Genomic DNA, 51562 nt, shown 5'->3' on the forward strand with positions numbered 1-51562 from the left:
TCGTTGCCTGAACCAGCTCCAACGACTCCAACGATGCAATTCGAACTATCGAGAACTCCTTCTATTACCTCATGCGCAGTACCGTCTCCTCCAAAAGCAATAATTAACTGGGACTCTCCTGTTTCAGCACATTTTCTAGCTAAAGCAGTCGCGTGTTTTGGACTGGTTGTCATGTGTAAATCGTATGTGAAATTTAATTTATGTTTGAATTGTTCCCAGCGTTTCAACGACTTTCCGTTTCCTGCTGTGGGATTTACAATGATTGTTGTTTTCATCCGTTTAGTCCTTTAAGGTAATGGTATGGATTGCTTGATAAGACGGGGTGACTCCGGGATTGATTGAGTATAAGGAAAACTCTTTTATACTGAATTTGTCTGATGCTATATGCATGTCTTTTGAAAAATGTTCTTGTTGACCTCTCCACTTTTTGGCTAAAGTGATATGTGGTATAAACTTCTTGCTATCCACAGGTAATGAAAGATCCAGGCATTTTTCTAGGACTGCACTTTGCAATTCGATCAATTTCGGTTGTTCCTCGATCGCTGCATAGATGACACGTGGCGTAGTGGGATTTCCAAATGTTGAAACTCCATCTAGTGTAACAATCATAGTTTTCAAATAGTCAATGTCTTCCAACGCTAGCATCAATGAATTAAGCTTTCCGCTTTCCACAGCTCCTAAATAAACTAACGTGATATGCAGATCCTCTGCAGCTGGCAACCTTTTGTGTGTTTGTTCCAATTGCCAACCATCTCGTGAAGGAACGAGTTGACGAGACAGCTCAATTGGTAGTTTTACCCCGATGAAATAATGTTGCATCCCCTATACACCACCCTTTTTATACAATTTAGTTTACAGGATTAAGGATAAAAAAAATACCCCTCCACCGTAGTGAAGAGGGGTTGAACTAAGCATGCACCGCTTGCTCAATTTTCGCTTCAAATGCAGTCTGTAATTTTTTTGTCCACTCGCCAGGTAAGCCTGTTCCAATTGGCACGCCATCGATAACGACAATCGGCATGATTTCGGAAGTTGTCGAAGACATAAAGAATTCATCATTCGCATAAACAGTTGATAGAGACATCGGCTGTTCCACTACCGGTAAACCGATTTCTTCGCAGCATGCCAGAATGACGCGACGCGTGATGCCATTTAGGATTAAGTTTGTTGCAGGATGTGTGTAAAGAACGCCGTCTTTAATGCCGTACATATTTGAAGAAGAACCTTCAGTAATCGTATCTCCTCTATGTAAAATCGCCTCAAAACATCCACTTTCATGAGCTTCTTGTTTCGCCATGATATTACCAAGTAAGTTCAGACTCTTAATATCACAACGCAACCAGCGGACATCTTCAATCGTTTTGGCAGCAACGCCATTTGCCATTTGGGAAACAGGACGGTCAACTTCCTTCGTGTAAGCCGTTAATACTGGTTCAACCGATTCGATTGGAAATTGGTGTTGCCTTGGACTTGAGCCACGTGTAATTTGCACATACACCTGGCCTGTCGTCACTTCGTTTGCTTCAATTAAATCGTACATCATTTTATGAAATACATCTTTTGTATATGGAATGACTAATTTAATTTTTTCGGCACTTTCGTATAAGCGATCAATGTGTTCCTTCGCTGTAAACATACTGCCTTTGTATACTCGGATGACTTCGTAAATGCCGTCACCAAATTGGTAGCCTCGGTCTTCTTTTGATAAACAAATTTCCTCGTCTTTAACTAATCGATCATTCCACAGTACCCAATTCATATAAATCCTTCTTTCTAAGATTGATTTGAAGCAAGTTCACAAATTGCATCTGCATAGATTGCGACCGCTTTTATTAAATTTGGTATATCTACAAATTCATCCACTTGATGAGCAACATCTTTCTCACCTGGGAAGAGCATTCCGAAAGCGACGCCTTTTTTAAGTACACGGGCGTACGTACCTCCACCAATAGACAGCAATGTTGCCTTTTCACCGGTTTGACGCTCATATACACGTGACAAACTTTGAATAAGTTCATCCGATTCTTCAATATAATGAGGTTCTGAGTTAGATGTGACATCTACTGCTATCGCTTTTTCACTTATCATCGCCTGGCAATGAGTCAATTGTTTCTCAAAATCATAAGTCACAGAATACCTTAAGCTAACGTCCACACTTCCACCTGTTGCAGGATTAAAAGAGAGAATTCCTGCATTTAATGTTGTATCACCTGACATCTCATCTTTGTAGTTCAAACCAAATGCGTGCCCTCTTGAATCATTCATGAATGAAGTTGCAACGAATTCAACAAAAGTCTTCGAACCCGTAGTTTTCACAATATCCTTCAGGAATTCTGCCAAATACACACCGGCATTAATGCCATCATTCGGTTCCATGGCATGCGCTGATTTTCCTTCAAGAGTAAGGTGAATGGCTTGGTCTTTTAATTGCACAAAACCTTGTAGCTGATGTTGCTGTGCGAACTGCTGAAATTCATGTTCAATTGTATCTCGATCACCCATTAAAACAGCTGTTGCTAAATCAGGGACCATGTTGGTACGTGTGCCTGCTTGGAAAGATTGCAACTGTTCATCCTGTTCCAAATTGTCTGTAGTGAATCGTAAAGTTGAAATCCCTTTTTCAGCATTGATAATCGGGAAATCAGCATCCGGTGCAAAACCAATATGCGGCATTTCTTCTTTTTCAAAATAGCGCTCTACACAACGGAAACCACTTTCTTCATCTGTGCCAATAATTAATCGCACACGTTTATTCAGTGGAACTCCAGCCTCTTTTACCATTTTCATGGCCATCCAGGCTGCCATCGTAGGGCCTTTATCGTCAATAGCACCTCTTCCATACAAACGGTCGTTTTCGATATGACCTTCAAACGGTGGATAAGTCCAGCCTTTGCCTGCTGGGACAACATCGACATGACCCAATATACCAAGAAGTTCTTCCCCTTCACCCATTTCAATGTGACCAGCCATTTGGTCGACGTTTTTTACTTGCATACCCGCTTCTTTCCCTTTTTGAAGCATCCACTCCAAAGCTTTTAGTGGCTCTGGACCAAATGGATGTTCAGTTGACGATTGCGTTTCATCCAGCACACTCGGAATTTGTATAAGTTGTTGTAATTCTGTTAAAAGTTCATCCTGTTTTTTCTTTGCTTCTTCGATCCAGTTGATCACGTTTAAATTCCTCCTGCCACTTTCTTAAAGCTATTCTACACCTTTCATCAGAAAATCATAGGGGTCATTTTCATTTTCTTGTTTAACGAACAATAACCGACTTTATTTTAAATTTGTTCGTGTTTCATTCAAACTCTATGTAAAGTCTATGTAAATTTAAGTGAATATGCTAGATTTCAAATTGATTTTCATTTATAATTGAATTGTCAGACAACAGTAGTTTGACGAACTAATAGAAAAGGGGCTGTCTACGGCACTCTATTCAATTTTAAGAGTCCTTTGAGGCTCATCATATCGTCCGCTAGTCTTTGCCAAGAGAACATAAGATGAAGGAGTGGTTCAACATTGAAACCAACTACTGATCGGATGCTCAATCGTATTAAAGATGTGTACATGTTTATCCGAGATCACGGGATTGTAACGACACAAGATTTAGTCGATGAATTCGGCATCACTCCTCGCACCGTTCAAAGAGATTTGAATGTGTTAGCCTTTAATGACTTGGTCAGCAGTCCGAGTCGAGGCAGTTGGACAACGACGAACAAACGCGTAAAAATGACATCTTAGAAAACTTAATCATGGTAAAAAAAGAATGACCGAGAAATTCTCGGTCATTCTTTCTGTTGTAATGCCTCTAGTTCAGCTTCTGTTAATGGTCGATAATCTCCAAGCTCGAGTGTTTCATCCAATTGAAGAGAACCCATACGCATCCGTTTTAAATACGTCACTTTCTTCCCTACAGATTCAAACATTCGTTTCACTTGATGAAACTTGCCCTCCATAATTGTCAACTCGATTTCAGAAACTTCACCACTTGATAAAATAGTCAGATCGCCAGGTTTTGTGAAATACCCATCATCCAGCGTGACACCTTCTTTAAATTTCTTCACATCGTCTTCCGTTACTCGACCATCAATAATGGCGAAATATAATTTCGGCACATGTTTTTTGGGGGATAATAACTGATGAGAAAGATGGCCGTCATTCGTAAGAATCAACAGACCTTCTGTGTCTTTATCCAGACGTCCAACCGGAAATGGTTTGAAATGTTGCACCACTGGATCAAGTAAATCAATGACGGTTTCATCTTTCTTATCTTCCGTTGCAGAAATGACACCAGGTGGTTTGTTCATCATCAAATAGATAAACTCCGTATAAATAACTTCTTCTCCATAAACAACAATCGCATCTTTTTCCGTATCCACATGCATGGAAACATCTTTCGCAACAGTACCGTTTACCTCAACTGCTTTTGATTTAAGCAAGAGCTTAACTTCTTTTCTGGAACCATAGCCCATATTTGAAAGCAATTTATCCAATCTCATAAATGAACCACCTTAAAAACCAAATTTCTTCGTATATTTCGTTAATCGTTCGCCCAATAGTTTTTGAGCTATTCCCAGACGAAGAGCTAATGCGCCGTATACCAAACCGCCGATTGCACCGACAATTAAAATAATTAGCATTGCACCAAACTTCGATTCTGCTGGCATTACTTGTATTAATAACAGTCGGGCAATTACTGCTGCAATCAGCATCGCCACATTCAAACCAGTAATAAGCGCAATTCTTCTTATTAATAGAATGGAGCGGTAGTTTTGCGTGACCACCAGTACGGCAAAGTTCATGAATATAGCCACGCTATATCCAATTATCGTCGCTGCTATGGCACCATTCGTTTCCCACAGTCCGATTAACGGAATGTTTAATGCTAATTTTATTAACAAACCCACGAGCAAGTTAAGAATAATCCACTTTTGCTGATTTATCCCTTGCAAGATAGCAGCTGTTACAGGAAACAGACTAAATAAAATGGCAACCGGCAAGTAATGAGCCAGAATATCTGAACCTACTGCACTTTGTTTATAGAATAAATGATAGAGTTCAGTAGCTAGAACCGTCATTCCTACTACTGCAGGTAGTGTAAGGAAATATAGGATTTGGAATGTCTGATCAAGCGTTCGTGACAATTGCTTATGCTCATTCGTCGTAAAGTATTTAGTTACCAAAGGGATCAGCGCCATGGAGAATCCAGTCGCAAGCATGACCGGAATCATAACTAATTTATGTGCGGTGAGATTCAGAATCCCTAAATAATCGGTTTTCAATGAATGTCCTGCGTCACTCATTGCACGATTGAATGTTAATAAATCCACAAATTGGAACAGTGGATTTGCAATCCCTAAAAATACTACTGGAATTGCATAAACTAAAATTTCTTTATACATATCTTTTAAGTTCACATCGTAAGATTCAGTCGAACTTGCTAGTAAAAGATCATATTCTGGTTTCTTTTTCCGCCAATAGTAATAAAGCACAACGATGCCACCAAGTGCACCGACAAATGCTGATAACACGGCCACTTGAATGGCTACTTTCGGTGTCCCACCAAAGACGTTCAAGACTAGGAATGCGCCACCGAGTAAAAAGATAATCCGAACAATTTGTTCAATTAACTGTGAAGATGCGGTTGGCATCATGAAACTGTACCCTTGGAAGAATCCTCGAAGTAAGCTCATAAATGGCACAACAATCAACGCGAAACTTACCCATTGAATGGCTTCCGTAACGTCTTTAACTGAATAGATTTTTTCATCTTCAGCAATGGTTACTTTTGCCAGAGGCTCTGCAAAGAAATACAAGAATAGGAATGATAGAACTCCTGTCACCAACATCGCCATCAATCCTGATTTCAGTAACCGTCTTCCCGTTTCATAATCTCCTAACGAATTGTATTTCGAGACAAACTTTGAGAAAGCTAATGGAGCCCCTGAAATTGCAACTGCTAACATCAAGTTATATGGAATATAAGCATATTGGTACAGACCAATATTATCTTCTCCAACCATTGAGTAAAATGGGATGATATAAATAACCCCTAGTATTTTCGAAAGGAATAGACCAATTGTCAGAATGGCCGTACCTTTATATAAGTTATTTGACATGTTTAACTTCCTGACCTCTAAATTTTTAACCTACAGGATATTTTACCCCTCGAACATGAAAACCACAAATGGTTTATAATAAAGAAAAAAGAAGAAAGTGTGTTTATCCATGTATGATGTAATTATTGTCGGAGGCGGTCCCTCTGGATTAATGGCAGCTATTGCTGCTGGAGAAATTGGAAAAAAAGTATTGCTTCTTGAAAAAGGAACAAAACTCGGAAAAAAATTGGCGATATCGGGTGGCGGACGTTGTAACGTTACGAACCGGTTATCTCAGGAAGAAATTGTGAAACACATTCCAGGCAATGGCCGGTTCTTGTATAGTCCTTTCTCGGTTTTCAATAATGAAGACATCATTACGTTCTTTGAAGGTCTTGGTGTTGAGCTGAAAGAAGAAGATCACGGGCGTATGTTCCCTGTTTCCAATCGCGCTCAGGATGTGGTGGATACGTTGGTACGTCAGCTTGAAAAGTTACGTGTTGAAGTGCTTTTCGAAAGACCGGTCGCGAAACTTCTGATGAACGAAGATAAAGTTCTTGGCGTCCGTCTGAAAAGTGGACAAGAAATCTTAAGTAAATCTGTTGTACTTGCTGTTGGCGGGAAAGCTGTGCCACAAACAGGTTCAACTGGTGACGGTTATCCATGGGCACAACGCGCTGGACATACAGTAACGACGTTGTATCCGACTGAAGTGCCGTTGTTGTCGGATGAAAAATTTATTCGCTCAAAAGAACTTCAAGGACTTGCTCTTCGAGATGTCGCTGTCTCTGTTTTGAATAAAAAAGGAAAAGTTTTAATTACTCATCAAATGGACATGTTATTTACCCATTTCGGTTTAAGCGGTCCAGCCATTTTACGCTGCAGTCAATTTGTTGTAAAAGAACGTATGAAAAATGGTGAATCTCCGGTTGATATGGTTATCGATTCCTTGCCTCAGGAAAATGCTGAGTCGACTTTCCAGATGCTCGTCAAGTTGATGAAGGAAGACGCGAAAAAATCCGTGAAGAATGTGTGGAAAGGCGTCGCGCCTGAGCGCTGGTTGCTCTTTTTATTAAATCGTGCAGGTATCGAGCCGAATGAAATTGGTGCCAACCTGTCCAATGAAAAAGTTCGGATATTAGCCGGGCTATTGAAATCATTTACGATGAAAGTTAATGGTACGCAACCAATCGAAAAAGCATTCGTAACAGGCGGTGGCGTTTCGGTGAAAGAAATTGAACCGAAAACAATGGCTTCCAAGAAAAAACCAGGTTTGTACTTCTGCGGTGAGATTTTGGATATCCACGGCTATACTGGCGGGTATAACATTACCTCTGCTCTCGTTACTGGGAAAATCGCCGGCATGAGTGCTGCACAATATGCTAAAACGATTCCATATGTACCCGTAGAATATAAATAATTTTTTGTGACAAATGGTCACTTAAATCAAAAATGGAGCAGCGTGATTAAATCACACAGCTCCATTTTTTTAGTATCCCCTCTGTGTCGGAAACATTCACGTTAGCTAGAATTTTCATGATTGTTGAAAATTTCACGGTTGTTTCTGACACAGGGGTGTGTTTGAAAAAAGAAGCATGGAATTAACCACACTTCTTTTTCTTATTTTCCTATAAACTGTTGAGTCCAATAGTTTCCACTTGCTACATGGCCAACTCCGATATGAGTAAAGTTTTTACTCAAGATGTTAGCTTTATGACCTGGAGAATTCATCCAAGCTTTCATGACTGCTGCAGGGGTTGTTTGACCTTGAGCAATATTTTCACCAGCTGATTTATATGTAACTCCAAAATGTTTCATCATATCGAAAGGTGATCCATAAGTTCCGTCATGGGACATTCTATTAAGATTTTTCATATCTTGTGATTTGATGCCTGCTACTTCAGATAATTTCTCATCAACTTTCAAAGCAGGAAGAGATACTTTTGCACGTTCTTGATTTACCAGTGTAACCACTTGTTGTTCGTATGCTGAAAGAACGGTTGAAGCTGGGGTTGATGGGACTGGAGTTGATTGTGAAGCTGGTTTTAGTTGAATCACTGATCCCACTTTCATTTGCATAGGGTCAACTGTTGGGTTTAGCTCCATTAATTTTTTGTAATCTAATCCGTATCGATTAGCAATAAACCAAAATGAATCCCCTTGGGTTACTTTATACGCTTGGAAAGGTGGTTCCTTAAACGTTGACATTGCACTAACTGATGATACCCCACTGAATAAAGACATCAGCAGAACTAATGATATAAGTTTCTTCAAGTATGTATTCCTCCTAGGCTTCCTATCAGTATTTTAATATCTTAAAATTTGAAAATGTAAAGCTCCTAACGAATCATAACATGGATTAAACAATGAAAAAGAAGGTAATTTATACCTTCTGAATTCATTCTGATATATAAAGGAACATGGATTTTTCAGGACGGAGTGCTTTAACATAATAGGTACCCGATTAATTTTTTGGTTGATACTATGCCTCCGATTTAATCTCGCCCCTTTTAATTTCGCCCTCAATTTCGTCGGACATTAATCGATAATTATTAGGTTTCTAAATACTAGCAAGAAGTATGTACAAATAAAGGAAAGGGAAAAGTGATTTTGTCACTTCTCCCTTCCATAGCATTAACTCTTAATCTCTTTCATCTTCTGATCAAGCAATATAAATGTTTTCTCTAACTCACTTTTTGGTACACTCTCATACAAGTCTCCTAAGGTCATTTCAAAGAAACAACTCTCATCAGATGTTGCCCTTAAATAACTAGATAGACCAATCCCCGTCTCTTTATAGATTCCCGCTAAAATCGTTTCCATTTGTTCTTTGACCATTTGGAAATGAACGTGGAACATATTTGAGACAGGTTCTTGAGGCAATGTCGTAACTCCATAGCAAGAGTTAAAAAGTGTGGCAAGCTCTTTTGCATGCTCAAAATATTGACTCATTTTTTCTGATCTTTGATCAAAATAATAATCGGCACTGATTATATATGGGTAAAGGCTAATCAGATCTCCCCCATGACGTCGCTTCCAAATCTTTGATTCTTGCGTAAAGTCTCGATCACCTGCCAGAATTGCCCCAGCAATTCCACCTATCCCTTTGTAGACCGACACATACACGCTATCAAACAAACTGCAGATTTCACTAGCAGTCTTTTGATAATAAGGAAGTATTTCAAGAAGTCTGGCACCATCCAAATGCAACATAATTCCTTTTTCTCGGCAATGAATCGAGATTTTTTCAACAGTTTCATAAGACGGTAATTGACCGCCTATTTCACGCTGAGGTAACTCTAGCAATAAACAAGCAATCTCTTCTTTCATAGTTAGCACATCATCCAGCTCAATTACCCTGTGTTTGTCAGCCAACAATACCGTTTCGATGTGATGCAATTCCTTCAAGCCGTCTTCCTCATGTATTTCTAAATGGCTCAATGGATGATAAGCCACTTTTCTCACATCTTTTTTATCACACCAGATACGTAAGGCGATTTGCTGTGCCATCGTGCCACTCGGGAAAAATACGACTGATTCTTTCCCTAAATACGCAGCCATCTTTGCTTGAAAGGCTTCAATAACTTCCCCTTTCCCATACAGATCGCTCACTGACTGACCTTCAACAAAGTCGAAGGCATCTTTCAATATCTGAACGTTTCTTGTTCCATGTCCACCAACTTGGAATTTCGTTTGTTTAAAAGAATCCAGTAAAAAACTTGTATTATCCATTGAAAGGGTTCCCACCTTTTTTTCGAATACTTGCAATATATGTATTAGTATAGCACTGCTTAATTTACTTTCTGAAATGATTGTGATTTTTTCAGACCTGAATGCTGAAAAATAAGACTGAGATGAAAATGACCATAGAAAAACCCCAGCCACTTTTAAGAGTGACTGAGGTTGCCTTTTAACCTGCAAAATATAATGCAATGGCGAATGAGATCAGTGAAATGACAAATACACTGAGCGCCATCCGTTTGTTCGATTTAGAAATTTCCGGGTGACGCATAATCGAGAAAATCTTCCAAGAAAATGCGATGACGACAAGTATTAATACAACATGTATCGGTTCCATTAGCCAACCACAATATTCACAAGCTTACCAGGAATGGCAATGACTTTTTTGATTTCTTTTCCGTCAAGAATTTCAATCACTTTTTCGTCTTGTAAAACAGCTTTCTCCAACTCATCTTTCGAGAAGTCTTTGCTGACAACTATTTTCGTACGAACCTTGCCATTGAATTGAATAGCCATTTCAATTTCGTTTTCAACTAATTTGGACTCGTCGAATGTCGGCCAAGCAACATAGGATATCGTTTCGCTGCCTCCAAGTTTTTCCCAAAGCTCTTCTGCCACATGTGGTGCAACAGGAGCAAGAAGCTGAACAAAACCTTTTACATATTCAACCGGAATTTGTGGCGCTTTATAAGCGTCATTGATAAAGACCATCATTTGTGAAATTGCCGTATTGAAACGAATTCCTTCGTAGTCTTCCGTCACTTTCTTCACTGTTTGATGATATACTTTTTCGAGAGTTCCATCGTTTGTATCCACAATTTTATTGCTGATTGAACCGTCTTCGTTTACGAACAAGCGCCAAATCCGGTCCAGGAATCGACGGGCACCGTCAAGTCCATTTTCCGACCAAGCGATTGATGCGTCCAAAGGTCCCATAAACATTTCATATAAACGAAGAGTGTCTGCACCGTGGCTTTCCACGATATCGTCAGGATTCACGACATTCCCTTTTGATTTAGACATTTTTTCGTTATTTTCGCCCAAGATCATTCCTTGGTTGAATAGTTTTTGGAATGGTTCTTTCGTTGGCACAACACCAATATCGTACAACACTTTGTGCCAGAAACGAGCGTACAGTAAATGAAGTACTGCGTGTTCCGCTCCACCGATATAAATATCGACAGGCAACCATTGTTTGATTAATTCCGGGTCTGCAATGGCTTGATCGTTCGTTGGATCAATATATCGCAAGTAATACCAGCAACTACCTGCCCAGTTTGGCATTGTATTCGTCTCACGACGTCCTTTCATGCCCGTTTTCGGGTCAATAACGTTTACCCATTCATCAATTTTAGCAAGTGGTGATTCACCCGTTCCACTTGGTTTAATGTCATTAGATTTCGGTAAAATCAGTGGAAGTTCTGATTCATCGATCGCTGTAATCGATCCATCTTCCCAGTGAATTACAGGAATCGGCTCTCCCCAGTAACGTTGACGGCTGAATAACCAATCACGAAGACGATACGTTACTTTCTTTTCGCCTGTTCCTTTTTCTTCAAACCAAGTAATTGCTTTTTCAATTGCTTCCGTTTTGTCTAGACCATTCAAGAAATCAGAGTTTACATGCTCACCTTCACCTGCATACGCTTCTTTAGAAATGTCTCCACCTGCAACAACTTCAACAATAGGAAGTTCAAATTGCTTAGCAAATTCATAATCACGTTCGTCATGAGCAGGTACGGCCATAATTGCCCCTGTACCATATGAAGCCAATACATAGTCAGCAATCCAAATCGGCATTTTCTCTCCATTTACAGGGTTAAGTGCATAAGCACCTGTAAATACACCGGTTTTTGATTTCGCCAAATCGGTACGTTCCAAGTCGCTTTTCAGTTTCACGGATTCAATATATTTTTCTACTGCTTCACGTTGTTCAGCAGTCGTAATATCTTTAACCAATGCATGCTCTGGTGCTAATACAGCGTATGTAGCGCCAAAGATCGTATCCGGACGTGTAGTAAATGCACGGAATGAATGTTCAGTTTCATCGACTTTGAATGTCAATTCTGCACCCTCTGAGCGTCCCACCCAGTTACGTTGCATATCTTTAATGCTTTCCGGCCAATCCAAATCATCCAAATCTTCAATCAAACGATCGGCATAAGCTGTAATTTTAAGCATCCATTGTTTCATCGGACGTCTTTCAACAGGGTGTCCGCCGCGTTCTGATTTTCCGTCAATCACTTCTTCGTTTGCAAGAACAGTTCCAAGTGCTGGGCACCAGTTTACTGCCACTTCATCTACGTAAGCCAATCCCTTTTTATGTAGTTGAAGGAAAATCCATTGCGTCCACTTGTAATAAGAAGGATCCGTAGTATTGATTTCACGTTCCCAATCATATGAGAAGCCAAGTTCCTGAATTTGGCGCTTGAATGTTGCAATGTTTTTTGCCGTAAATTCAGCTGGGTCATTCCCTGTATCAAGTGCATATTGTTCAGCAGGTAGACCAAATGCATCCCATCCCATTGGATGCAAAACATTGTATCCTTGCATACGCTTGAATCTGCTTAAGATATCAGTTGCCGTGTATCCTTCCGGGTGACCTACATGCAGTCCTGCACCAGAAGGGAAAGGAAACATATCCAAAGCATAAAACTTCGGTTTTGATGAATCGTTCCCTGTTTTAAATGTTTTATTTTGTTCCCAATACGATTGCCACTTCTTTTCAATCTGTTGATGTTTAAAATTCATATCTTTTCCTCCTTTAAATTATGGCCCTGTTAAACATTGCTATTGATATTTCGCTTGTTAGCTACGCATTTCTCGGGCGATTATCAAGCCAAATAAAAAAACTCTCGTCCATTAGTCAAAAAGACTAAGGGACGAGAGTTATACGCATACTCCCGCGGTACCACCCAAATTAGCAATAAAAATTGCTCAACTTGTTTCCTTAACGCGGAAAACGGCACCGGTTACTACTACTTCACCACTGCAGACTCCAAGGCGAGTTCAATAACTTGTGATACCGACTTGCACCAACCGTCGGCTCTCTACAAAACACAACATTATTTACTGATCCTTTTCACAGTCTTACACTATTGTTTTTTATTGTAATCGAAGTTTTCAAAAAGCACAAGATTTATTGAACAGTATATCCGCCGTCCAAAACCACTGCCTGTCCAGTCATCCCTTTTGCCGATTCGCTCGATAAGAACATAGCTAAGTCAGCGATTTCTTTTACGTCTAGTAAACGCTTTTGTGGAACCAATGGATAAATAACTTCTTCAAGCACTGATTCAAGTGGAACTTTTCGGGTTGTTGCCAAATCTTGCAATTGATTACGCACAAGTGGTGTGTCCACATAACCCGGACAAATTGCATTTACTGTAATGCCGTCAGCTGCTGTTTCAAGTGCAGCAACTTTAGTTAATCCGATCACGCCATGCTTAGCCGAGTTATATGCGGATTTACCAGCAAATCCTACTAATCCGTTAATTGAGGCCATATTGATAATACGGCCAAAGCCTTGTTTGCGCATATGTGGCAATACATTTTTCGTGGCGATAAATGGAGCAGTTAACATGATCTTTACTAACAATTCAAAGCGTGCAGTCGGAAAATCTTCCAGCATTGCAACATGCTGCATTCCTGCATTGTTGATCAGAATATCAAGTTTGCCAAAATGGGCAATTGTTTCTTCTATAGATTTGATGATTTCATCTTCTACAGTTACGTCACATTTTAAACCAATGGCATCTGAACCAAGTGAAGCAGCAGCTTCTTTTACTTTTTCTTCATTCAAATCTGTCAAAACCACTTTCGCACCAGCTTGTGCAAATTCTTTTGCAATTTGAAAACCAATTCCTTGTGCTGCACCTGTAATGAATAATACTTTATCTTTTACCATTTTGATTCCCTCCAAATAAAAATCACAGTTTGTACCGGAAATGGTGCAAACAGATGTCTTTTCTTATATTAATGTTTATAAATTTTAGTCAGTGAAAAAAATCAGCCGCACTAGGCGGCTGAATTAATTTATTCGATTCCAAAACCTAACGTGAATAGTATAATCGCAATTACTACACCGATTGCTGGTGTAATAACTGTAGTTGCTGCTACTGCCCAATAAGCTTGACTATATTTCTCACCGCAAATTGAAGTGATAGTTGTTACAACATAGCCATTGTGTGGTAGAGAATCAAGCGCTCCAGATGAAATGGCCACAACACGGTGTAACGCTTCAGGGTTAACACCGGCATCCAGGTAACCTGGTGCTAATAATGGTAGAGCGATAGCTTGCCCACCAGAAGCTGAACCAGTCATACCTGCGATTACTGATACCGCTACAGCAGCTCCGATTAAAGGAGAACCAGGAATGTTTGTCATTGCATCAACTGCTACCTGGAATGCAGGCACAGATTTTGCAACTCCACCGAATCCTACAACCGCAGCAGTGTTACCAATTGCGATAATAGCACCTACAGTACCCGCAGATACAGCTTCCCAAGGAGCTTTAAAGTATTTCCAACTAACGATAAATGTTGCGATAATACCGCCAAGCAAGGCAACAATTAATGCTGAAGTTTTTAATTCTTCATGGAAAATGAACGAAATAACCAAAACAACTAATAATGGAATCATTGCTAAAAATGGATTTGGTAATGGTCGGTTTACATCAAATGTTGGATCCGTTTCACGATTTTCAAAACGCTCACCTTTATTGACTGCCTTCGTAACAAGTTTTTTCAACCACCAATAACCAAAGACTGCCATGAAAGCAGCTACGATAAGACTGACTTCCCAACCAGCAAATTGATTTGTACCTAAAAATGGAATTGGAATCCAGTTTTGAATTTCTGGAGAACCTGCAGAAGTCATTGTAAATGTTACAGATCCTAAAGCTAATGTTGCTGGAATAAAACGACGTGGTAAATCTGCTTGTTTAAATAAAGAGATAGCCATTGGATAAACAGAGAATGCTACGACGAACAAACTCACACCGCCGTATGTAAGAACAGCACAAGCAAGTACAATTGCAAGCACGGCAAACTTCATGCCTAATTTAGAAACAAACCATTTGGCAACTGAATCAGCAGCGCCACTGTCTTCCATTACTTTTCCAAAAACAGCACCAAGTAAGAACATTAAGTACCAAGCTAAAATGAATGATGTAAAACCTGTCATATAACTGGTAACAAAGTTTGCTGCTCCTTCTTCAACCATTTGAGGAAATAATGGCAGACCACTCATAACGGCAACAAATAATGCAGAAATCGGGCCACCGATTAAAATATTAACACCCTTCAGTGTTAAGAAAATTAGTAAAGCTAGTCCCCCAATAAGACCAATCATACTTAATACAATACTTGTATCCACGAATAAATCTCCCCCGAAATTTTATTAAGACGTTTTAGAACTTCACGTTTTCTTTTACATTATCAACATTTAAAGAAGCTTCAGTAGAATCTATGACGTCTTGAACAGTGAATCCTTCAAAAACTTCTTTTAAAACTAAACCAGTTGGTGTTACTTCAATTAATGCTCGTTCAGTAATAATTTTGTTAACAACGCCTTTACCTGTTAATGGTAATTCACATTGCTTTTTGATTTTAGCTGAACCATCTTTTGCAACATGATCCATGATGACGATAATTTTCTTAGCACCATGAACTAAATCCATAGCACCGCCCATGCCCTTAATCATTTTGCCTGGAATCATCCAGTTTGCTAAATCACCAGTCTCTGAAACTTCCATCCCGCCAAGAATGGCTACGTCAACATGTCCACCGCGAATCATAGCAAAAGACTCAGCGCTTGTGAAAAAGGCAGAACCAGGAATTGTTGTAACCGTTTCCTTTCCTGCATTGATTAAGTCCGGATCCACTTCATCTTTTGTTGGGTAAGGTCCGATTCCAAGTAACCCGTTTTCGGATTGTAAAACTACTGTTTTATTAGGAGAAATATAGTTAGCCACCAAGGTTGGCATTCCAATTCCTAAGTTTACATAGTTTCCATCTTCAATTTCTTGTTCAGCTCGAATAGCAATACGTTCTCTGACATTAATTTTTTCCATGCTGTTTGTCTCCTCCTGTCTTATGAACGAGTCGTTAAACGTTCAATCCGTTTTTCTTGAGATGCTTGTAGTAGTCCTTGTACATAGATACTTGGTGTTTGAATCACGTTCGGATCCAAGTCTCCTGTTTCAACTATTTCTTCTACTTCTGCAATCGTGAATTTCCCTGCAGCCGCCATCATCGGATTAAAGTTTTGCGCTGTTTTGTTATAAACAAGATTCCCAAACTTATCAGCTTTTGCAGCACGAACAAGTGCAAAGTCAGCTTTCAATGCTTCCTCAAGCACATATTCCTTACCGTCAAACTCACGAATTTCTTTTCCTTCAGCAACGGTTGTACCAACACCTGCTGGAGTAAAGAATGCCGGAATTCCTGCGCCGCCCGCACGAATTTTTTCAGCTAAAGTCCCTTGAGGCGTCAACTCCACTTCGATTTCGCCAGATAGTACTTGGCGTTCAAATTCCTTGTTTTCACCAACATATGAACCAATCATCTTTTTTATTTGTTTATTTTTCAATAAAAGTCCAAGTCCCCAGTCATCAATTCCACAGTTATTCGAGATAACGGTTAAATCAGTTACTCCTTTATCAACAAGTGCAAGAATCAATTTTTCTGGTATACCAACTAATCCAAAACCACCGACCATTAATGTGGCTCCATTTTGAATTTGTTGTACAGCCTCTTCTGCAGAAGAATAAATAGGCTTCATTGGGTTTCCTCCTTAAAAGAAATCGTTTGAATTTTTAATAAAAGCGCTTTCACTAGCAATTAAAACAGAAGCGTGATTTTCACGCAATAGCAGATGTGACAAGTTTTTGTCGGAATTCATTCTGTTTTTTGTCCGAATTTCTGGACTTTCGTAATTTTTTTTCGAAATTATCAGTAATTTTGTCGGAAAATAGTGTCCAGAAAATCGGAATTAAGTCCGTTTTTTCGGAATTGGGTCATAAGTTGTATTTTTTTATTTTTTCATAAAGGGTAGAACGACTCAGTCCTAACTGTTTCGCTATTACTCTCTTATCCATTTCATCTACTAGTGCTTGTTGGATCATTGTGCGTTCTAGGTCTTCGATTGCATCTTGCAGATTAATTAATATCGGGAGTGGTTTTTTTCGAACCTGCTTTAATTGTTCTGGCAAAGCAGAAGGTTCAATTGTTTCATCCTCAGCTAAATAAACTGCTGCTTGAATAACATTTTGTAATTCACGGACATTACCCGGCCAATGATAGTTTTGTAAATACTCTCTCGTTCGGCTCGATAGCACAAGTCTACGCTTCCCTGCTTTTAATATGTATTGCTGTAAAAATGTATTAGCCAGTTCTGTAAAATCTTCCATACGCTCTCTTAACGGGGGAATGCGCAGCGTTATGGCTTGAATCCGGTAATACAAATCTTCACGGAATTTGCCTTGTTCAATTAAATGTTCAAGGGGGCGATTTGTCGCTGCAAGGATTCTCACGTTCACTTGCTTCGTGATATGGGAACCAATCGGTTCAACTTCACCTTCTTGAATAGCTCTTAGTAGCTTCGCTTGAATGGTCAATGGCATAGCACCAATTTCATCGATAAACAGGGTTCCTTTATCAGCAAGTTCAAAGCGCCCTTTTCGATGCTGATTATCGAGTTTATTATAAGAACCAAAAATTTCGGATTCTAATAATTCCGCAGGGATTGCAGCACAATTTATTTTTACAAATGGCAAATCCGCTCGTTCTGAACGTTCATGAATACTTTGTGCAAACAGTTCTTTTCCCGTACCACTTTCTCCTTCTATCAAGACGGATAAGTCGCTCGGGGCAATCATTTGAATCGTTTCCTTAATCGACCGAATCGCTTGTGAACTACCCTTAATGTCTTCAAGTCGGTACGATTTGTTAGGGGTATCATTAGAAGTCATGTTTATTTTATCCATAGTGGTCCTTACATGAGAGCTAAGCTTTTTCCAATCGTTCATATCCCGAAAGACAACACTCCCGAAGGCACCGACGATTTTCCCATCTACTATTAAAGGTACGCGATTGGCGAGCATATATGTCCCTTTTATGTAATGAGGAGATGCTTCGTCCGCGATTCCTGATTTAATAACTTCGTGCATTTTTGTGTTTTCGATGACTTCATCCACTGGTTTTCCAATAGCTTGATCTCGTTCAACTTCTAAAAAACGACAATAGTCTTCGTTGATATATAGAATTCTGGAATTTTTATCGACCACGACAAACCATTGAAAAGCGTTCTCCAGTATTTGCGATAGGACGGACTCTGGTAAATGTTGAACTATAGACTTCATTTTGCTCACCCTAACTTTACGATTCGTTCCATTCTATTTTCCCAAACTATACGCAATTATGCAAAAAAACGGAGAGCCTAAGTTGGCTCTCCGTTGTCATTGCAAGCTTTGCGGCAATGAGACTTATAGTTTTCAGACGTGACCCGTAATTTTTTAGACGTGAATGGCATTATTTCAGACGTCGCCCTTCATTTTTCAGACGTCATCGCCAAAAAGTCAGACTGAGCAACCGCTCAACCAACTTTATAAAAATAGCAACCATCGAGAGAGGTTTTCTAGAAAAATTTCTTTCGCTGAATTGAGCACTGTAGCGAAATGGCTCTCATTCAGGTTTTAAAGATTTAATGGTTTTTGTTTTCGCTGCGCTCCTGTTTGGGAGAACTCGTTGGTCTCATGCTTCACCATTTAGCGGGATACCGCTCCAATGTAAACTTATCATTCTGTTTCTGCAGTATTCTTTATCCCAGACTTTCTTAATGGAAGATCATAGTAAAGACTTGGAATGATCGCCAACGCCATGAACGAAGTCAAAATTAGGAACATGGCGGTCATGCCATATTGGTCCACCAGTACTCCTCCTACAAAAGGTCCCAGCATTCTACCGACAGTTGCAGTACTGTTTACGATTCCTTGATAGAACCCTTCCCTGCCTTTCGGTGCCAATTGACTAGCTAAGGTCGGCACTGCTGGCCATACAAACATTTCCCCAATTGTTAGGATTACCATCGCTGTTACAAACATCGAAAATACTTGTGCATAACCGACAACAATAAATGAAATCATCATAATAACAATTCCTAGTACTAGCTGAGCTTTCACGCGGTGTTCCAGTTTTTTGACAATCGGTTGGATAATGGGCTGGGCAGCAAGAATGAGCAATCCATTGATTGTCCATAAGAGACTATAATGTTTCAGTGTAAGTCCCAGTTCTTGCGTATAGGTCGCAATGGTCGACTGCCATTGTACATAAACAAGCCAACACATTAAATATCCGCTGGTAACGATTAGGAGTGCGTAGAATGGAGCTTTATTTCGGATCTTTTTCCCTTCATTAATGACCGAAGTATGCATATTTGGTGATATATCAAATCGACGGTAACCCAAAACTGCAATAAAGAAGAAAATGATATACATACTTAAATTTGCAATGAAAATATAATCAAAACTGGCATCTGCAATAATACCTGCTACCGCCGGGCCAATTGCTACACCTAAATTCTGCGCCAAGTAAATGGCATTGAACGCTTTTCGACCACCTTCCGGCCAAGCAGTTCCAACCATCGCATACATGCTTGGAAAAACAATCCCTCCACTGAACCCCATAATCGTCAGAAACCAAACGTAATGTGGCCAGCCGTGCCAAAGAGTTAATCCGACCAGACCAAATATTGTGATGACAATACCGAGCATGATCGATTTATAGCCACCGATGCGGTCAAATAAGTAACCACCAAGCAAATTGCCGATTATTCCCGCTCCTGCATTCGCCATTAAAACCAAGCCAGCCACCGATAAACTTTTTCCTAAATGATCGTGTAAATATATTGTATTTAAAGGCCATAAAAACGAACTACCCGTTACATTGACGAGCATGCCAATTATTAAAAGCCACACACTTCTAGGCATGACAATTCCTCCATTTATTTCGAAATCCCAAATAATTGTAGTCTTTTTTAGTCAATCCAACAAGATGTCTTTAAAAATTGAACTATTCAGCTTTTTGATAACGTGGGTTTTCTAAGAAAATCGTGATAAAATACCCTTTTAGAGGAGTGGATGCATAAATGGATTTCCCTTTTCCTTCTGACGGAAAGCGATATCATACTTGGAACCGTCATTTACGAAATGAATTTGGGTTCAAAGTATTTAAAGTAGCACTTGACGCTGGATTTGATTGTCCAAATCGGGACGGAACCGTTGCTTATGGCGGTTGCACTTTTTGCAGCGCAGCGGGTTCGGGAGACTTTGCAGGAGACCGCATTGATCCCATTGATGTGCAATTTGAAGAAATAAAAAATAAGATGCATAAGAAATGGAAAGACGGAAAATACATGGCTTACTTTCTGGCCTATACAAATACGCATGCCCCGCTTCCCCTAATAAAAGAGAAATTCGAAGCTGCCTTAGCCCAGGAAGGAGTCATCGGTTTATCAATCGCAACACGCCCTGACTGTCTTCCAGATGATGTCGTGGAATATCTGGCTGAATTGAACGAACGTACTTATCTATGGGTAGAACTGGGTCTTCAAACCGTTCACGAACGTACAGCAAAATTAATTAATCGTGCACATGACTATGACTGTTATGTTGAAGGAGTTCAGAAACTCCGCAAACATGGCATTCGAATATGTGCCCATATCATCAATGGTTTACCTTTGGAAGATAAAGAAATGATGATGGAAACTGCTCGTGAAGTGTCTAAACTCGATGTTCAAGGGATCAAAATCCATTTACTTCATTTATTAAAAGGTACACCCATGATAAAGCAATATGAAAAAGGGATGGTAGAGTTTATGGACCAGGAAGCATATGTTCAACTTGTTGTGGATCAGCTAGAACTTCTGCCACCTGAAATGGTCATCCATCGAATAACAGGAGACGGGCCGATTAACTTAATGATTGGGCCGATGTGGAGTGTCAATAAATGGTCCGTGTTAAACGCGATAGATGCTGAACTCGTTCGCAGGGACAGTTGGCAAGGTAGACTTTTCGCTGGAAGGGTGACTGTTTAATGAAACTCGAAAGGGTTCTTCCATACGTAAAGACTTTACTGAAAAGCACGGTATCCCCTGGCGATACCGTGGTGGATGCAACAGCTGGCAATGGGCACGATACCCTTTTTCTCGCTCAACTGGTAGGTCCGACTGGACATGTTTACGCTTTCGATGTTCAGGAAGCGGCAATTGAAGCAACACGCTTACGTTTAGGTGATTGCCAGGAACATGCTACTGTCATCCATGCTGGGCACGAAACCATTGCACAACATGTAAAAGAAGAAATATCAGCCGCTGTTTTCAATCTAGGCTATTTACCTGGGGCAGACCATTCCATCATAACGAAACCTCATTCAACCATCGAAGCATTGGATAGTTGTCTGGACCTGTTGAAAATTGAAGGAATGATTGTATTGGTCGTTTATCATGGACATGAAGGTGGAGATGTGGAGCGTGATGCTTTGCTCGAATATGTACGAACCCTTCCCCAATCATTCGTACATGTCCTGAAATATGAGTTTATCAACCAACAGAATCATCCCCCATTTGTGGTGGCAATTGAAAAAATGAAGCATCTTAAAAAACCTTAAGGTAAGCTATTTAGCTTCTCTTAAGGTTTTTTGCATATTTTTAAGAGAATTGGAAAAACTGGGGTTATCATTTTTTACATAAGGAGATCTTTATGCCGAAAATCCAATCCATCAGTTCTTTTCAGCCTCCCTACTCATATTCGCAGGATCAGGCCTCTACTTTATTGAAAAATTTGTTTACTGACCATTATGATGACTTGGAACGGATGCTCAAAGTATTTGAGAATGGCGAAATTGAATCCCGTCAATTTTGCGTGCCAATGGAGTGGTTTGAACATCCGCATGATTTGGAAGAACGGAATCGTCTGTACATTGAACTCGCAACTTCCTACGGAGCTTTAGCCATTAATGCCTGTCTTCAAAACCAGGAGTTTCTGAAAGAGTCTGTCCATCCTTCCGAAATCGATGGGATTTTATTTATTTCAAGTACCGGTTTTTCGACACCCAGTATTGAAGCCCGTATATTAAATCAGCTTCCATTTTCTGATTACGTCAAGCGAATTCCGATTTGGGGTCTTGGTTGTGCAGGTGGTGCTTCCGGTTTAAGTCGCGCATTTGACTATTGCCTAGCATACCCGAAAGCAAAAGTGCTCGTACTCTGTGTTGAATTATGCAGTTTGACATTTCAGCCAAATGACTATTCAAAAAGTAATCTAATTGGTGCTTCGTTGTTTGCGGATGGCGTAGCTTGTGCCTTAATTTGCGGAGACGAAGCAGAAGTTCAATCCAAGAAGCCAAGTCCTGCTTTTGTATCCACATCCTCAAAAACAATGGCCAATTCTGAAAATGTGATGGGATGGGATATGAAAAACGACGGGTTGCATGTCGTCTTTTCTAAAAGCATCCCTTCCATCATTGAAAAGTGGCTCGAGCCTTTTGTAACAGAATTTTTATCGGAGCATCACATGACTGCAAACAATCTCGATCATTTCATCGCCCATCCAGGAGGAAAGAAAGTACTGACTGCATATGAAAAATCACTAGGGTTTGATTCATCCAAAACTGAAATTTCAAGAGACATTTTACGAAAACATGGCAATATGTCTTCGCCAACTGTTTTATATGTATTAGAAGCTTTCATGAAAATGGACTGTTCACCTGGAGAAAAAGGGTTATTGACAGCACTCGGTCCTGGATTCAGTGGAGAACTGGTGTTGTTGGAATGGCAATAGAAACTATTGTTTTTTTCAGTGTAGTAGGATTCGTAATTGTCCAAAGAATTATCGAACTGTTTGTCGCACGCAATAATGAAAGATGGATTCGTGGACAGGGAGGCTATGAAGTTGGTGCGAAGCATTATCCATATATGGTCGGCATACACATTGGATTTTTCATCAGTCTAGTTTTGGAGTTTTTGGTTTTTGACAGAATGCCCCCTCCTATTTGGACTGTTCTGTTTATCATTTTTGTGGTGCTTCAGTTGATGCGTGTTTGGGTAATCACTTCACTGGGAAGGTTTTGGAATACAAAAATACTTGTATTACCTGGTGCCCATGTCGTAAAGAGAGGTCCATTTAGATTTTTGAGACATCCAAATTATGTCGTAGTTTCTCTGGAAATTTTAGTCATTCCATTAATGTTCGGAGCATATTTCACAGCTCTGTTGTTTACGATATTAAATCTATGTATTTTATCTGTACGCATTCCAATGGAAGAAGCCGCTTTACGAGAAGTTACAAACTATACGGAAGTTTTTTAATAGAACATGTAACAAGAAACAGGCTGACTCCATTGATGAGTGAGGCTTTCAGACTGATGAAAAAAAATATTAATTAACGTAACAGTATAAATATTCTCGTTCTTATTTTTGACACTCAATCAAAAAAGAAAGTGGTCGGCTATTCTTTCGCTTTCCGCGGACGAAACGCCAGCCTCCTCGGCTCTGCCTGTGGGGTCTAGCTTGTTCCGTTTTTCCGCAGGAGTCTTCAGAAATAGCCGACCACTTTCCTACTTAAATATATTGAAGAGAAACACTGACAGAAGCGCTTTCTGTTGATTGAATTGGAGGCGGCGACTTCAGCGGGAACAGCACGAGCTGAAGGCCCCGGAGTTACGTAGTGACGAGGAGACTGAAGCCGTGCCCGCGAAACGCGTCCGCCGCAAAGGAAATCAACATCTTCCTCTATGGGTACCTTTACAATGGTATGCAGGTATATTCAATCATTTTATTGTTTGTCTACAATCTGAAAGGCTGACTCCATTAATGAGTCAGCCTTTCAACGTCAAACCTTATTTCTCAAATACAATCTCACCAGCAATGATTGTTTTCACCACTTGTGCTTCAAGAACTTGTTCGTCTGGACCATCAAATAAATCTCGATCAAAGACGGTAAAATCAGCATCAAAGTTTTCTTGAATGTAACCCCGTTCCTTTTCCTTGCCAATCGCCCATGCACTGCCAATTGTATATAAAGCAACCGCATCATATCGACTCAGTTTTTCTTCTGGTTGATATCCCCCATGAATTTCGCCGGGTTTCTTCCTTGCTATTGCCGCATATAAACCAAGTCGTGGATCTACTTCTTCAATTGGAGAATCAGAGCCTCCGCTGCATTTAATTCCACGTTTTAGAAGCTTATTCCATGCGTACGCCCAGTCAAGCCGCTTTTCTCCCAATCTTTCTTGTACCCAAGGAAAATCGGAAGGGACGAAACTCGGTTGTATATCCAAGACGATATCCAGTTTTTCAATACGCTCAACTAAATCCTCTCGCAGTACATTAGCATGAATCAATCGGTCACGTTTCCCTTTTGGTGCAGGATGTTTTTCAATAGCGGACACAATCATATCCATCCCCATATCACCAATTGCATGTACAGCGACTGCTTCATCAAATGAACGTGCTTTTGAGACGAGTGCATCTAGTTCATCTTGAGAATGAATGGACACACCTGAAGTTGACGTGTCGTCAGCATATGGCTCACTAAGCAGAGCAGTCCGCCCCCCTAGCGCACCATCAATAAAGATTTTCATGGCACCTGGTTCAATCCAAGGTTCCTCGTAAGTTGCTTCATCCATCATTTTCTCAAATACTGTATGATGGCGCAGTAAATTCACACGGAATTTGCGGTCATTTCCGATGACTGTTTTAAATGCTTCCAACGGTCTGGTGTAATCTCCGTAATAACTCATATCCTCTGTATGAACGCCTGTAAAGCCTCTCGAAATCAAATCGGTCAAAGAAGTTTCCAATGAAGTAACTAATTGTGCGACAGAAACTTCAGGTATTTGCTTTTCAACAAAAGCCATTGCTCCATCCAACAAGTACCCTGTTGGCTCTCCATGCTCATCTCTGATAATAACGCCATCTTCCGGATCTGGAGTATCTTTTGTTATTCCCGCTTTCTCTAAAGCTGCAGAATTCACGATCATGGCATGTCTACATATGCGCTTCAATACAACTGGCGAAGTAGAAAGATCGTCCAATTCATATCGGGAAAGTATTTTTTTATTTTCAAAATTATTCTCGTTCCAACCTTCTGCAATAAACCATTCATCTTTAGGGTGATCACTCAAAAGATTTTTAAGGTCTGACACCATTTCACTCGGAGACATATATTTCGATAAATCAATATAACGCAATTTATCTCCGTGACCAATCATATGTATATGACTATCTACAAATCCCGGATAGACAAAAGCCCCTGCTAAATCAACACATGTATCGGCTCGCTTTTCCAACTCTTCAAAGTATCCAGTTTCGACGATTTTCCCGTTCTCTACTAAAACTGCCTCAACTGTATGATGTGAATCTTTCATTGTATAAAATGTTGCATGATGAAAACAAATCTTTGTCATGATGACACCTCCACTTTGTATAAGCATAAAACAAAAACCGTCTCATTCACAATGGAATGAAGACGGTTTTCAATTATTTTATTCTTGAGCTGCTTGTTCAACGGCTCTAGCAACTACTTGATGCACGGTCGGATCAAGTGGATTTGGAATTAAATCTCCTGGTTTTGTATGATTGGCAATCGCACGTGCAGCCGCCACTAGCATCGGGTAGCTAATATCACTCACACCCGCATTCAAGGCACCGCGGAAAATCCCTGGGAATCCTAATGCATTATTGACTGATCTTCCATCCGCTGCAAAAGCAGCACCTGCAGCCAACGCATCCTCAGGTGTTATTTCGGGATTTGGATTGGAAAGTGCCAAAATAATCTGTCCTGGACGAACCATTTCCGGCTTAATGAGACCGGCAACTCCCGTGGTCGCTACGACGATATCACATGTCGCCATAAGCTTTTCTAAAGAGTCGAGTGTTTGCCCACCATAGTTTTTGAGGCGATCCAACGCCTCCACTTGACGGTCAATTCCGTACACTTCTTCCACGCCATAAGCCATCAACATACGACAAATCGCAAGTCCGGCAGCACCTAATCCAATTTGGCCAATGACAGCTTTCTTCGGATCCACGCCTGTAGAACGACAAGCAGATAAAACAGATGCCAAAGTAACGACTGCCGTTCCGTGTTGATCGTCATGCATGACTGGTATGTTCAATTCTTTTTTCAGGCGTTCTTCAATTTCGAAACAATGTGGTGAACCGATATCTTCAAGCAATATCCCACCAAAGCCTTGGTGAATATGTTTAACCGTTTCTACCACAGCGTCTGGATCACTCGTATCCAGTAAAATAGGAACTCCACTTATGCCAGCGAACTGATCGAATAAAACGGATTTCCCTTCCATTACCGGCATTCCAGCTACAGGACCAATATTTCCAAGACCTAAAATGGCTGTTCCGTCTGTTACGATGGCCACTGTGTTGCCAATACTTGTGAAATAACGTGCTTTTTGAGGGTCTGCTTGAATATCTAGGCAAACGCTTGCAACACCTGGCGTATAAATACGTTGTAAATCGCCTAATGAACGAACATCAATCCGGCTCTTCATTTGGATTTTTCCGCCTTCATGCGCTTTTAGAACATCATCCGTAATGGCATGAATTTCCACATTTTCCAGCGCTCGTACATTTTCAATTACTTGCTCCAATTGTTCAAAGCTTTTACAATTCACGCTGATGTCACGAATCGTTGAAAGTGTACCGTTTTTGATTGTCGTGATGTCTCCAATACCTCCACCAGCCGCACCAATCGCCGTTGCCACTTTAGCAAAGTTCCCTGGTTTTGACGGTGTTTCTACAATTAACGTACGAATTATATCTTGAAGTGCCATAATTTCCTCCTATAATTTTCTTACTTACATAAGAAAAAGTCATTCGTCAATTATAGCAAATTAGACGGTCTATTATTAGTCCTATTTACATTCTTTTTTATGTAGTGTAATGCCACTAAAAATAAAAAAGGCCCTATAGAGAGCCCTAGAATTATATAACGTATGACTTTTTTATTAGTCTATTCTATTCCAGTGCTTTTTTCTTAATATCTGGACTGTGATTTACCTTTGGACTATTTATCTGTTGATTAGTTAATGTATTTGTTGTATTGGTTGGTTTGATCAGTATCTCTTTGTTTGTAGGTGAATCATTGTTTTGTTCAGTAACAAGAAATGGCGGTTCATCTAACAGGGCTGATTGGTTATTAGTTGTATAGACTTCAGATTGATTTCTATTGGTATTTTTATAATTCACCAGTCCAGCAACCATTATTTTTACTTGCTTATCACGAAATTGATGAACTGCCGCTTCAAGGTTATCCTCAGATGCCGCAATCAAAATTTCAATTTGGTTGAACACTGTTTGAAAATCAATAACTGATGTATATCCTAACTCAATAGTTTTCTTTTGAATTGAATCAATATTTTGTAGAGAGTACTTGGAGCCTAAACCACCCGTTCCAATAATAAATCCTGCACTAAACAATAAACTAGATAAAAAAATTATTAATAGTGTTTTTTTCATAAATACACACACCTTTCCAATAACTATTACTATTATTTCCAAATTCATATGGATTTATAACTGAACTAAATTGCACAAAAAAGAACCTTTTAGGTACCTGCCCACAGACAGGTCGACCCAAGAGGTTCTCGAGTAATTTGTTATGAATGAATCTTTATTAGAAAATAACCAAAATAAAAAAAGACTCTCACTCGAGAGCCTTTGGTGGGATTAGTTATTTTCTGAAGCTTCTTTAACCTCTTCTACAATAATCGTTTGGTCTGCCTGAACATTTTCAACAACTGTTGAAGCTGTTGCATCCGATTTCAGATTATCCACAGGCCCCGCAATAGGAGCAGGATTAGGTGTTGAAGTTGCAGGAACGTTTGCCGGTTCAGTTATCCCTGCTTCCCCCTGATTTTCTTTGTTTGCCGATGTATTTTCCTTTTCAGGGGCTACATTTACCGCTTTTTCCATTTGAGCAATTGCTTCGTTCATGATTGAATTAATTTCTGAAGTGATTTTACCTTTTTGCTCAGTATTGTCAATTTTTAAATTCACAATCAAATTATTTGCATACTTTCTAAGTGATGCTATACGATTAGACTTTTGTTGTTCCGTAAATTCATCCAGTTCGCTTTCAGCAGAAGCCATTTCGTTTTTCAATTCTGCTTTCAATTGAGTTAAAAGCATTGTTTTTTCATCCGTTATCGCTTTATCAATTTCCTTTATGGATTCTGATTCTTTATTTTTGAACCAATTAATCAAAAGCGTGCTTGCATCTGCATCGGCAAAGGAAGTTTTCACTCCACTGCCCACACCAAGACTTAGTACAACCGCTGCCACTAAAATAACTATCTTTTTTCTCGTTTGTATCTTTTTATATTTCTCAAGTCTGCTTAGCATGTCGTAGCCTCCAGTTACAACAATAAGGACCCCGAACTACGAGGTCCCTAATTATTATTTAAATTATTATCGGATACTGTTTACAATTGCATCCATTTCAGCTTTAGCTTTATTTTCTAATTCAAGTGCTTTATCCGCAATTAGTTTTTGATGATCTGCTACTAATTTTTGTTGCAATGCAGTAATGGTGGATAGAATTTCACTTACTTTAGTATCCATCATTAATTTGATTTCGGTAGCTGTCAAATCTTTTTCCGAATTCAATTTCGCTCTTAAGTCAGACTTTGCCCGGTCAATGGCTGCTTGTAACTCATTCTTAGCGTTAGTAGTAGCTAGTTCAAGATCTGTACTAACAGATGCTAATGCTTTACCACCAACATCACTTGTACGTTTATTCAAATCATCAGTAGCAAGTTTTAGCGCAGCCTTTGTTTTACCCTCAAAAATTGCATTAGCTCCTAAAGAGATTTCATCGAATTGAGCTTCCATGCCAGCTAATAATTCTGTATTTTTAGCGTTAATAGCAGTAATATGCTCGTCTTTTGCAGTTTTAATATTTGTTTGAGCTGATGTTTTAGATGAGTCTCTTGTATTATTTATGCTAGTAGTAGCACTACTTTGCAATTTAGAGTAATCAGTCGAAAATTGGAATAATTTACCTACACTGTAAACTCCTGTGTCAATTCCTAAAGACAAAGCTGTTTTGCCGAACTCCAGTGTGTACCATCTTCCTAATTGATCACCAGCGTTAGAATTAGCAAATGCCGTGCCTGCTCCTGCTACTAGTGCCAATGTTACTGTTCCTGCAATTACTTTACCTTTGAGTGTTTTTAACATTTGAATGTCCCCTTTGTGGTTGGTTTTTGAATGAATTTGCTAAATTCATTTGAATATTAGTCATTTAATACATCTGCCAAAACTTCTTCAATGCTTTGTTCAAGATCTTCTTCAATATCCTCATTCGTATTTGCTCTTTTTGAAGATACTTTGAGGTTTTCAGCTTTTAATTCTGAAACTGTTTGTTCCAAGCGATTTACTGAATCGATTTGGTATTGTTCAATCTCAGAGATTGCTTCACTAATACGTTTTTGTGTGAAGCTGGTAAGCGAGCTATCAAAAGATTGCTGGGCTTCGCTTGCAAAGATTTTAACGTTCGAAAGCGTTTCCCTGAGTCCAGCGCCTAACTCTACTCCAACCTGAGTACTTACACTTTGAAATGAATGTTCATACCAATTAGAGAGTTTGGTTGCCGAATCGGCTTTTGCATAGATTGTCCCTGCACCAATAAGTACAGAGGATGCCATTATAATTCCAAGTATCTTTTTCAATAATTCCTCTCCCTCCCAATTGTCTGTACAATTCTTTCAAAACTTGTAAGTTACAATTGGAGCTAATAGTTGATGCGATTTCTGTTACGAATAAGCTGTATTGAAAGATGGATTCATTCTACCTCTCCCTTCTGGCCTAAAGACCAGAATAAATTATAGTAAAAGTGAAATTTCACTTTATACCCGTTTAATAAATTACAATAATTACTAATTAATTAGTTAATATTATTCACCTTAAACACAATATTAATAACTATTCAGCTGTCTATTGAATCAATTTGCCTACTACATTAATTTAAATCATAAGAAATTATTAGTACATAAGAGGTTTTGTAAGCTTCTGTCGATTTCATCAGTTTGTTTGTTGCTAAAAGTCGAAACAATCAAAAAAATCAAATTCTCTTAGTTAAATGTATTTAGTCAATTTGTTTTTTCACTTTTCCAACGACTAAGAATCGGACTTTATTCCCACAAAAAATCACTAACATTGAGCATTATTACCAAAAATGAATGATTTTATTACTAATGTAAAAAACTTCTTTCACTAATTGTGAAAGAAGTATCTAGTTCTATTAACGGTGCAAAATTAAAAAAGATGGCTACGGAACATCCATAGCCATCTTTTGTATTTAACTTGAAGATTTTAAGTTTTTAAATCCAAGAACCATTTGTGCAATAAATGCCAATCCACAAAATACGATGGCCAAATAGCTAATCCAGTCCAGTGGATCCAGCATCAAAGTGCGAGTGAATAGTAAGCCCATAAGTAATGCGATAGCGAAATTCACCAGATATGTTTTGCTAGTATGTGAAAATTTTTTCATGATAACAAACACAGCTATTGCCGAGATGATGATAAGAAATGTTAAAGTCGTAGCCATTAGTAATCCCCTTTTTAATTAACTATAACAGAAAAAAACATCGCCCAACCTGTGTTTGGCGATTGAACATTAACTCTTCAGGTTTTCATTGTTTAAGTTGTCATTGTATTCAATCCAGTAATCAGCATTTTTAATGCCTGACTATAGAAACATACATAAACCAGCCTATTACATGAAGAGATTTTCGATATCCGCAAGTTCCGTCTATGAAAAAAAGCCTTCTAATTTTATCATTAGAAAGGCTTTTAAATAGTATTAAACCACATACCCTAGAGATCTTAACACATTATTCATAAATGATTTTGTGTAATAAAAAACCTCTTCACGCTCTGGCTCATGAAACAAATCATGAAAACAATTTTTCCACTCTTTATATTGTATTTCTGAAAGTTGTTGTTTTTGAAGCCAATGCTTTGCATATATCGGATCTGTTATTTTGTCCCGCTCTGCACTCATCATCAATATAGGGACATTTTGAATGCTTTCTTGTTTGGCTGCTGTCACTTTCATCAAATGTTGCAATTCGCGATACCATTTCAATGTAATGGTCGTGTTAAAAAGTTCATCGTCTTTATCTTGCGAATAAACATCATAGTTTCTTGTCAGTTGTTTGACTGTTACTTCATGAGTGCTTTTTACATTTTCAGCAAGCTTGCCCATAGTGGCTAATGCACTTGAAAGTTTGGAAGCATGAATAAGTAAATGCATCCAAGGAGATGTAAGGATTACTCCAGCACATTCAATTGATTTCTCCTGCAGTACATGCATAACTAATGTTGCGCCCAGCCCATGTCCCATTACAAACACGGGTAAGTTATATGAAAGTGACGCTTGAATCAATTGGTCGATATAAGTGCTGTACGATTGAAAATCCTCGTCATGTGCTTGTTTATGCACAGCGACTTCACCGTGACCCGGCAAATCCCCCATTACCACATGAAATCCAGAACTTCTGAATTCTTCTATTAACCAGGCATACCGCCGATGATGTTCATACGCACTATGTACAATGGCGATGACTGCTTTTGCTTGTCCATCAGCTTCCCATTTCCACATAATCATCGCTCCTTCACTATCATTATTCGACGAAGTCAACGTTTTTTAGTCCCTCTTTTTTTGTATAATGAAATCATACGGTAAGAAGAAACGAGGTTTTGGAATGATTTACCCTTTTAAAGATAAAACACCTGTAATTGACCCATCTGTCTATATTGCTGATTATGTCACAATAAGTGGGGATGTGACAATCGGTCCAGAGTCCACTATTTGGTTTAATACGATTATTCGTGGAGATGTAAATGCAACACGTATTGGCAGCAAAGTAAACATTCAAGACTTGTGCTGCCTGCATCAAAGTCCAGCCGCTCCACTAGTATTGGAAGATGAAGTCACAATTGGACATCAAGTGACTTTACATAGTTGTACAGTTCGACGTGGAGCCTTGATTGGTATGGGCTCAATAGTATTAGATGGGGCTGAGATTGGAGAAGGCGCTTTTATTGGCGCAGGCAGTCTGGTGCCTCCCGGTAAAGTTATTCCTCCAGGAATGCTCGCGTTAGGTCGTCCGGCAAAAGTCGTCCGTGAATTGAATGAAGAAGACAAGCTAGATATGGAACGTATTGTTAGAGAATATGCGGAAAAAGGACAGATCTATAAGGCAATGCAACAACAAAAATAAACGATAGTAATGACCAGGTGATTGAGCATGGTCATTTTACTATTTTGAAATACAATTTGTTTTATTCCCTGTTCAAATTGATTTGTTCCCGTCCACTGTTAGTTTCTTCCTGTTTGAAAGCAGCTTCTTGCCTCTCATACCGATTTATTCCCATTCGCGACTGATTTATTCCCTTTCAACCAATAACCACCATTAAAAAAGCCATTCAAGGGAATTCCCTCGAATGGCTTTTCCTAGTATTAAACGCCTGCTTTTTCTTTCAAAGTAGCCGCTCTGTCTGTTTTCTCCCATGGAACATCCAAGTCTGTGCGACCGAAGTGTCCATAAGCAGCAGTTTGCTTGTAAATTGGACGACGTAGATCTAACATCTTGATGATTCCAGCTGGACGAAGGTCGAATGACTCGCGAACAATTTCAACAAGTTTCGATTCTTCAACAATACCTGTACCAAATGTATCGATTGCAATTGATACGGGTTGTGCAACACCGATTGCATAAGCAAGTTGAACTTCACAACGGTCAGCAAGTCCTGCTGCAACAATGTTTTTAGCTACATAGCGAGCTGCATATGCTGCTGAACGGTCAACTTTCGTTGCATCTTTACCAGAGAATGCGCCGCCACCGTGACGAGCATATCCACCGTACGTATCAACGATAATTTTGCGTCCTGTTAAACCAGCATCCCCTTGAGGTCCACCAATTACGAAGCGGCCAGTTGGGTTAATGAAGTATTTTGTGTTTTCGTCGATTAATTCTGCAGGAACTACAGGATTGATGACATGTTCTTTCAAGTTGCGTTGAATTTGCTCAAGTGTTACTTCTGGGTGATGTTGAGTAGAAATAACAATTGTGTCAATACGCAAAGGTTTATTGTTTTCATCATATTCAACAGTTACTTGTGTTTTGCCGTCTGGACGTAGGTATGGAAGAATTTCCTCTTTACGTACTAGTGCTAAACGACGAGCTAACTTATGAGCCATACTAATAGGAAGTGGCATTAATTCCGGTGTTTCATTACAAGCAAAACCGAACATTAAACCTTGGTCACCTGCACCGATTGCTTCGATGTCTGAATCTGTCATCGAACCTTCACGCGCTTCAAGTGCTCTGTCAACACCCATAGCGATGTCAGCAGATTGCTCATCGATTGCAGTCAATACTGCAGAAGTCTCTGAGTCAAAACCATATTTTGCACGTGTGTAGCCAATTTCTCGAACTGTTTCACGTACCACTTTTTGAATATCCACATATGCTGAAGTTGTGATTTCACCGGCAACAAGTACTAAACCTGTAGTTACAGTTGTTTCACAAGCAACACGTGCATTTGGATCTTCTGTTAAAATAGCATCTAAAATTGCGTCTGAAATTTGATCGCAAATTTTGTCCGGATGCCCTTCTGTTACTGATTCTGATGTAAATAGACGACGAGTTGTCATTAAAAATTCCTCCTATATCCTTCGAGATTGCTCTCGGAAAATTCAAACGGTACTCATTTCCCATGTCCAGCTTATTCATTCGAATAAAACCTTCCGCCTTTTCGGGCTTCTGCACACGAGGATAAAGGGAGATGTCATAAAAAAAACCCTCTCTCACGTAAAAACATGAGGAAAGGTATTCGTTAATGGGCACCTTTCACTCTTATCATCCAAGGAATACACCTTGCTTCAGGTTCAGCACCTTTGCCAATTACTACTTGGTTCATAACTGCAGGTTGCCGGGTTTCATAGGGCCTGACCCCTCCACCAGCTCGGGATAAGAGTATCCGTTCAGTTTTACATCATAATAAACTAATGATGGGTTGTCAAATATTTTTTTCATTCTATATAAATGTTTGAAAATCAGAAAAAATTTATTAGGCTATTAGTGTAGATTAATAAACGTAATGTGTTATACTAATTTTCGAATAAAGCATAAACCCGTTATAAGGGTAATATACGACAAAGGAAGGTACATATACATGAATTCAGTGAACACGATGAACGAGCTGAACGACTTGTTAAATGGCCAAAACGTGCATGTGCAACTTTCAGTCCCACAACTTGTGGAGAAAGCAACATTACGTGGAGAAGCTGTCTTAACATCAACTGGAGCTGTAAAAGTAGAGACAGGAAAATATACAGGACGTTCTCCTAAAGACAAATATGTTGTTGTGGAAGATATCTCGAAGGACAAGATTGATTGGGGCGCTGTAAACCAACCAATATCATCTGAAATTTTCTCATCTTTATATAAGAAAGTCGTTAATTATTTAAAAACAAAAGAAGAGTTATTCGTCTTCAATGGCTTTGCAGGTGCAGACAAAGAATCTCGTCTTTCCTTGCAAGTGATTAATGAATATGCTTGGCATAACCTTTTTGCACACCAATTATTCATTCGTCCAACACAAGAAGAGTTGGCTACGCATGAAGCTCAATTCACGATTGTATACGCTCCGACATTTAAAGCGGATCCTGCAATCGATGGTACTGGTTCTGAAACGTTTATTATTGTTTCAATGGAAGAACGTATCATTTTAATTGGTGGTACAGAGTATGCAGGTGAAATGAAGAAATCAATTTTCTCTATCATGAACTACTTACTACCTGAGCAAGGCATTCTGCCTATGCACTGTTCTGCAAACGTTGGTGAAAAAGGCGATGTTGCTTTATTCTTCGGATTATCAGGAACTGGTAAGACAACATTATCTGCTGATGCAGATCGCAAATTAATCGGTGATGATGAGCATGGATGGTCAGATAATGGAGTTTTCAATATTGAAGGCGGCTGTTATGCGAAAGCAATCAACTTGACTCGTGAAAATGAACCACAAATTTTCGATGCAATTCGTTTTGGATCGGTATTGGAAAACGTAGTATTAGACCCTGAAACACGTATGCCGGACTATGAAAATATTTCGTTGACTGAAAACACGCGTGCGGCTTACCCATTACAAGCGATTGATAACATTGTTGATCCTTCTGTTGCCGGTCATCCGAAAACCATCATTTTCTTGACTGCTGATGCGTTTGGCGTTTTACCTCCAATCAGTAAGTTGACGAAAGAACAAGCAATGTATCACTTCCTAAGTGGATTTACATCAAAATTAGCTGGTACAGAGCGTGGAATTACATCTCCACAAGCAACATTCTCTACTTGTTTCGGTTCTCCATTCCTTCCCCTTCCTGCAACTGTTTATGCAGAAATGTTGGGTAATAAAATTGACGAACATGATGCTCAAGTCTTCCTAGTTAACACAGGATGGACGGGCGGCGAATATGGAGTAGGCAGCCGTATGAAACTTTCTTATACACGTGCGATGGTTCGTGCAGCGTTGGAAGGTAAATTGGACAACGTTGAAACAGACAAAGGTTCAGTATTCGGTCTAGCGATTCCTAAAGAAGTTCCAGGAGTACCAGCTGACGTATTAAACCCACGCGATGCATGGACGGATACAGCAGCCTACGATAAAAAAGCTCAGGAATTGGCAAATCAATTCCGTGCAAACTTCAATAAGTTCGGATCTGTATCTGAAGACATTATCTCTAAAGGCGGTCCAATCATCTAGAATAAAAAAATGGCTTGCACTTCGTGTGCAGGCCATTTTTTTACTCCATAAATTCGATAGCAGTGTTTTCAGGAAAATAGGATTCTATTTCCTTTGCATCCTCAATACTAATTTGGTAGAAAAACAATTCAGTACCGTGTTGTTTAACTTTGCAAATAAGTGAACCATTTCTCTTGAAAGCTAATTTAAACCAAGGAATGACTCTATTTCCTTCACTAACTGCGTACAACAATAAATCTTTTAACCTCTGATTCAAAGGCATTGTAAAGATAACAAAACCGCTTTCAAATCGAATGGTATGGGCATATGGTTTAATCTTGTGAATCTCTTCTTTTTCATCTTCATGGCAATGCACTTCTACTTCTGTAAACACTGGCAATAACTCCGTCATTAATGAAAACCAATATGTTTCATTGGATTGCAATATGGTTTCGTACTTAATATATAAATTCCCCATGCCTCTCCCTCCTCTTTTTACATGAGGTGTTCTTTGAAATATTCCGCGTGTTCAATTTCAGGGAATAGTACTTCAAATTTTTCTGCTTCTTTTTCATTTACTCCATACAACACAATCTCTGAACCATATTGTGCAATCTCAAGCATTTGAATATCTTCTTTATAAAAGAATAAAGTAAACCATTTTAAACCACCATCTGCATCTATCGAATGATTACGTAAATAGTTACAATTTTCTTCGTTCAAAGTAATGGTAAAGGATTTAACAAGACCTTGATCTGCTGAAAGTGCGGAGATTTTGGCCAATTCCTCAATATGCTGCACTTCTGTCTGCCAGCAAAGTATTTCCACAGAGGCATAGTCACTCGTATATGTATCCCACAACTTATCCCAATATGACGTGTCATTAGGAATCGAAGTTTTTGTTGCAGTACTGGTAGTCTTTAAATAAATGCGAATATGTTTCATCTAGTAAACTCCTTGTCGTTTCATCCATTCAGTTAAATCTCTCACTGTCTGTCTATTGATTTTAGAGGGGAAATAATGTGTGTAATCTTTAAAATACCATGTTTCGAATTTTTTGTTTTCTTGAATAAGCGCTTTTTCAAGTCGTAAGGCATGTTCAAATCCGACGTTCCCGTCTTTTCTTCCATGGATAATTAAGATAGAAGCGTCAATCGCATTGATATGTTTGAGTGGTTGACGTTCTTCATATGCATCTGGCACCTTCGTTGGAGTACCGCCAATTACACGTTTCATCATTCTGCGCATATCCTCCCGCTCCTCATAGGTGAGGAAAATATCAGATACACCTGACCAAGTGACCACTGAAGTAATATCTGATCGCAAAATAGCCGTCCACAATGCCATAATTCCTCCACGGGAAAAAGCAAACAAATGAATACGATTCACTGAAATAAACTGTTTTAATACATCTACTCCATTTGTTGCATCAAAACGATCTTCCCCAGCAAATTCATCTTTCCCCTCTCCGCCTCTGTTCCCACGATAGTATGGAGCAAATACGACGAATCCTTGTGTGGCAAACTGAGCAATTCTAGCGGCTCGAACCATACCAATGTTTTGTATACCTCCGCGCAAATAGAGAATCCCATCATAATTGCCCTGTTTTCGAGGCTCCGCGAGTAATCCTTTGATCCTGAATCCACAAGACCAATAAACAATTTCAGTTAATTTAACATGTGGATTTGGACTTGGATATGGAAGAATATGTTCAATCGTTCCGTCTACTTTCATCTAACATCACCTGTTCCAGCATTTTTCTCATTCCGTCATCGGTCATATGAAAACTAAGATTAGTTGCTTTGAAAAATTCCTGTAATGTCATCCATACAGGTCCGTCGGTTTCAAAGCGTTCAAAAGTATTATTAATCGAATCAACTTTTGCACGAAAAACGGCCTTGCAAAAAGGTTTGCCCTCATGCACCATGTATTCGGCAAACCATTTTAAATTCGAGATGCTTGCGCCAGTTTCTTCAAATACTTCCCGTTTCGCTGCTTGTTCTAACGTCTCGTTTGGCTCAACTTTACCACCCGGAAATTCAATCCCTCTTTCGCGATGTTTTGTGAGCAACCACTGGTTTTGTTTATTCGCTAACACGAGTACATGTGTGGTAGGAATTGAGAAGGAATTTTGTTCAAATGATAAGGTAACTTTTAACTCATTCTGATCTACAAAAGAAAACATGCCTACTACACTCCTTTCAAATAGTGTAGCGAAGGCATGCACAGCATTCAACTATAATATGGCATGGTTTCAATCTGTTGTTTTGCTTCTTCGTTTCCGTACTCATGTATCACGGCATATAGCTTTTTCAACCTTAAATCCACCCCATCGTTTTCCGGGTCTAAATGATAAGGAACGTATGGAGTTTGAGCTCGCCAAAACCCTTTCCATTCAAACGATTCTTTTTGATCAAATAATTGATCGAGTACATTTAAGACTTCTGGCTCTGCTTCAATTTCATATTCCCAAGGTGAGTCTTCTGGATGAAAATAGTACCTATGATGAGTAACCGATACATATACTTTTGTCATTTGATTCAACCCCTTTTTCCTAGCATGGCATTATCCAATCAATTCATGCATAAAGTCCGGGGAGAATTGAAAAAAGCAAATTCCCTAAAGGGAATTTGCTGTTCTGCTTATTTGTTTGTATCACCTAAGAATGCGTTCAACATCCATTGGTGTTTCTCAATTGACTGGTACACTGCATTTAAAAGATCTTCTGTCATATCATCTTCATCTTTTGCAGCTTCGTCCATCCCTTTTTTCAGCGATTTCATAATTTTATCGAAATCTTTTACGACAGTCTCAACCATTTGTTTATCACTTTCTTTTCCTGTCGCTTCCGTCACATCAGATAGTTCCAGATGCTCCTTCAACGTCGCAACAGGTTGACCACCTAATGTTAATAAACGCTCTGCAATCTCATCCATATGTAGAGTAGCTTCATTATACAGTTCTTCAAACTTTGCATGTAAAGTAAAGAATTGAGGTCCTTTTACATACCAATGGAAATTATGTAACTTCGCATACATGACTGACCAAGTTGCTACTTGTTTATTAAGTTCTTTGTTTAATGCTGCTGACATAAAAATTTCACACTCCTAAGTTGATTTATAGCCCCGATTACTTTCAATTTACCACTAAGTTCACTACAATAAACATACAGAACGAAGTGGAGTGAAAAAAATGTTATTATTTATGGTCATCATCTCAGTAGTAATGGTCATCGGCATCACAATGATGTTCCTTCTTGCTACAAAAAAAGCGTATACAATTGAACATAAAATCGATCCAATTCCCACTCAATCAAACGAGGATCGAGACTCCAAATGAAATTCCTGGTGATTGGTATTTTCCGTTTTTATCAGAAATTCATTTCCCCTTTGACCCCACCGAGCTGCCGATTTTATCCAACATGCTCCCACTACGGAGTTGAAGCAGTTGAAAAGCATGGTGCCTTTAAAGGTATCTACTTGGCTATTAGCAGAATCCTTCGCTGCCATCCTTTTCACGAAGGTGGATATGACCCTGTTCCAGAAGAATGGCCTTCAAAGAAATGACTTTTAAATGAGTCATTTTTTTTGTGTCCTTTTTCCTTGTCTTTTATAGATGTTTCTTGTATGATAAGAAAGTTCTATATACAAATCGTAATCGTTACTATTTAAAAAGGAGATACACATGAAAAAGTACCTATTATATAGTTTTATCACGTTATTGGTTTTATCTACTGTCGCATGTGGAAAAAACACACCAACGACCGGGGAATCTAAAAATCCCGATGCATTAACTGTTTACACGACCGTTTATCCACTCACTTATTTTACCCAACGCATCGGAGGAAATAACGTTCATGTTGAATCCGTTTATCCAGCAGGATCGAACGAGCATACATTTGATCCAACGCAAAAAGATATGATGGACTTAGCAAATGCAGAATTATTTTTTTATGTAGGTCTTGGTCTTGAAGGGTTTGTCGACAATGCGAGAAAGACATTAGCAAATGAAGAAGTGACAATGGTCGCAACTGCCGATGAAGTGACAGACGAAGAATTGGCTATGAGTAAAGGACATGAGAATGACGGGCACGATGAAGAGCATGAAGAAGGCCATGCAAATGAAGGTGACGGGCACGAAAGTCATGATCATGGTAAAACCGATCCCCACCTTTGGATTTCACCACAGATTAGTATGAAGCTTGCCTCTTCTATTAAAAACTCTCTGATTGAAAAAGACCCGGAGAATGAAGCCACTTATACAAAAAACTATGAAGCTTTAATACTCGAACTTGAACAGCTTGATAAAGATTTCAAAGAAATGGCAGATGCTTCAACTAACAAAACGTTCTTTGTTTCTCATGCAGCGTTTGGCTACTTGGGTGGAACATACGGACTTGAGCAAGTTGCAGTTGCAGGCTTGAATTCGCAGGACGAGCCGTCACAACAAGAGCTCACTGAAATTGTTAAATTAGCTAAAGAAAAAAACATCACTACAATTTTATTTGAACAGAATGTCTCATCCAATTTAACAAAAGTGATACAGAATGAAGTTGGAGCTGATGCAATGACGTTGCATAATTTAGGCGTATTAACGAATGAAGATATCGATAATAAAGAGACATACTTTACCTTAATGGAACAGAATTTAGAGACATTAAAGAAAGCATTGGCCTCTGCGAAGTAAAATAAAAACCACGGAATGTTTTTCATTCCGTGGTTTTACTTATTTAAACAGCTTGTTTCGTACCTCGAACTGCTGAATAATCGATTGATTCCATTCAACCCCTACGCCGGGTGAGCTCGAGAGTTCAATTTTACCTTCACATACATCGATGAGAGGAGTCGCCAAGTCATCTTTCCAAAAGTGTGTCGATGAACTGAAATCCCCAGGGAATGTAACACCTGGCAAAGAAGCAAAAGCCAAATTGAATGCTTTTGATACGCCGAATTCAATCATTCCTCCTACCCAAATTGGCACATCTGCTTGCATGCATTGATGATGAATTCGGAGAGCTGCTGATAGTCCACCAACTCTGCCTTGCTTCATCACAAGTATTTTGCCTGACTTACGTTCAATCATATCTAACGCATCTTCATAACTGGCAATGCTTTCATCCAAGGCAAATGGCGTTTTCATTGTTTTTTGAGCTTCTGCAGAAACCCGATTAAGCTGTTCCGAAAAAGGTTGTTCAATTAGAGCAAAACCACAATCGTCGAAAGCGCGTAAGTAATCAATGGTACTTTCAGTAAATGCACCATTCGCATCGGCGAAAAATAACGTTTGTGGGTATTTTTCGATTAAGGACTTCATGTCTTGCGGATTGGTGTTTTGAGATATTTTGATTTTAATTCGTTTATATCCTTTTTCTACAGCGGCATCGATTTCTTTCTTCATTACACAATCAGTAGCAGCAGCTACGACAACACCGGCTTCGATTGTTTCTTTTACTCCACCGATGACTTGCCAAAGAGGTTTATTTAATTTCTTAGCATATAGATCCCATAATGCATGATTTACAGCCGCTTTTGCCATATGGTTGCCTTTGATAGCCTTTAGTGCTAATTCGAGTTGATCTGGGTGCGAGAAGGATTGATTCAACATGGCTGGAATTATCCATTTTTCTAGTGTGTTCCATGCCGTGTCCACCGTTTCTTCGGTGTACCAGGGAGAAGCAAATGCTACACATTCCCCAACACCAATTGTGCCGTCAGCATCCGTCACTTCAAGAAGGACACTCTCCCTTTCTTCCACTTCCTGCAAGTGAGTAATAAATGAATGTTTTAGAGGCACTTTTACGTGATATAACGTCACTCTTTTGATTTGGATGTTAACCACGCTCTCAGCTCTCTTCTCAGTAATTTATTCGATGCATTTCTCGGCATAACCTGTACATGGTGCAATACTTTCGGCATTTTATAAGGTGCCAATTTATCCTGCAAAAACGCTTGTAATGATTCCAATGAGAGTGCCTCATCACCGACAATAAATGCTACCGGTACTTGTCCCCACTTCTCGTCACTCATTCCACAAACACCCGCTTCACGTATCATGGGATGTTGAAGAATAGCATTTTCCACTTCTGCCGGATAAATGTTTTCACCACCTGAAATAATTAAATCAGAGCGACGATCGACGACATATAAATATCCTTCATCATCAAAATATCCGATATCGCCCGTACGGAGCCATCCGTTTTCCTGAGATGCTGTGGAAGCATTTCTACCGATATAGCCCGGGGTTACATGGCCACCACGGATGCAAATCTCGCCTTCTTCAAAAGGATTTGTCGCTTGATCGATTTCAATAAAACTTAAATACAATGGCTTCCCAGAAGACCCAAGCTTTCTTACCGCATCTTCAGGAGCAAGTGTCGCCGTTTGTGAAGATGTTTCGGTCATCCCGTAGGTTTGCAGAATGGGAATACCACGAGCAATTGCTCTCACTAAATAGGTACTCGGAACAGGACCACCGCCAACAAGCATCGTCAGCAAACGAGACGATACATTAACGTTTCGCTCTTCTAATTCGCGTAAAATCCGTTCTAACATAACTGAGACAACAGACATACGAGTGACCTCTCCGCTTACTAAGTCGTCCACCACGTGGCTTATCTCAAATTTCGAATACAGCCTCACTTCCATTCCATATAAGACCGAGCGAATGAAAATAGATAATCCACTAATGTGAAATACAGGCATGGTGCACAACCACACATCATCTGGTTGAACCCCCATATTGAAGGCGGAGGCAGTCGCATTGGTTGTGTGGTTTTGAACCGTTTGACGAACACCTTTTGGATTACCCGTTGTTCCGGATGTATACATTATGGACATGGTGCGTTCAAGCGGCCATTCGTCTTCTATTTCGAACTTGACGGAAGTTTTCTCAGTTAGTACATCCATGGTAATTGGGGAATGGATAGCCACTCTTTCTTCATAACCACCATCCACTAACAATAAAGACGGTTGAGCATCGTCAATTTGATAGGAAAGCTCTCCATCAGAGAGTCTTTCATTTAATAACACCACTTCACAACCTAATTGCCAACAAGCATGAATAGTCACAATCAACGCTGGTTGTGAGGGTGATAATATGGCGATGCGATCTCCATTCTTGACGCCAAAAGCTTTCAATGAACCCGCTACTTCTAAGGCTTCATCAAAGAGCTGTTGGAAAGTCCATGATTGATGTCCATATGTTAATGCTTTGCGATTGGGCGTCATTTTGACACGCTGTGCTAACCAGTTAGGATACATAAAATTTTGCCACCTTTAGAAAAAGCTGTCCTCATAAAGGACAGCTTGAAAATTGTCATATCAAGGGAAACGAGGGAATTGACCGAAATCAGGTTTACGTTTTTCCTTAAAGGCATCGCGGCCTTCTTTTGCTTCATCAGTTGTGTAGTAAAGAAGTGTTGCATCTCCAGCCATTTGTTGCAGCCCTGCCAAACCATCCGTATCTGCGTTCATTGCCGCTTTCAGGAAACGAAGAGCTGTAGGTGACATAGAAAGCATTTCTTCACACCATTGAACCGTTTCATCTTCCAATTGTGCGTAAGGAACTACTGTATTGACCAAGCCCATATCTAATGCTGCTTGTGCGTCATATTGACGACATAAGTACCAAATTTCACGCGCTTTTTTATGTCCGATAATACGAGCTAAATAACCAGAACCGTAACCTGCGTCAAACGAGCCGACTTTCGGTCCAGTTTGTCCAAATATTGCGTTGTCTGCAGCGATTGTTAAATCACAAACTACATGAAGAACGTGTCCGCCACCGATTGCATAACCTGCTACCATTGCAACAACAGGCTTAGGAATAACGCGAATCAAACGCTGTAAATCCAGAACGTTCAAACGTGGGATTTCATCTTCTCCAACATACCCACCATGTCCACGGACTGATTGGTCACCACCTGAACAGAAAGCTTTTTCGCCTTCACCTGTTAATACGATAACGCCGACTTTTGAATCATCGCGCGCATAAGTAAATGCATCCAATAATTCTTTAACGGTTTTAGGTCGGAAAGCATTTCTTACTTCCGGACGGTTAATTGTGATTTTCGCAATCCCGTTAAAAGTTTCATACTTAATATCTTCATATGTACGTTCTGATACCCATTGACGTGTCATACTCTTCCTCCTCAAGATCTTTCTAATACTTGCTCCATTATTATTGTAGCAAACTGAACGGGATTTTCCACATGAATTGCATGACCCGCTTCTGAAACTTCTAGATGCTGGCTGTTTTGAATCTGTTTTGTCATTTGCTTTCCAATAATCGTGAATTTTTCATCAAGTTCACCCGTGATTATTGTGACAGGGATTTTCAACTCATTCAATCGAAACCAGTAAGAAGGTTGACGACCGGTACCCATTCCTTTCAAACTATTCCAGAGACCTGAAGCAGTTTGTTGCATGCGATCTTCCCTAATGGATTGAAGCTTGATCTCATCCAATTTTTTTTGAGATTGAAATAACGGAATGTCCTGCCAAAAATCGATGAAGGATGAAAGACCTTCACTTTCCAGCTTCATAGCTAATTGATTATCTGCAGCTATTCGGGAAAGTCGGTCGGCTTCTATATCCAAACCTGGCGACGCACTTTCCAATACTAACTTCCGAACATATTCAGGATAACTAAGTGCATAAGCAAGTGCAACTCGCCCCCCCATTGAATAGCCCACGAGTGAAAAACTTGTTATGTTAAGAGTTTGGATAAGCACATGTAGATCCTTTAGTTGTTCGCTCATTTCATATCGTTTGTAATCTTTAGGTGATTCGGTGTTTCCGTGACCTAATAAATCAACCGTAATACAACGGACAGTTTCAGGTAATTGTTCAATAATTGGATGCCATGTTTTCGTGCTGCCAGTAAATCCATGCAAAAAGAGAATGGTTTCCAAAGCGTTTTTATTTTTAATTGAATAACTGACATTCACACCTCGGACTGATGCAACTAGTTGTTCCATTTCAGGTCCAACTCCTCAGTAATCCCGTTCCATAATTGTCGATGTGCCAAAACGTTCTGTTGGCGATTCGTCTTCACTTCAATGATTCGCAAATCTTTTTGTTTTGCTGTCGTTAAAGCATTTATGAACTCATCTTTTGACTCAACTGCAAAGTATTCTGCTTCGTACATGGTCGCTATTGAATCGAAAGACAAGCCGGTTGGTGTACCGAACAGTTTTTCAAAATAAATCTCTTCACTTGATTGAGGCAAATAAGAGAAAATGCCTCCTCCATCATTATTCATCACGACAATGGTGAGGTCCGTCTCATGGAAACGTGAAACCAATAAACCATTGCTGTCGTGAAGGAACGAGATGTCCCCGATTAATAAAGTGGCAGGTCGTTTTCTCGCCTGCTGAATGCCAAGTGCAGTTGAAACAACACCATCAATTCCATTTGTTCCGCGGTTAGCATAAATTGCAATGTCTTTAGTTGTTTGATTGAAGAAAGTATCGACATCCCGAATTGGCATACTGCTACCAGAAATGAGGTCACTCCCATCGGACAAATAATGAAATAGCACTCCGGCTAGTGCGCCTTCGTCGTTTTGCTCTTGAATATATTTCTCGACATGTGTTGTTGCAATTTTATTTGCCTTTGTCCAGTTGATAAGAGCTTCGTTTTCATGAACGTTGCTCAACTCTTTCCAGAACACTTGCGCCACAGAATGAACATGGTGCGTCACCACCCCCAACGAGTCCCTGAACATTGGATCTTCATCGACCGCAACATAAATTTCAGGCTGAACATCTTTTAGAAATAGTGAGAGCGGCTTAGAAACCGGTTGAGCACCAAAACGAATCACTACATCGGGAATAACGGACTGTTTAAAGTTTTCACTTTTCAGTAGTGCATCGTATTGATCAATAAGTAAGTGTAAGCAATCTTCCGGGACACTTGTCCGAAGTTGAGAAAGTGAATCTGCCAATACTGGCCACTGGATGGATTTTGCAAAAGCCCAAAACTCTCTTTTGGCCGTATCTGCAGATAGTTCCCCAACGATGAGAAGTCCCCTTTTAGCGGAAGCAATCGATTGTTCAACAAAGTCGATTGTAGGCTGTGACGCAACAATCGTCCCTGACGTCGATTCTATAAATGAGGAAGGCTCAGGCTGGAAGTCAAAATCAAGCAACAAAGGTTCTCGGAAAGGGATGTTGATATGAACTGGTCCCATTGGTGCTGCCTTAGCATGTGTAATGGCTCTCGCAGTATGACGAACAATAAATGGAATCGTCTCTTGATGTTCGTCTGCTAACGGAAAGTCTACACTCCATTTAACGTGTTTTCCGTATAGTTGAACTTGGTCGATGGCTTGAGGTGCTCCCACTTCCCTAAGTTCGTGTGGACGATCTGCTGTTAAAACAATTAAAGGAATCCTTGCATAGTTTGCTTCCACAATAGAAGGAAAATAGTTAGCAGCTGCCGTTCCAGACGTACACAGTAAAAGCACTGGACTTCGTTTAGCTTTGGCCATTCCTAAAGCAAAAAAACCAGCAGATCGTTCGTCAATTTGCATATATGTGTTGAATTCTTTTGTTTGACTAAAGGCATATGCAAGAGGCGTGGAACGAGAACCTGGACTGATTACGATATCCTGAACGCCTGCTCGAAGAAAAGTTTGGACGATAGCGTGTACATATTCAGTTAAATTTGTACGGTTATCCATTTAATTTACCTCCAAGAGTGCGTAACATCGGTCTAAATTTCACTAATGTCTCCGCATATTCAGAAGTAGGATCCGAATCCGCAACAATTCCTCCACCAGCATATAAATAAGCATTCGTTTTGTTCAATAACGCGGAGCGGATGGCAACAGCGAATTCACCGTTTCCTTCAGCATCAATCCAACCCACAGGTGCGGCATAGTATCCACGATTCATTTGCTCAACCATTCTAATTATAGCCATGGCGTCTCCTCGGGGTTCTCCACCTAAAGCCGGTGTTGGGTGTAAATCTTTTACCAGTTGCAACAGTCCATAACCTTTTTGCAACTTCCCTTCCACTGGTGTATATAAATGCTGAATGTCTCTGATTTTCATCAGTTTAGGGTATTTTGGAACTCTGACTTCGTCACAATATTGATTAAATACTTCCGTAATCATATCTACCACATATTGATGTTCTTCTCTGTTTTTTGAATCCTGCAATAGGTCGTTGCCTAATTGCTGATCTTCGATTGCAGTTTGTCCCCTCTTAACAGAACCCGCTAAACAAGTGGACAGTGCGCGACGATTTTCTACTTTCACCAAGCGTTCAGGCGTTGCTCCAAAAAACAAATTATCTGCAAGCTCTAGCCCAAACAGAAAACTTTCTGGTTGCTCTTTAGACGTATGATACATGGCAGATGGTGAACTCACTTCTTCTGCAAAAGTCAATTCCAATGAACGGGCAATGACAACCTTTTGAGCCTCACCAGCATGAATTAATTTCGTCACATGTGAAACTGCATCCAAATATAATTCCTTGTAGCGTTCATCCATTTGAGTTAATAGCGGTTTTGCATAAGGTTTTAATTCCTTGACCTGCGCTGCATGGATCAGGTCATCCCGTTCTCCACGTAAGCGATCAAATTGAATTTGTGAATCTTTATCACTCGTTATTAAATGGATACTGATGAATACTCTGTCGTCACGTATGACGAGTTGAAAAGAAGGCACAGCAAAGTACGCCGAAGGGAACATATCCCACTCGGAAGATAATTTGTTGGCTGGGTCAAAAGAAAACCCGCCAAACAATATCGGTTGTAAATCATGTTCTTCATTCACGATTTTAGAGCACAGTTCATTCCATTGTTGATCCACTTCAGCGAAGCGATTTTCTTCTGCGGTACTTGTGATGACATGAGCATGTCCAAGTCCGACCAATGTAAATGTTTTTTCTCGGTTCTGCCAGTAAAATCTTTGACCTTTATATGACTCTCCTGCTTCAAAGAAAGCAACAGAGGATAATCCATTCACTTCAATCGTTTCTGTATAAAAATGTACGGCCGAAGACTGATCTTCGACTACATATCCTGTGGATGTCAATGACTTTCGTTTCATCCAGTTTCCCTCCGTAATTAGGACTTCATAAATATATGAGGACCCTTTAATATCCTACCTTCTATCATACCTCTTTATAGACGATTCAGCACTCGTAAAGCAAACAATCTACACAGAATTAGGTGGATGAAGTACAATGAGAGAGGTAAAAAAAGAAGAAGGAGCGGAAACTTTATGTCACACGATTTAAAAGCTGATAGTGGCTGGCGTATTTGGTGGCAATTAACACGGCCTCACACGTTAACTGCATCATTTGTTCCTGTATTTTTAGGTACAATGATTGCCATTTCCTATACAGATATACACTGGCCATTATTCTTTGCTATGCTGTTTGCAAGCATGCTGATCCAAGCAGCTACAAATATGTTCAATGAGTATTATGACTTTGCAAGAGGATTGGATAATGAGAAGTCTGTTGGGATTGGTGGTGCCATCGTTAGAAATGGAGTTCAACCAAAAACAGTTATGCAGCTCGCTTTATTGCTCTATGCAATCTCAATTATTCTAGGGATATACATATGCATCGAAACCACTTGGCTATTAGCAATTGTAGGAGCCGTATCAATGGCGATTGGCTATTTCTACACAGGCGGTCCTTACCCTATTGCATATACGCCTTTTGGGGAATTATTTTCAGGTGTATTTATGGGAATGCTGATTGTTTTAATCGCATTCTATATCCAAACAGGAGAAATTACATCCATTGCTCTGATATTGTCTATTCCAAGTATGTTACTAGTCGCTGCAATTATGCTTTCAAATAATATACGGGATTTAGTGGAAGATAAAGCAGGCGGACGTAAAACAATGGCTTTACTGATTGGACGTAAACGCGCCATCAATGTATTGCTCGGATTGTTCATCGCTTCATATTTATGGATCCTTGCACTGGTTGTCGCAGGAGAAATCACTCCATGGGCACTACTTGTTATTTTGAGCATAAAAAAACCGATACTTGCCATTCAGACATTTAAAGCTCATGAAGATCCGCTCAGAGTGGGTCCTGCCATGAAAGATACCGCACTCACGAATACGATCTTCGGTTTCCTTCTCGGAATCGGTTTGCTGATTGGATATATCTTATAGAAATTGAACAAACCGCATGTGCCTGGACAAAGGCAATGCGGTTTTTTTATGTATTTTCAATATAGAGAAGGTTTCAATTGGCTCGCAGTGTTCGATCGAAAGCATATGGATCTTTACTTTCACAGAAACACCCATTAAACGACAGTATTAGGGTCATTTTGTATATTTCTACAACTTCTAATGAATGGAGCTGTTCTCTTCGCTCGGTATAAAGAATGACTCACCTGTTTTGAGAATGTAGGATTTTCAGACGTCAACCACGTTTTTTCAGACGTGATGCTTCATTTCTCAGACGTCCTCTCCCATTTTTCAGACGTGAGTGCCAAAAAGTCAGACTGAGCTTCCACATATCAAATAACAGCAAGAAAGCCTACAGCTTAATAGCTGCAGGATTAGATTATCATATATCAATTATGGGTAGACATAATATCCTATAATTCGACATTTCTCCATAAAAAAACACGCTATCCCGAAGATAGCGCATCTTTTTAAATGACCCCTACGGGATTCGAACCCGTGTTACCGCCGTGAAAGGGCGGTGTCTTAACCGCTTGACCAAGGGGCCTTATATCTGGCGGAGAAGGAGGGATTTGAACCCTCGCGCCGGTTGCCCGACCTACACCCTTAGCAGGGGCGCCTCTTCAGCCACTTGAGTACTTCCCCAGAAATAATGGCTCCGAAGGTAGGACTCGAACCTACGACCAATCGATTAACAGTCGATTGCTCTACCACTGAGCTACTTCGGAATGGTGGGCCTAAATGGACTCGAACCATCGACCTCACGCTTATCAGGCGTGCGCTCTAACCAGCTGAGCTATAGGCCCACATAAAAAATGGAGCGGGTGAAGAGAATCGAACTCTCATCATCAGCTTGGAAGGCTGAGGTTTTACCACTAAACTACACCCGCAAATATGGTGGCTCAGGACGGAATCGAACCGCCGACACAAGGATTTTCAGTCCTTTGCTCTACCGACTGAGCTACTGAGCCACAATTAAATTGTACTAAGCTGTGAATCTCTTTGCTTATTCCAATTTTTAATACTTTAGAAAAAATGGCGGTCCCGACGGGAATCGAACCCGCGATCTCCTGCGTGACAGGCAGGCATGTTAACCGCTACACCACGGGACCATTTGGTTGCGGGGGCAGGATTTGAACCTGCGACCTTTGGGTTATGAGCCCAACGAGCTACCGTGCTGCTCCACCCCGCGATAATATTATTGTTATAAACATAATTGCTTCAACACTTATTGTGTTATGAACACCTGCATTTAGCGAGTTAATATGTATGTTTATATTTGATAGTCTTACACCACACACTTAGTAAAAATGGAGGAGGTAGAGGGATTCGAACCCCCGCGGGATTTGACTCCCCTGTCGGTTTTCAAGACCGATCCCTTCAGCCAAACTTGGGTATACCTCCGCGATATATAAGTGGTGGACCTTGCAGGACTCGAACCTGCGACCGGACGGTTATGAGCCGTCTGCTCTAACCAACTGAGCTAAAGGTCCTAAAAAATGGCGGCAGAGGGGATCGAACCCCCGACCTCACGGGTATGAACCGTACGCTCTAGCCAGCTGAGCTATGCCGCCAGGATCTTTATAAAATGTTGGTGGAGCCTAGCGGGATCGAACCGCTGACCTCCTGCGTGCAAGGCAGGCGCTCTCCCAGCTGAGCTAAGGCCCCATAAAAGGGATGAAATAAACTGGTCGGGAAGACAGGATTCGAACCTGCGACCCCTTGGTCCCAAACCAAGTGCTCTACCAAGCTGAGCTACTTCCCGAGTCAAAAATTATGGCGCGCCCGAGAGGACTCGAACCTCTAACCGCTTGATTCGTAGTCAAGTACTCTATCCAATTGAGCTACGGGCGCTAAATATGATGTTTTATGAAAAGATGGTGCCGAGGACCGGAATCGAACCGGTACGGTAGTCACCTACCGCAGGATTTTAAGTCCTGTGCGTCTGCCAGTTCCGCCACCCCGGCATTAAAGAAGTTATGGAGCGGAAGACGAGGTTCGAACTCGCGACCCCCACCTTGGCAAGGTGGTGTTCTACCACTGAACTACTTCCGCTTGTATAACATTGTAAAAAATGGTGCGGGTGAAGGGAGTCGAACCCCCACGCCTTGCGGCGCTAGATCCTAAGTCTAGTGCGTCTGCCAGTTCCGCCACACCCGCAACTTAGTATGAAAATGGTGAGCCATGTAGGATTCGAACCTACGACCCTCTGATTAAAAGTCAGATGCTCTACCAACTGAGCTAATGGCTCTAACAATGGTGCCGGCGAAAGGAGTCGAACCCTCGACCTACTGATTACAAGTCAGTTGCTCTACCAACTGAGCTACACCGGCACGGTGTTAAAAAGAATAATGGTGGAGGATGACGGGCTCGAACCGCCGACCCTCTGCTTGTAAGGCAGATGCTCTCCCAGCTGAGCTAATCCTCCGAAATAAATCGCCCAGCGACGTCCTACTCTCACAGGGGGAAACCCCCAACTACCATCGGCGCTAAAGAGCTTAACTTCCGTGTTCGGTATGGGAACGGGTGTGACCTCTTTGCCATTATCACTGGACTGGGTATTCTTTTTTCAGACAAGATTTATTATAACAAGTCTGACGAGATTTACAAGTGTTTTTTATTTTTTTAAAAAAACATTTTTGTTCACTCAAAACTGGATAAACGGGTCATTGAAAACCATTCAAATTCATTTTGGTTAAGTCCTCGATCGATTAGTATTCGTCAGCTGCACACG

At 40.1% G+C, this 51562-nt stretch carries 49 protein-coding genes, 20 tRNA genes, 1 rRNA gene, 1 riboswitch and 1 other annotated feature (1 of these 72 running past the window's edge); of the genes, 12 read left to right on the forward strand and 58 right to left on the reverse strand.

What is annotated here, in order from left to right:
* The 4 genes from ACQKEV_RS11155 to pepV form a co-directional block, all read right to left on the reverse strand.
* Positions 1-275, reverse strand: partial view of a diacylglycerol/lipid kinase family protein gene (locus ACQKEV_RS11155; RefSeq protein ID WP_427444975.1) — the beginning only. Its footprint begins 646 nt before the window's first position; the window shows 275 of its 921 coding nt (coding positions 1-275); it begins with the start codon at positions 273-275; its stop codon lies off the left edge, out of view.
* A gap of 4 nt (positions 276-279) precedes the next feature.
* Positions 280-819 (reverse strand): RNA 2',3'-cyclic phosphodiesterase, encoded by a 540-nt coding sequence (gene thpR / locus ACQKEV_RS11160; protein WP_427444973.1) that lies wholly within the window; start codon positions 817-819, stop codon positions 280-282.
* Positions 820-907: 88 nt separating this feature from the next.
* Entirely contained in the window at positions 908-1759 is an 852-nt protein-coding gene (dat, locus tag ACQKEV_RS11165) for a D-amino-acid transaminase (protein ID WP_427444970.1), read from the reverse strand.
* A gap of 14 nt (positions 1760-1773) precedes the next feature.
* Positions 1774-3171, reverse strand: a complete 1398-nt coding sequence (gene pepV, locus ACQKEV_RS11170; protein ID WP_427444968.1) for a dipeptidase PepV — start codon at positions 3169-3171, stop codon at positions 1774-1776.
* A gap of 345 nt (positions 3172-3516) precedes the next feature.
* Here pepV and ACQKEV_RS11175 point away from each other — a divergent pair, with 345 nt between their 5' ends.
* Complete coding sequence (locus ACQKEV_RS11175) at positions 3517-3738, forward strand: DeoR family transcriptional regulator (protein ID WP_269925438.1); 222 nt, start codon at positions 3517-3519, stop codon at positions 3736-3738.
* A 44-nt stretch (positions 3739-3782) separates the two neighbouring features.
* On the opposite strand, the gene ACQKEV_RS11180 is transcribed toward ACQKEV_RS11175, so the two are convergent.
* Positions 3783-4496, reverse strand: coding sequence for a pseudouridine synthase (locus ACQKEV_RS11180; protein ID WP_427444965.1), 714 nt, complete (start codon positions 4494-4496; stop codon positions 3783-3785).
* A 12-nt stretch (positions 4497-4508) separates the two neighbouring features.
* Positions 4509-6116 carry a putative polysaccharide biosynthesis protein gene (locus ACQKEV_RS11185; RefSeq protein WP_427444962.1) on the reverse strand — a complete coding sequence of 536 codons (1608 nt, stop codon included), beginning with the start codon at positions 6114-6116 and terminating at the stop codon, positions 4509-4511.
* A 109-nt stretch (positions 6117-6225) separates the two neighbouring features.
* Between ACQKEV_RS11185 and ACQKEV_RS11190 the strand changes: the two genes are divergently transcribed.
* Complete coding sequence (locus ACQKEV_RS11190; RefSeq protein ID WP_427444959.1) at positions 6226-7515, forward strand: NAD(P)/FAD-dependent oxidoreductase; 1290 nt, start codon at positions 6226-6228, stop codon at positions 7513-7515.
* A 200-nt stretch (positions 7516-7715) separates the two neighbouring features.
* On the opposite strand, the gene ACQKEV_RS11195 is transcribed toward ACQKEV_RS11190, so the two are convergent.
* From ACQKEV_RS11195 to ACQKEV_RS11240, 10 genes are all read right to left on the reverse strand, one after another.
* Positions 7716-8369 (reverse strand): CAP domain-containing protein, encoded by a 654-nt coding sequence (locus tag ACQKEV_RS11195; RefSeq protein WP_427444956.1) that lies wholly within the window; start codon positions 8367-8369, stop codon positions 7716-7718.
* 360 nt (positions 8370-8729) lie between these two features.
* Positions 8730-9827 carry a threonine aldolase family protein gene (locus ACQKEV_RS11200; protein ID WP_427444954.1) on the reverse strand — a complete coding sequence of 366 codons (1098 nt, stop codon included), beginning with the start codon at positions 9825-9827 and terminating at the stop codon, positions 8730-8732.
* 178 nt (positions 9828-10005) lie between these two features.
* Positions 10006-10173 carry a hypothetical protein gene (locus ACQKEV_RS11205; protein ID WP_427444951.1) on the reverse strand — a complete coding sequence of 56 codons (168 nt, stop codon included), beginning with the start codon at positions 10171-10173 and terminating at the stop codon, positions 10006-10008.
* Positions 10173-12587: a leucine--tRNA ligase gene (gene leuS, locus ACQKEV_RS11210; RefSeq protein ID WP_427444948.1), complete on the reverse strand. Its 2415-nt coding sequence runs from the start codon at positions 12585-12587 to the stop codon at positions 10173-10175. Before leuS ends, ACQKEV_RS11205 begins: the two co-directional genes overlap by 1 nt.
* Before the next feature lie 124 nt (positions 12588-12711).
* Positions 12712-12931 (reverse strand) — a binding site (T-box leader).
* A 44-nt stretch (positions 12932-12975) separates the two neighbouring features.
* Positions 12976-13743, reverse strand: a complete 768-nt coding sequence (locus ACQKEV_RS11215; RefSeq protein WP_427444945.1) for a 3-hydroxybutyrate dehydrogenase — start codon at positions 13741-13743, stop codon at positions 12976-12978.
* A 128-nt stretch (positions 13744-13871) separates the two neighbouring features.
* Positions 13872-15188: a GntP family permease gene (locus ACQKEV_RS11220; protein ID WP_427446232.1), complete on the reverse strand. Its 1317-nt coding sequence runs from the start codon at positions 15186-15188 to the stop codon at positions 13872-13874.
* 58 nt (positions 15189-15246) lie between these two features.
* Positions 15247-15909, reverse strand: a complete 663-nt coding sequence (locus ACQKEV_RS11225) for a 3-oxoacid CoA-transferase subunit B (RefSeq protein ID WP_427444943.1) — start codon at positions 15907-15909, stop codon at positions 15247-15249.
* 20 nt (positions 15910-15929) lie between these two features.
* Entirely contained in the window at positions 15930-16619 is a 690-nt protein-coding gene (locus ACQKEV_RS11230; RefSeq protein WP_427444941.1) for a CoA transferase subunit A, read from the reverse strand.
* A 235-nt stretch (positions 16620-16854) separates the two neighbouring features.
* On the reverse strand, positions 16855-18198 hold the full coding sequence (locus tag ACQKEV_RS11235; protein WP_427444939.1) for a sigma-54 interaction domain-containing protein: 1344 nt from the start codon (positions 18196-18198) through the stop codon (positions 16855-16857).
* A gap of 435 nt (positions 18199-18633) precedes the next feature.
* Entirely contained in the window at positions 18634-19824 is a 1191-nt protein-coding gene (locus ACQKEV_RS11240; protein WP_427444937.1) for an MDR family MFS transporter, read from the reverse strand.
* Between the two features lie 158 nt (positions 19825-19982).
* Between ACQKEV_RS11240 and ACQKEV_RS11245 the strand changes: the two genes are divergently transcribed.
* From ACQKEV_RS11245 to ACQKEV_RS11260, 4 genes are all read left to right on the forward strand, one after another.
* Positions 19983-20930, forward strand: a complete 948-nt coding sequence (locus ACQKEV_RS11245) for a TIGR01212 family radical SAM protein (RefSeq protein ID WP_427444935.1) — start codon at positions 19983-19985, stop codon at positions 20928-20930.
* A complete protein-coding gene (locus ACQKEV_RS11250; RefSeq protein WP_427444933.1) occupies positions 20930-21502 on the forward strand; it encodes a class I SAM-dependent methyltransferase in 573 nt (190 codons plus the stop codon). Before ACQKEV_RS11245 ends, ACQKEV_RS11250 begins: the two co-directional genes overlap by 1 nt.
* A 92-nt stretch (positions 21503-21594) precedes the next feature.
* Positions 21595-22674, forward strand: coding sequence for a type III polyketide synthase (locus tag ACQKEV_RS11255; protein WP_427444931.1), 1080 nt, complete (start codon positions 21595-21597; stop codon positions 22672-22674).
* Complete coding sequence (locus tag ACQKEV_RS11260) at positions 22665-23201, forward strand: isoprenylcysteine carboxyl methyltransferase family protein (protein ID WP_427444928.1); 537 nt, start codon at positions 22665-22667, stop codon at positions 23199-23201. The genes ACQKEV_RS11255 and ACQKEV_RS11260 overlap by 10 nt, the downstream gene beginning before the upstream one ends.
* Positions 23202-23731: 530 nt before the next feature.
* On the opposite strand, the gene ACQKEV_RS11265 is transcribed toward ACQKEV_RS11260, so the two are convergent.
* The 8 genes from ACQKEV_RS11265 to ACQKEV_RS11300 all read right to left on the reverse strand — a co-directional run bounded on the left by ACQKEV_RS11265 (position 23732) and on the right by ACQKEV_RS11300 (position 31521).
* The gene (locus tag ACQKEV_RS11265) at positions 23732-25300 is read right to left on the reverse strand and encodes an amidohydrolase (protein WP_427444925.1); all 1569 of its coding nucleotides are present in this window, start codon (positions 25298-25300) and stop codon (positions 23732-23734) included.
* Positions 25301-25378: 78 nt separating this feature from the next.
* A complete protein-coding gene (locus tag ACQKEV_RS11270; RefSeq protein ID WP_427444923.1) occupies positions 25379-26686 on the reverse strand; it encodes an NAD-dependent malic enzyme in 1308 nt (435 codons plus the stop codon).
* Between the two features lie 184 nt (positions 26687-26870).
* On the reverse strand, positions 26871-27371 hold the full coding sequence (locus tag ACQKEV_RS11275; protein ID WP_427444921.1) for a hypothetical protein: 501 nt from the start codon (positions 27369-27371) through the stop codon (positions 26871-26873).
* 210 nt (positions 27372-27581) lie between these two features.
* A complete protein-coding gene (locus tag ACQKEV_RS11280; RefSeq protein ID WP_427444918.1) occupies positions 27582-28256 on the reverse strand; it encodes a hypothetical protein in 675 nt (224 codons plus the stop codon).
* A 66-nt stretch (positions 28257-28322) separates the two neighbouring features.
* A complete protein-coding gene (locus tag ACQKEV_RS11285) occupies positions 28323-29093 on the reverse strand; it encodes a hypothetical protein (RefSeq protein WP_427444916.1) in 771 nt (256 codons plus the stop codon).
* 56 nt (positions 29094-29149) lie between these two features.
* Positions 29150-29584: a hypothetical protein gene (locus tag ACQKEV_RS11290; RefSeq protein WP_427444914.1), complete on the reverse strand. Its 435-nt coding sequence runs from the start codon at positions 29582-29584 to the stop codon at positions 29150-29152.
* A 629-nt stretch (positions 29585-30213) separates the two neighbouring features.
* Entirely contained in the window at positions 30214-30465 is a 252-nt protein-coding gene (locus tag ACQKEV_RS11295) for a hypothetical protein (RefSeq protein WP_427444912.1), read from the reverse strand.
* A gap of 255 nt (positions 30466-30720) precedes the next feature.
* Entirely contained in the window at positions 30721-31521 is an 801-nt protein-coding gene (locus ACQKEV_RS11300; RefSeq protein WP_427444910.1) for an alpha/beta hydrolase, read from the reverse strand.
* 103 nt (positions 31522-31624) lie between these two features.
* Here ACQKEV_RS11300 and ACQKEV_RS11305 point away from each other — a divergent pair, with 103 nt between their 5' ends.
* Positions 31625-32143 (forward strand): gamma carbonic anhydrase family protein, encoded by a 519-nt coding sequence (locus tag ACQKEV_RS11305; protein WP_427446231.1) that lies wholly within the window; start codon positions 31625-31627, stop codon positions 32141-32143.
* A 239-nt stretch (positions 32144-32382) separates the two neighbouring features.
* On the opposite strand, the gene metK is transcribed toward ACQKEV_RS11305, so the two are convergent.
* Positions 32383-33579, reverse strand: a complete 1197-nt coding sequence (gene metK, locus ACQKEV_RS11310) for a methionine adenosyltransferase (RefSeq protein ID WP_427444908.1) — start codon at positions 33577-33579, stop codon at positions 32383-32385.
* 199 nt (positions 33580-33778) lie between these two features.
* Positions 33779-33902, reverse strand: a riboswitch (SAM riboswitch).
* A 198-nt stretch (positions 33903-34100) separates the two neighbouring features.
* Here metK and pckA point away from each other — a divergent pair.
* Positions 34101-35687, forward strand: coding sequence for a phosphoenolpyruvate carboxykinase (ATP) (gene pckA, locus ACQKEV_RS11315; protein WP_427444906.1), 1587 nt, complete (start codon positions 34101-34103; stop codon positions 35685-35687).
* Positions 35688-35727: 40 nt separating this feature from the next.
* Here pckA and ACQKEV_RS11320 read toward each other — a convergent pair whose 3' ends face one another.
* From ACQKEV_RS11320 to ACQKEV_RS11345, 6 genes are all read right to left on the reverse strand, one after another.
* A complete protein-coding gene (locus ACQKEV_RS11320) occupies positions 35728-36144 on the reverse strand; it encodes a hypothetical protein (RefSeq protein ID WP_427444903.1) in 417 nt (138 codons plus the stop codon).
* Between the two features lie 17 nt (positions 36145-36161).
* Positions 36162-36611 carry a hypothetical protein gene (locus ACQKEV_RS11325; protein ID WP_427444901.1) on the reverse strand — a complete coding sequence of 150 codons (450 nt, stop codon included), beginning with the start codon at positions 36609-36611 and terminating at the stop codon, positions 36162-36164.
* Positions 36612-37400: an alpha/beta hydrolase family protein gene (locus ACQKEV_RS11330; RefSeq protein ID WP_427444898.1), complete on the reverse strand. Its 789-nt coding sequence runs from the start codon at positions 37398-37400 to the stop codon at positions 36612-36614.
* The gene (locus ACQKEV_RS11335; RefSeq protein WP_427444896.1) at positions 37378-37851 is read right to left on the reverse strand and encodes an NUDIX domain-containing protein; all 474 of its coding nucleotides are present in this window, start codon (positions 37849-37851) and stop codon (positions 37378-37380) included. Before ACQKEV_RS11335 ends, ACQKEV_RS11330 begins: the two co-directional genes overlap by 23 nt.
* A gap of 47 nt (positions 37852-37898) precedes the next feature.
* Positions 37899-38201: a transposase gene (locus ACQKEV_RS11340; RefSeq protein ID WP_427444893.1), complete on the reverse strand. Its 303-nt coding sequence runs from the start codon at positions 38199-38201 to the stop codon at positions 37899-37901.
* 107 nt (positions 38202-38308) lie between these two features.
* Positions 38309-38758 (reverse strand): Dps family protein, encoded by a 450-nt coding sequence (locus ACQKEV_RS11345; protein WP_427444890.1) that lies wholly within the window; start codon positions 38756-38758, stop codon positions 38309-38311.
* Between the two features lie 100 nt (positions 38759-38858).
* On the opposite strand from ACQKEV_RS11345, the gene ytzI reads away from it, so the two are divergent.
* From ytzI to ACQKEV_RS11360, 3 genes are all read left to right on the forward strand, one after another.
* Positions 38859-39005: a YtzI protein gene (ytzI, locus tag ACQKEV_RS11350; protein ID WP_427444888.1), complete on the forward strand. Its 147-nt coding sequence runs from the start codon at positions 38859-38861 to the stop codon at positions 39003-39005.
* Complete coding sequence (gene yidD, locus ACQKEV_RS11355) at positions 39002-39232, forward strand: membrane protein insertion efficiency factor YidD (protein WP_427444887.1); 231 nt, start codon at positions 39002-39004, stop codon at positions 39230-39232. The genes ytzI and yidD overlap by 4 nt, the downstream gene beginning before the upstream one ends.
* A 118-nt stretch (positions 39233-39350) precedes the next feature.
* The gene (locus ACQKEV_RS11360) at positions 39351-40352 is read left to right on the forward strand and encodes a metal ABC transporter solute-binding protein, Zn/Mn family (protein ID WP_427444884.1); all 1002 of its coding nucleotides are present in this window, start codon (positions 39351-39353) and stop codon (positions 40350-40352) included.
* 39 nt (positions 40353-40391) lie between these two features.
* On the opposite strand, the gene menC is transcribed toward ACQKEV_RS11360, so the two are convergent.
* From menC to ACQKEV_RS11390, 6 genes are read right to left on the reverse strand one after another with little or no spacing between them, the layout of a single operon-like run.
* Positions 40392-41504 carry an o-succinylbenzoate synthase gene (menC, locus tag ACQKEV_RS11365; protein ID WP_427444881.1) on the reverse strand — a complete coding sequence of 371 codons (1113 nt, stop codon included), beginning with the start codon at positions 41502-41504 and terminating at the stop codon, positions 40392-40394.
* Positions 41477-42925 (reverse strand): o-succinylbenzoate--CoA ligase, encoded by a 1449-nt coding sequence (locus ACQKEV_RS11370; RefSeq protein WP_427444878.1) that lies wholly within the window; start codon positions 42923-42925, stop codon positions 41477-41479. The genes menC and ACQKEV_RS11370 overlap by 28 nt, the downstream gene beginning before the upstream one ends.
* A gap of 60 nt (positions 42926-42985) precedes the next feature.
* Positions 42986-43804, reverse strand: coding sequence for a 1,4-dihydroxy-2-naphthoyl-CoA synthase (gene menB / locus ACQKEV_RS11375; RefSeq protein ID WP_427444876.1), 819 nt, complete (start codon positions 43802-43804; stop codon positions 42986-42988).
* Positions 43805-43815: 11 nt separating this feature from the next.
* A complete protein-coding gene (gene menH, locus ACQKEV_RS11380) occupies positions 43816-44643 on the reverse strand; it encodes a 2-succinyl-6-hydroxy-2,4-cyclohexadiene-1-carboxylate synthase (protein WP_427444874.1) in 828 nt (275 codons plus the stop codon).
* Positions 44631-46349 carry a 2-succinyl-5-enolpyruvyl-6-hydroxy-3-cyclohexene-1-carboxylic-acid synthase gene (menD, locus tag ACQKEV_RS11385; RefSeq protein WP_427444872.1) on the reverse strand — a complete coding sequence of 573 codons (1719 nt, stop codon included), beginning with the start codon at positions 46347-46349 and terminating at the stop codon, positions 44631-44633. Before menD ends, menH begins: the two co-directional genes overlap by 13 nt.
* Positions 46342-47724 carry an isochorismate synthase gene (locus ACQKEV_RS11390; protein ID WP_427444869.1) on the reverse strand — a complete coding sequence of 461 codons (1383 nt, stop codon included), beginning with the start codon at positions 47722-47724 and terminating at the stop codon, positions 46342-46344. The genes menD and ACQKEV_RS11390 overlap by 8 nt, the downstream gene beginning before the upstream one ends.
* A 174-nt stretch (positions 47725-47898) precedes the next feature.
* On the opposite strand from ACQKEV_RS11390, the gene ACQKEV_RS11395 reads away from it, so the two are divergent.
* On the forward strand, positions 47899-48810 hold the full coding sequence (locus ACQKEV_RS11395) for a 1,4-dihydroxy-2-naphthoate polyprenyltransferase (protein WP_427444866.1): 912 nt from the start codon (positions 47899-47901) through the stop codon (positions 48808-48810).
* A 493-nt stretch (positions 48811-49303) separates the two neighbouring features.
* Here the strand turns inward: ACQKEV_RS11395 and ACQKEV_RS11400 are convergent.
* The 21 genes from ACQKEV_RS11400 to rrf form a co-directional block, all read right to left on the reverse strand.
* Positions 49304-49375: transfer RNA gene (locus tag ACQKEV_RS11400), tRNA-Glu, on the reverse strand.
* Positions 49376-49382: 7 nt separating this feature from the next.
* A tRNA-Ser gene (locus ACQKEV_RS11405) sits at positions 49383-49473 on the reverse strand.
* 8 nt (positions 49474-49481) lie between these two features.
* Positions 49482-49556, reverse strand: a tRNA-Asn gene (locus tag ACQKEV_RS11410).
* Between the two features lies 1 nt (position 49557).
* Positions 49558-49634: transfer RNA gene (locus tag ACQKEV_RS11415), tRNA-Ile, on the reverse strand.
* 10 nt (positions 49635-49644) lie between these two features.
* Positions 49645-49718 (reverse strand) — tRNA-Gly (locus ACQKEV_RS11420).
* Between the two features lie 5 nt (positions 49719-49723).
* Positions 49724-49799, reverse strand: a tRNA-Phe gene (locus ACQKEV_RS11425).
* Between the two features lie 65 nt (positions 49800-49864).
* Positions 49865-49940, reverse strand: a tRNA-Asp gene (locus tag ACQKEV_RS11430).
* A 3-nt stretch (positions 49941-49943) separates the two neighbouring features.
* Positions 49944-50020, reverse strand: a tRNA-Met gene (locus ACQKEV_RS11435).
* 119 nt (positions 50021-50139) lie between these two features.
* Positions 50140-50232, reverse strand: a tRNA-Ser gene (locus ACQKEV_RS11440).
* A gap of 12 nt (positions 50233-50244) precedes the next feature.
* Positions 50245-50321 (reverse strand) — tRNA-Ile (locus tag ACQKEV_RS11445).
* A gap of 7 nt (positions 50322-50328) precedes the next feature.
* Positions 50329-50402 (reverse strand) — tRNA-Met (locus ACQKEV_RS11450).
* An 18-nt stretch (positions 50403-50420) separates the two neighbouring features.
* Positions 50421-50496 (reverse strand) — tRNA-Ala (locus ACQKEV_RS11455).
* 20 nt (positions 50497-50516) lie between these two features.
* Positions 50517-50593 (reverse strand) — tRNA-Pro (locus tag ACQKEV_RS11460).
* 12 nt (positions 50594-50605) lie between these two features.
* Positions 50606-50682: transfer RNA gene (locus ACQKEV_RS11465), tRNA-Arg, on the reverse strand.
* A 24-nt stretch (positions 50683-50706) separates the two neighbouring features.
* Positions 50707-50795: transfer RNA gene (locus tag ACQKEV_RS11470), tRNA-Leu, on the reverse strand.
* Positions 50796-50808: 13 nt separating this feature from the next.
* Positions 50809-50883, reverse strand: a tRNA-Gly gene (locus ACQKEV_RS11475).
* A 20-nt stretch (positions 50884-50903) separates the two neighbouring features.
* A tRNA-Leu gene (locus ACQKEV_RS11480) sits at positions 50904-50988 on the reverse strand.
* A 15-nt stretch (positions 50989-51003) separates the two neighbouring features.
* Positions 51004-51079, reverse strand: a tRNA-Lys gene (locus tag ACQKEV_RS11485).
* 6 nt (positions 51080-51085) lie between these two features.
* A tRNA-Thr gene (locus ACQKEV_RS11490) sits at positions 51086-51161 on the reverse strand.
* 19 nt (positions 51162-51180) lie between these two features.
* Positions 51181-51256, reverse strand: a tRNA-Val gene (locus ACQKEV_RS11495).
* Positions 51257-51266: 10 nt separating this feature from the next.
* Positions 51267-51382 (reverse strand): 5S ribosomal RNA (gene rrf, locus ACQKEV_RS11500).
* Between the last annotated feature and the right edge of the window lie 180 nt (positions 51383-51562).

The sequence above is a fragment of the Paenisporosarcina sp. NPDC076907 genome, from assembly GCF_050269735.1.
Classification (GTDB): Bacteria; Bacillota; Bacilli; order Bacillales_A; family Planococcaceae; genus Paenisporosarcina.

Excerpts from the sequence above, each read along its gene's own strand:
- ACQKEV_RS11325 (WP_427444901.1), bottom strand. The coding sequence starts at position 36,611 with ATGAAACATATTCGCATTTATTTAAAGACTACCAGTACTGCAACAAAA.
- ACQKEV_RS11180 (WP_427444965.1), bottom strand. The coding sequence starts at position 4,496 with ATGAGATTGGATAAATTGCTTTCAAATATGGGCTATGGTTCCAGAAAA.
- ACQKEV_RS11305 (WP_427446231.1), top strand. The coding sequence starts at position 31,625 with ATGATTTACCCTTTTAAAGATAAAACACCTGTAATTGACCCATCTGTC.
- thpR (WP_427444973.1), bottom strand. The coding sequence starts at position 819 with ATGCAACATTATTTCATCGGGGTAAAACTACCAATTGAGCTGTCTCGT.
- ACQKEV_RS11220 (WP_427446232.1), bottom strand. The coding sequence starts at position 15,188 with ATGATTGGTCTTATTGGGGGACTAGCTTTACTAATTTTCTTAACACTG.
- metK (WP_427444908.1), bottom strand. The coding sequence starts at position 33,579 with ATGACAACTCGTCGTCTATTTACATCAGAATCAGTAACAGAAGGGCAT.
- ACQKEV_RS11395 (WP_427444866.1), top strand. The coding sequence starts at position 47,899 with ATGTCACACGATTTAAAAGCTGATAGTGGCTGGCGTATTTGGTGGCAA.
- ACQKEV_RS11390 (WP_427444869.1), bottom strand. The coding sequence starts at position 47,724 with ATGAAACGAAAGTCATTGACATCCACAGGATATGTAGTCGAAGATCAG.
- ACQKEV_RS11280 (WP_427444918.1), bottom strand. The coding sequence starts at position 28,256 with ATGCTAAGCAGACTTGAGAAATATAAAAAGATACAAACGAGAAAAAAG.
- ACQKEV_RS11270 (WP_427444923.1), bottom strand. The coding sequence starts at position 26,686 with ATGGCACTTCAAGATATAATTCGTACGTTAATTGTAGAAACACCGTCA.
- pckA (WP_427444906.1), top strand. The coding sequence starts at position 34,101 with ATGAATTCAGTGAACACGATGAACGAGCTGAACGACTTGTTAAATGGC.
- ACQKEV_RS11240 (WP_427444937.1), bottom strand. The coding sequence starts at position 19,824 with ATGCCTAGAAGTGTGTGGCTTTTAATAATTGGCATGCTCGTCAATGTA.
- ACQKEV_RS11265 (WP_427444925.1), bottom strand. The coding sequence starts at position 25,300 with ATGACAAAGATTTGTTTTCATCATGCAACATTTTATACAATGAAAGAT.
- ACQKEV_RS11215 (WP_427444945.1), bottom strand. The coding sequence starts at position 13,743 with ATGGTAAAAGATAAAGTATTATTCATTACAGGTGCAGCACAAGGAATT.
- menD (WP_427444872.1), bottom strand. The coding sequence starts at position 46,349 with ATGGATAACCGTACAAATTTAACTGAATATGTACACGCTATCGTCCAA.
- ACQKEV_RS11230 (WP_427444941.1), bottom strand. The coding sequence starts at position 16,619 with ATGAAGCCTATTTATTCTTCTGCAGAAGAGGCTGTACAACAAATTCAA.
- ACQKEV_RS11250 (WP_427444933.1), top strand. The coding sequence starts at position 20,930 with ATGAAACTCGAAAGGGTTCTTCCATACGTAAAGACTTTACTGAAAAGC.
- ACQKEV_RS11185 (WP_427444962.1), bottom strand. The coding sequence starts at position 6,116 with ATGTCAAATAACTTATATAAAGGTACGGCCATTCTGACAATTGGTCTA.
- ACQKEV_RS11225 (WP_427444943.1), bottom strand. The coding sequence starts at position 15,909 with ATGGAAAAAATTAATGTCAGAGAACGTATTGCTATTCGAGCTGAACAA.
- dat (WP_427444970.1), bottom strand. The coding sequence starts at position 1,759 with ATGAATTGGGTACTGTGGAATGATCGATTAGTTAAAGACGAGGAAATT.
- ACQKEV_RS11190 (WP_427444959.1), top strand. The coding sequence starts at position 6,226 with ATGTATGATGTAATTATTGTCGGAGGCGGTCCCTCTGGATTAATGGCA.
- menB (WP_427444876.1), bottom strand. The coding sequence starts at position 43,804 with ATGACACGTCAATGGGTATCAGAACGTACATATGAAGATATTAAGTAT.
- leuS (WP_427444948.1), bottom strand. The coding sequence starts at position 12,587 with ATGAATTTTAAACATCAACAGATTGAAAAGAAGTGGCAATCGTATTGG.
- ACQKEV_RS11300 (WP_427444910.1), bottom strand. The coding sequence starts at position 31,521 with ATGTGGAAATGGGAAGCTGATGGACAAGCAAAAGCAGTCATCGCCATT.
- ACQKEV_RS11335 (WP_427444896.1), bottom strand. The coding sequence starts at position 37,851 with ATGTTTTCTTTTGTAGATCAGAATGAGTTAAAAGTTACCTTATCATTT.
- yidD (WP_427444887.1), top strand. The coding sequence starts at position 39,002 with ATGAAATTCCTGGTGATTGGTATTTTCCGTTTTTATCAGAAATTCATT.
- ACQKEV_RS11345 (WP_427444890.1), bottom strand. The coding sequence starts at position 38,758 with ATGTCAGCAGCATTAAACAAAGAACTTAATAAACAAGTAGCAACTTGG.
- ACQKEV_RS11205 (WP_427444951.1), bottom strand. The coding sequence starts at position 10,173 with ATGGAACCGATACATGTTGTATTAATACTTGTCGTCATCGCATTTTCT.
- ACQKEV_RS11200 (WP_427444954.1), bottom strand. The coding sequence starts at position 9,827 with ATGGATAATACAAGTTTTTTACTGGATTCTTTTAAACAAACGAAATTC.
- ACQKEV_RS11275 (WP_427444921.1), bottom strand. The coding sequence starts at position 27,371 with ATGAAAAAAACACTATTAATAATTTTTTTATCTAGTTTATTGTTTAGT.
- ACQKEV_RS11295 (WP_427444912.1), bottom strand. The coding sequence starts at position 30,465 with ATGGCTACGACTTTAACATTTCTTATCATCATCTCGGCAATAGCTGTG.
- ACQKEV_RS11340 (WP_427444893.1), bottom strand. The coding sequence starts at position 38,201 with ATGACAAAAGTATATGTATCGGTTACTCATCATAGGTACTATTTTCAT.
- ACQKEV_RS11370 (WP_427444878.1), bottom strand. The coding sequence starts at position 42,925 with ATGTATCCTAACTGGTTAGCACAGCGTGTCAAAATGACGCCCAATCGC.
- menH (WP_427444874.1), bottom strand. The coding sequence starts at position 44,643 with ATGGAACAACTAGTTGCATCAGTCCGAGGTGTGAATGTCAGTTATTCA.
- ACQKEV_RS11360 (WP_427444884.1), top strand. The coding sequence starts at position 39,351 with ATGAAAAAGTACCTATTATATAGTTTTATCACGTTATTGGTTTTATCT.
- ACQKEV_RS11235 (WP_427444939.1), bottom strand. The coding sequence starts at position 18,198 with ATGAAGTCTATAGTTCAACATTTACCAGAGTCCGTCCTATCGCAAATA.
- ACQKEV_RS11260 (WP_427444928.1), top strand. The coding sequence starts at position 22,665 with ATGGCAATAGAAACTATTGTTTTTTTCAGTGTAGTAGGATTCGTAATT.
- ACQKEV_RS11320 (WP_427444903.1), bottom strand. The coding sequence starts at position 36,144 with ATGGGGAATTTATATATTAAGTACGAAACCATATTGCAATCCAATGAA.
- ACQKEV_RS11255 (WP_427444931.1), top strand. The coding sequence starts at position 21,595 with ATGCCGAAAATCCAATCCATCAGTTCTTTTCAGCCTCCCTACTCATAT.
- ytzI (WP_427444888.1), top strand. The coding sequence starts at position 38,859 with ATGTTATTATTTATGGTCATCATCTCAGTAGTAATGGTCATCGGCATC.
- ACQKEV_RS11330 (WP_427444898.1), bottom strand. The coding sequence starts at position 37,400 with ATGAAAGTAGACGGAACGATTGAACATATTCTTCCATATCCAAGTCCA.
- ACQKEV_RS11285 (WP_427444916.1), bottom strand. The coding sequence starts at position 29,093 with ATGTTAAAAACACTCAAAGGTAAAGTAATTGCAGGAACAGTAACATTG.
- ACQKEV_RS11245 (WP_427444935.1), top strand. The coding sequence starts at position 19,983 with ATGGATTTCCCTTTTCCTTCTGACGGAAAGCGATATCATACTTGGAAC.